Origin of the sequence: Sphingomonas sp. CFBP 8760, from assembly GCF_014841615.1 — a bacterium.
Taxonomy (GTDB): Bacteria; Pseudomonadota; Alphaproteobacteria; order Sphingomonadales; family Sphingomonadaceae; genus Sphingomonas.
In genome coordinates, this window is the sequence record NZ_JACYUG010000006.1 from 1 (window position 1) to 56,274 (window position 56,274).

At 67.5% G+C, this 56,274-nt stretch carries 55 protein-coding genes and 2 pseudogenes (1 of these 57 only partly in view); 29 read left to right on the forward strand and 28 right to left on the reverse strand.

All coding sequences use genetic code 11. The features are described 5' to 3' along the window. Window positions 1-51: 51 nt before the first annotated feature. Together IFT82_RS09420 and IFT82_RS09425 are read right to left on the reverse strand one after the other, a co-directional pair. Entirely contained in the window at window positions 52-2,532 is a 2,481-nt protein-coding gene (locus tag IFT82_RS09420; protein ID WP_192126063.1) for a TonB-dependent receptor domain-containing protein, read from the reverse strand. Between the two features lie 388 nt (window positions 2,533-2,920). After that, a complete protein-coding gene (locus IFT82_RS09425; protein ID WP_192126064.1) occupies window positions 2,921-4,018 on the reverse strand; it encodes a fatty acid desaturase family protein in 1,098 nt (365 codons plus the stop codon). Between the two features lie 139 nt (window positions 4,019-4,157). Between IFT82_RS09425 and IFT82_RS09430 the strand changes: the two genes are divergently transcribed. Beyond that, a complete protein-coding gene (locus IFT82_RS09430; protein WP_192126065.1) occupies window positions 4,158-5,318 on the forward strand; it encodes an N-acetyltransferase in 1,161 nt (386 codons plus the stop codon). A gap of 56 nt (window positions 5,319-5,374) precedes the next feature. Here the strand turns inward: IFT82_RS09430 and IFT82_RS09435 are convergent, their stop codons facing one another. The 4 genes from IFT82_RS09435 to IFT82_RS09450 all read right to left on the reverse strand — a co-directional run bounded on the left by IFT82_RS09435 (window position 5,375) and on the right by IFT82_RS09450 (window position 7,723). Continuing rightward, window positions 5,375-5,647, reverse strand: coding sequence for a hypothetical protein (locus IFT82_RS09435; RefSeq protein ID WP_192126066.1), 273 nt, complete (start codon window positions 5,645-5,647; stop codon window positions 5,375-5,377). Window positions 5,648-5,824: 177 nt separating this feature from the next. Further along, window positions 5,825-6,616, reverse strand: coding sequence for a transporter (locus IFT82_RS09440; protein ID WP_192126067.1), 792 nt, complete (start codon window positions 6,614-6,616; stop codon window positions 5,825-5,827). Then, window positions 6,613-7,383 carry an exodeoxyribonuclease III gene (gene xth, locus IFT82_RS09445; protein WP_192126068.1) on the reverse strand — a complete coding sequence of 257 codons (771 nt, stop codon included), beginning with the start codon at window positions 7,381-7,383 and terminating at the stop codon, window positions 6,613-6,615. Before xth ends, IFT82_RS09440 begins: the two co-directional genes overlap by 4 nt. 1 nt (window position 7,384) lies before the next feature. Beyond that, on the reverse strand, window positions 7,385-7,723 hold the full coding sequence (locus tag IFT82_RS09450) for a HesB/IscA family protein (RefSeq protein ID WP_192126383.1): 339 nt from the start codon (window positions 7,721-7,723) through the stop codon (window positions 7,385-7,387). Between the two features lie 79 nt (window positions 7,724-7,802). Between IFT82_RS09450 and IFT82_RS09455 the strand changes: the two are divergent. Next, window positions 7,803-8,204, forward strand: a pseudogene (locus IFT82_RS09455) (hypothetical protein); the annotation flags it as partial. A gap of 22 nt (window positions 8,205-8,226) precedes the next feature. Here the strand turns inward: IFT82_RS09455 and IFT82_RS09460 are convergent. Beyond that, complete coding sequence (locus tag IFT82_RS09460; RefSeq protein WP_192126070.1) at window positions 8,227-9,276, reverse strand: LPO_1073/Vpar_1526 family protein; 1,050 nt, start codon at window positions 9,274-9,276, stop codon at window positions 8,227-8,229. Window positions 9,277-9,600: 324 nt separating this feature from the next. On the opposite strand from IFT82_RS09460, the pseudogene IFT82_RS09465 reads away from it, so the two are divergent. Beyond that, a pseudogene (locus IFT82_RS09465) lies at window positions 9,601-9,900 on the forward strand (JAB domain-containing protein); the annotation flags it as partial. Window positions 9,901-9,991: 91 nt separating this feature from the next. Here IFT82_RS09465 and IFT82_RS09470 read toward each other — a convergent pair. Continuing rightward, on the reverse strand, window positions 9,992-10,447 hold the full coding sequence (locus IFT82_RS09470; protein WP_192126073.1) for an EF-hand domain-containing protein: 456 nt from the start codon (window positions 10,445-10,447) through the stop codon (window positions 9,992-9,994). Window positions 10,448-10,650: 203 nt separating this feature from the next. On the opposite strand from IFT82_RS09470, the gene purB reads away from it, so the two are divergent. Further along, complete coding sequence (gene purB / locus IFT82_RS09475) at window positions 10,651-11,961, forward strand: adenylosuccinate lyase (protein ID WP_192126074.1); 1,311 nt, start codon at window positions 10,651-10,653, stop codon at window positions 11,959-11,961. A 70-nt stretch (window positions 11,962-12,031) separates the two neighbouring features. Here purB and IFT82_RS09480 read toward each other — a convergent pair whose 3' ends face one another. After that, window positions 12,032-12,172 (reverse strand): hypothetical protein, encoded by a 141-nt coding sequence (locus tag IFT82_RS09480; protein WP_192126077.1) that lies wholly within the window; start codon window positions 12,170-12,172, stop codon window positions 12,032-12,034. A 92-nt stretch (window positions 12,173-12,264) separates the two neighbouring features. Here IFT82_RS09480 and IFT82_RS09485 point away from each other — a divergent pair, with 92 nt between their 5' ends. Continuing rightward, window positions 12,265-12,564, forward strand: a complete 300-nt coding sequence (locus IFT82_RS09485) for a hypothetical protein (protein ID WP_192126079.1) — start codon at window positions 12,265-12,267, stop codon at window positions 12,562-12,564. Continuing rightward, entirely contained in the window at window positions 12,561-14,108 is a 1,548-nt protein-coding gene (locus IFT82_RS21325) for a methyl-accepting chemotaxis protein (RefSeq protein WP_192126081.1), read from the forward strand. Before IFT82_RS09485 ends, IFT82_RS21325 begins: the two co-directional genes overlap by 4 nt. Window positions 14,109-14,144: 36 nt before the next feature. Here the strand turns inward: IFT82_RS21325 and dnaJ are convergent, their stop codons facing one another. Continuing rightward, window positions 14,145-15,269, reverse strand: a complete 1,125-nt coding sequence (dnaJ, locus tag IFT82_RS09495; RefSeq protein WP_192126083.1) for a molecular chaperone DnaJ — start codon at window positions 15,267-15,269, stop codon at window positions 14,145-14,147. A 79-nt stretch (window positions 15,270-15,348) separates the two neighbouring features. Beyond that, a complete protein-coding gene (gene dnaK / locus IFT82_RS09500) occupies window positions 15,349-17,253 on the reverse strand; it encodes a molecular chaperone DnaK (RefSeq protein ID WP_192126085.1) in 1,905 nt (634 codons plus the stop codon). Window positions 17,254-17,414: 161 nt separating this feature from the next. On the opposite strand from dnaK, the gene IFT82_RS09505 reads away from it, so the two are divergent. Beyond that, complete coding sequence (locus tag IFT82_RS09505; protein ID WP_192126087.1) at window positions 17,415-17,852, forward strand: copper chaperone PCu(A)C; 438 nt, start codon at window positions 17,415-17,417, stop codon at window positions 17,850-17,852. Window positions 17,853-17,883: 31 nt separating this feature from the next. Beyond that, window positions 17,884-18,357 carry a vgr related protein gene (locus IFT82_RS09510; RefSeq protein WP_244646644.1) on the forward strand — a complete coding sequence of 158 codons (474 nt, stop codon included), beginning with the start codon at window positions 17,884-17,886 and terminating at the stop codon, window positions 18,355-18,357. An 8-nt stretch (window positions 18,358-18,365) separates the two neighbouring features. Here the strand turns inward: IFT82_RS09510 and hemW are convergent, their stop codons facing one another. Next, window positions 18,366-19,544, reverse strand: coding sequence for a radical SAM family heme chaperone HemW (gene hemW / locus IFT82_RS09515; protein WP_192126089.1), 1,179 nt, complete (start codon window positions 19,542-19,544; stop codon window positions 18,366-18,368). 65 nt (window positions 19,545-19,609) lie between these two features. Here hemW and IFT82_RS09520 point away from each other — a divergent pair, with 65 nt between their 5' ends. Beyond that, window positions 19,610-20,125, forward strand: a complete 516-nt coding sequence (locus IFT82_RS09520) for a CAP domain-containing protein (protein ID WP_342355085.1) — start codon at window positions 19,610-19,612, stop codon at window positions 20,123-20,125. A 112-nt stretch (window positions 20,126-20,237) separates the two neighbouring features. On the opposite strand, the gene rdgB is transcribed toward IFT82_RS09520, so the two are convergent. Continuing rightward, a complete protein-coding gene (gene rdgB, locus IFT82_RS09525; protein ID WP_192126092.1) occupies window positions 20,238-20,867 on the reverse strand; it encodes an RdgB/HAM1 family non-canonical purine NTP pyrophosphatase in 630 nt (209 codons plus the stop codon). Further along, complete coding sequence (gene rph / locus IFT82_RS09530; protein ID WP_192126094.1) at window positions 20,864-21,577, reverse strand: ribonuclease PH; 714 nt, start codon at window positions 21,575-21,577, stop codon at window positions 20,864-20,866. Before rph ends, rdgB begins: the two co-directional genes overlap by 4 nt. A 77-nt stretch (window positions 21,578-21,654) precedes the next feature. Between rph and hrcA the strand changes: the two genes are divergently transcribed. From hrcA to trhO, 4 genes are all read left to right on the forward strand, one after another. Further along, a complete protein-coding gene (hrcA, locus tag IFT82_RS09535) occupies window positions 21,655-22,707 on the forward strand; it encodes a heat-inducible transcriptional repressor HrcA (protein ID WP_192126096.1) in 1,053 nt (350 codons plus the stop codon). Between the two features lie 15 nt (window positions 22,708-22,722). Further along, window positions 22,723-23,277 (forward strand): nucleotide exchange factor GrpE, encoded by a 555-nt coding sequence (gene grpE, locus IFT82_RS09540; RefSeq protein ID WP_192126098.1) that lies wholly within the window; start codon window positions 22,723-22,725, stop codon window positions 23,275-23,277. Between the two features lie 94 nt (window positions 23,278-23,371). After that, complete coding sequence (locus IFT82_RS09545) at window positions 23,372-24,595, forward strand: threonine synthase (RefSeq protein WP_192126100.1); 1,224 nt, start codon at window positions 23,372-23,374, stop codon at window positions 24,593-24,595. Further along, a complete protein-coding gene (gene trhO / locus IFT82_RS09550; RefSeq protein ID WP_192126102.1) occupies window positions 24,592-25,521 on the forward strand; it encodes an oxygen-dependent tRNA uridine(34) hydroxylase TrhO in 930 nt (309 codons plus the stop codon). Before IFT82_RS09545 ends, trhO begins: the two co-directional genes overlap by 4 nt. Window positions 25,522-25,549: 28 nt before the next feature. Here the strand turns inward: trhO and IFT82_RS09555 are convergent, their stop codons facing one another. Then, window positions 25,550-26,752, reverse strand: a complete 1,203-nt coding sequence (locus tag IFT82_RS09555; RefSeq protein ID WP_192126104.1) for a penicillin-binding protein activator — start codon at window positions 26,750-26,752, stop codon at window positions 25,550-25,552. Window positions 26,753-26,762: 10 nt separating this feature from the next. On the opposite strand from IFT82_RS09555, the gene rsmI reads away from it, so the two are divergent. Further along, window positions 26,763-27,617: a 16S rRNA (cytidine(1402)-2'-O)-methyltransferase gene (gene rsmI / locus IFT82_RS09560; protein WP_446740955.1), complete on the forward strand. Its 855-nt coding sequence runs from the start codon at window positions 26,763-26,765 to the stop codon at window positions 27,615-27,617. A 3-nt stretch (window positions 27,618-27,620) separates the two neighbouring features. Here rsmI and IFT82_RS09565 read toward each other — a convergent pair whose 3' ends face one another. Continuing rightward, the gene (locus IFT82_RS09565; RefSeq protein ID WP_207105772.1) at window positions 27,621-27,917 is read right to left on the reverse strand and encodes a hypothetical protein; all 297 of its coding nucleotides are present in this window, start codon (window positions 27,915-27,917) and stop codon (window positions 27,621-27,623) included. A 203-nt stretch (window positions 27,918-28,120) separates the two neighbouring features. Beyond that, complete coding sequence (locus tag IFT82_RS09570; protein WP_446740956.1) at window positions 28,121-28,903, reverse strand: helix-turn-helix domain-containing protein; 783 nt, start codon at window positions 28,901-28,903, stop codon at window positions 28,121-28,123. A 134-nt stretch (window positions 28,904-29,037) separates the two neighbouring features. On the opposite strand from IFT82_RS09570, the gene IFT82_RS09575 reads away from it, so the two are divergent. From IFT82_RS09575 to IFT82_RS09585, 3 genes are all read left to right on the forward strand, one after another. Next, entirely contained in the window at window positions 29,038-29,418 is a 381-nt protein-coding gene (locus IFT82_RS09575) for a YraN family protein (RefSeq protein WP_192126113.1), read from the forward strand. A 76-nt stretch (window positions 29,419-29,494) separates the two neighbouring features. Continuing rightward, window positions 29,495-30,466: a glutathione synthase gene (gene gshB, locus IFT82_RS09580; protein ID WP_192126114.1), complete on the forward strand. Its 972-nt coding sequence runs from the start codon at window positions 29,495-29,497 to the stop codon at window positions 30,464-30,466. Between the two features lie 7 nt (window positions 30,467-30,473). Next, on the forward strand, window positions 30,474-31,076 hold the full coding sequence (locus tag IFT82_RS09585; protein WP_192126116.1) for a DedA family protein: 603 nt from the start codon (window positions 30,474-30,476) through the stop codon (window positions 31,074-31,076). A 1-nt stretch (window position 31,077) separates the two neighbouring features. Here the strand turns inward: IFT82_RS09585 and IFT82_RS09590 are convergent, their stop codons facing one another. Next, window positions 31,078-31,968 (reverse strand): tyrosine recombinase XerC, encoded by an 891-nt coding sequence (locus tag IFT82_RS09590; protein ID WP_192126118.1) that lies wholly within the window; start codon window positions 31,966-31,968, stop codon window positions 31,078-31,080. Between the two features lie 74 nt (window positions 31,969-32,042). Here IFT82_RS09590 and IFT82_RS09595 point away from each other — a divergent pair, with 74 nt between their 5' ends. Continuing rightward, window positions 32,043-34,211 carry a primosomal protein N' gene (locus IFT82_RS09595; RefSeq protein WP_192126120.1) on the forward strand — a complete coding sequence of 723 codons (2,169 nt, stop codon included), beginning with the start codon at window positions 32,043-32,045 and terminating at the stop codon, window positions 34,209-34,211. Window positions 34,212-34,493: 282 nt separating this feature from the next. On the opposite strand, the gene IFT82_RS09600 is transcribed toward IFT82_RS09595, so the two are convergent. The 6 genes from IFT82_RS09600 to IFT82_RS09625 form a co-directional block, all read right to left on the reverse strand. Beyond that, entirely contained in the window at window positions 34,494-34,745 is a 252-nt protein-coding gene (locus tag IFT82_RS09600; RefSeq protein ID WP_192126122.1) for an ATP synthase F1 subunit epsilon, read from the reverse strand. A gap of 5 nt (window positions 34,746-34,750) precedes the next feature. Further along, window positions 34,751-35,299, reverse strand: coding sequence for a hypothetical protein (locus IFT82_RS09605; protein WP_192126124.1), 549 nt, complete (start codon window positions 35,297-35,299; stop codon window positions 34,751-34,753). Then, entirely contained in the window at window positions 35,296-36,777 is a 1,482-nt protein-coding gene (atpD, locus tag IFT82_RS09610) for a F0F1 ATP synthase subunit beta (RefSeq protein WP_192126126.1), read from the reverse strand. Before atpD ends, IFT82_RS09605 begins: the two co-directional genes overlap by 4 nt. Before the next feature lie 25 nt (window positions 36,778-36,802). Beyond that, a complete protein-coding gene (locus IFT82_RS09615; RefSeq protein ID WP_192126128.1) occupies window positions 36,803-37,690 on the reverse strand; it encodes a F0F1 ATP synthase subunit gamma in 888 nt (295 codons plus the stop codon). A gap of 118 nt (window positions 37,691-37,808) precedes the next feature. Beyond that, window positions 37,809-39,338, reverse strand: a complete 1,530-nt coding sequence (gene atpA / locus IFT82_RS09620) for a F0F1 ATP synthase subunit alpha (protein WP_192126130.1) — start codon at window positions 39,336-39,338, stop codon at window positions 37,809-37,811. A 4-nt stretch (window positions 39,339-39,342) separates the two neighbouring features. Further along, window positions 39,343-39,897: a F0F1 ATP synthase subunit delta gene (locus IFT82_RS09625; RefSeq protein ID WP_192126132.1), complete on the reverse strand. Its 555-nt coding sequence runs from the start codon at window positions 39,895-39,897 to the stop codon at window positions 39,343-39,345. A 182-nt stretch (window positions 39,898-40,079) separates the two neighbouring features. Between IFT82_RS09625 and IFT82_RS09630 the strand changes: the two genes are divergently transcribed. The 4 genes from IFT82_RS09630 to IFT82_RS09645 all read left to right on the forward strand — a co-directional run bounded on the left by IFT82_RS09630 (window position 40,080) and on the right by IFT82_RS09645 (window position 45,255). Beyond that, window positions 40,080-41,015: a hypothetical protein gene (locus IFT82_RS09630; protein WP_244646645.1), complete on the forward strand. Its 936-nt coding sequence runs from the start codon at window positions 40,080-40,082 to the stop codon at window positions 41,013-41,015. 49 nt (window positions 41,016-41,064) lie between these two features. Beyond that, window positions 41,065-42,117, forward strand: coding sequence for a methylated-DNA--[protein]-cysteine S-methyltransferase (locus IFT82_RS09635; RefSeq protein WP_192126134.1), 1,053 nt, complete (start codon window positions 41,065-41,067; stop codon window positions 42,115-42,117). A 74-nt stretch (window positions 42,118-42,191) separates the two neighbouring features. Continuing rightward, a complete protein-coding gene (locus tag IFT82_RS09640) occupies window positions 42,192-43,718 on the forward strand; it encodes a CpaF family protein (RefSeq protein ID WP_192126136.1) in 1,527 nt (508 codons plus the stop codon). A 64-nt stretch (window positions 43,719-43,782) separates the two neighbouring features. Beyond that, window positions 43,783-45,255 (forward strand): glycosyltransferase family 39 protein, encoded by a 1,473-nt coding sequence (locus IFT82_RS09645; RefSeq protein ID WP_192126138.1) that lies wholly within the window; start codon window positions 43,783-43,785, stop codon window positions 45,253-45,255. Here the strand turns inward: IFT82_RS09645 and IFT82_RS09650 are convergent. The 3 genes from IFT82_RS09650 to IFT82_RS09660 all read right to left on the reverse strand — a co-directional run bounded on the left by IFT82_RS09650 (window position 45,252) and on the right by IFT82_RS09660 (window position 47,581). Beyond that, window positions 45,252-46,715: a hypothetical protein gene (locus IFT82_RS09650; protein ID WP_192126140.1), complete on the reverse strand. Its 1,464-nt coding sequence runs from the start codon at window positions 46,713-46,715 to the stop codon at window positions 45,252-45,254. The genes IFT82_RS09645 and IFT82_RS09650 overlap by 4 nt on opposite strands. A gap of 78 nt (window positions 46,716-46,793) precedes the next feature. Next, complete coding sequence (locus tag IFT82_RS09655; RefSeq protein WP_192126141.1) at window positions 46,794-47,030, reverse strand: hypothetical protein; 237 nt, start codon at window positions 47,028-47,030, stop codon at window positions 46,794-46,796. After that, a complete protein-coding gene (locus tag IFT82_RS09660) occupies window positions 47,027-47,581 on the reverse strand; it encodes a glycoside hydrolase family 108 protein (RefSeq protein WP_192126142.1) in 555 nt (184 codons plus the stop codon). The genes IFT82_RS09655 and IFT82_RS09660 overlap by 4 nt, the downstream gene beginning before the upstream one ends. A 129-nt stretch (window positions 47,582-47,710) precedes the next feature. On the opposite strand from IFT82_RS09660, the gene IFT82_RS09665 reads away from it, so the two are divergent. From IFT82_RS09665 to IFT82_RS09675, 3 genes are read left to right on the forward strand one after another with little or no spacing between them, the layout of a single operon-like run. Further along, window positions 47,711-48,430, forward strand: coding sequence for a phosphocholine cytidylyltransferase family protein (locus IFT82_RS09665; RefSeq protein WP_192126144.1), 720 nt, complete (start codon window positions 47,711-47,713; stop codon window positions 48,428-48,430). Then, entirely contained in the window at window positions 48,427-49,560 is a 1,134-nt protein-coding gene (locus tag IFT82_RS09670; RefSeq protein ID WP_192126146.1) for a hypothetical protein, read from the forward strand. Before IFT82_RS09665 ends, IFT82_RS09670 begins: the two co-directional genes overlap by 4 nt. Next, on the forward strand, window positions 49,557-50,648 hold the full coding sequence (locus IFT82_RS09675) for a CDP-alcohol phosphatidyltransferase family protein (protein ID WP_192126148.1): 1,092 nt from the start codon (window positions 49,557-49,559) through the stop codon (window positions 50,646-50,648). Before IFT82_RS09670 ends, IFT82_RS09675 begins: the two co-directional genes overlap by 4 nt. Here IFT82_RS09675 and asnB read toward each other — a convergent pair. Next, window positions 50,632-52,521, reverse strand: a complete 1,890-nt coding sequence (asnB, locus tag IFT82_RS09680) for an asparagine synthase (glutamine-hydrolyzing) (protein WP_342355093.1) — start codon at window positions 52,519-52,521, stop codon at window positions 50,632-50,634. The two genes, IFT82_RS09675 and asnB, sit on opposite strands and share 17 nt — an antisense overlap. A 184-nt stretch (window positions 52,522-52,705) precedes the next feature. Between asnB and IFT82_RS09685 the strand changes: the two genes are divergently transcribed. The 4 genes from IFT82_RS09685 to IFT82_RS09700 all read left to right on the forward strand — a co-directional run. Beyond that, window positions 52,706-53,980 carry a lipopolysaccharide biosynthesis protein gene (locus IFT82_RS09685; protein WP_192126150.1) on the forward strand — a complete coding sequence of 425 codons (1,275 nt, stop codon included), beginning with the start codon at window positions 52,706-52,708 and terminating at the stop codon, window positions 53,978-53,980. A 76-nt stretch (window positions 53,981-54,056) separates the two neighbouring features. Beyond that, the gene (locus tag IFT82_RS09690; protein ID WP_192126152.1) at window positions 54,057-54,524 is read left to right on the forward strand and encodes a DUF2141 domain-containing protein; all 468 of its coding nucleotides are present in this window, start codon (window positions 54,057-54,059) and stop codon (window positions 54,522-54,524) included. Between the two features lie 76 nt (window positions 54,525-54,600). Further along, a complete protein-coding gene (locus IFT82_RS09695) occupies window positions 54,601-55,626 on the forward strand; it encodes a diacylglycerol kinase family protein (RefSeq protein WP_192126154.1) in 1,026 nt (341 codons plus the stop codon). Continuing rightward, window positions 55,623-56,274: the 5' portion of a hypothetical protein gene (locus IFT82_RS09700; RefSeq protein WP_192126156.1), read on the forward strand. It continues 227 nt past the right edge of the window; 652 of the gene's 879 nt are visible here — the first part of the coding sequence; the start codon lies at window positions 55,623-55,625; its stop codon lies off the right edge, out of view. Before IFT82_RS09695 ends, IFT82_RS09700 begins: the two co-directional genes overlap by 4 nt.

Genomic DNA, 56,274 nt, shown 5'->3' on the forward strand with positions numbered 1-56,274 from the left:
CGAAGAAAGAAACATCACGGCAAAAGGGGGCGCAAGCGCCCCCCTCCGCCCTCAAAAATCCAGACGCGCGGTCAGCGACGTGTTGCGACCGTTGAGTGGCCGGGCACGAACGATGCCGCTGGCCGGAAGCGCCGCATCGTCGAAGGCGGTGAACGCCTTCACGTCGAACAGATTGCTCGCATTCAGCGTCAGTTGCAGGCGTGGTGCCGCCCGAACCTGCAGGAAGGCGTTGGTCGTCACGAAGCCGGGTACGCGCAGCACATTGTCGTCCTGCGCATAGCTGCGGGTCGTGCCGATCAGCACGGCCCCCACGGCAAAGCGCTCGGTGACGATCTGCGGCGTCGCCTGGAAGATGAACTTCGCCTGGTGTCGCGGCGTGTTGCCCGCAACCGCAGGGTTGATGCGATCGCGGACGATCTCCGCATCGGTCCAGGTGCCGCCGGCGGTCAGGCTGAACAGCCCGCGCCGATAGCCGCCCTCGAATTCCAGCCCGGTCGCCTTGTAGTCGCGCGCGATCAGGCCCGACGTGACCGGGTCGACATTGGTATCCTGCGCCTTTGCCCAGAACCCGGTCAGGTTCAGGGTCAGGTCGGCACGACGATATTTCACGCCGGCTTCGGCCTGTTTGACCGGATCGAATGCGGCACCCGGGATCAGCAGGCTGCCGTCGGTGGTGCTGACGATGTTGCTGAACAGGATGCGATCGGCATTGGCACGGGCACCACGGCTGTACCGTGCGAACACCGCGAGAGGCTCGGCGATCCGGAAGTTGATGCCGACCGAATAGGACAAGTAATCATATTTATAGTCGACCGGTGCCGGCGCGCTGAGGGGAGTCACGCCAACCTTTTGTTCGGCGATGGAGATGACGCCATCGCCGTTCATGTCGCGCGCCACCGTACCGATCCGGCCGCCGCCCAGGTCGGAACCGAAGATACGACCCTCGGCATTGCCGTAATCGTACCGGATGCTGCCGCCGATCGCGATCCGGCCGACATGGTAGTTCACCGACGCGAACGGCGCGTTCACCGCATAGTCGACGCGCAGCGACCGCCGCCGCGTACCGCGGGCCAAGGCGAGATTATACGCATAAACGCCGTCCTGCGTCAGCGCCCGCCCCGCGCGATCGGTGATGTTGAGCAGCGCCGCCTCACCATCGCCGCGCAGTTCGGAGACGAAGGTGGTCCACAGCGCATCGCGATCGATCGTCTGCCGCGCGGCATAGAAGCCCGCGGTCGTTGTCAGGTCGCCTTCACCCACCCGCCAGACCCGGCTGGCCCGGATATCGTTGGTGACGTTGTCATAGCTGTTGAGCCGCAGGTCGAGCATGTTGAGCGCGACGAGCAACCCGTTGCCGTTGAGGGTCGAGGGGTCGGCGATCACCTGCCCGGCGCGGGGGCCATTGGCATAGCTGAGCGTCGCCCCTGCCCCGCCCAGCGACTGCACGCCGGCCGCTGCCGGAAGATAGGCGCTGGTGAATGGCGAGATCAGCGTCCCCGACATGTCCGAGAACCGGAACCGCTCGGTCACCGTCCAGCCATGCAGGTCAACCTGCGCCTCCATGCCCAGAGATGCGGCCTTGACGCTCTGCCCCTCGGCGACGTCGTTGACCGTGACGTTGTTCTCACCGTCCAGCATCAGATTGGTGCGGATGTTACGCGACAGCAGCGTGTCCTGCCGGCCATCGAAGCCGGGCAGCGTCGTCACCTTGGGATCGGCATTGGTCCCCGTCGCGCGAAACGGCACCGCATCGTAGAAGGGCGAACGGTCGTCGAGATACTTGCCGTACAGGCGGATATAGCCGCCGGTGAATTCCTTGGTGACATTTGCCTTGATCTGACCGCCCTTCTGGGCGTCGTATCCCGCGCGACGCGGGCCTTCACCCTGCCGGTAGAAGCCCCCGACATGGAAACGCACGCTGTCGGTCAGCCGCGCGCCATAATCGAAATCGGTGCGATACTGCTCGAAGTCCAGCCCCGCGGTCACCGCCACCGCGCCGCCCTCGACATCGCCGGTCTTCGAGATGAAATTGATGATCCCGCCCGGCGAATTGGACGCGAAGGTGGAGGCGGAGCCACCGCGGATCACGTCTACCTGCGACAGATTGAGATCGACGCGCAGGAAATTATCGGCCCCCGCGCCCTGAATATCGCCGAACTCCAGCACCGGCAGGCCATCTTCCTGCAACTGCACGAACTTCGCCCCCGATGAGGCGATCGGGAGGCCCCGGATCGACAGGCTGACGGAACCCTCGCCGGTCGACGCCTCCGAGCGGATGCCCGGAATGTCACGCAGCAGGTCACCGATCGAACCCGGTGCCAGCTTTCGAATTTCGGCCTCTCGCAGCGAACTGGTCGAGGTGGCACTGTCGAGCCGGTCGCGTCCCTTGGCCACGCCGGTGGTGACGACATCGGCACCTTGCGGCGCCTGCACCGGAGCAGCCGTCGTGGTGGCGGTATCCGGCATCGCATAGGCAGGCACAGGCACCAGCAGCGCCACCGGCACCGCTGCCGACAACAGATCGATTTTCATGATAAACGGTGCCCCAAACAATCAGTTTGAATGGGTTATAGGTAACTATGCCCCACGCTGGTCACCGCCCCCATATTTATGACAGGGGGAATGTCTTTGATCGTTGCAATGGCAATGAAGCCCATAATCGAACAACGGTCGGATTGGTTGGGTTGGAGGATCAACCGATCCGACCGCAGCCCATTCCTTGATATGAAACGCAGCCGATATATTCGACGAAGGGATGATTCAGACGAATGCCCTAACTACAACTACGGCAGAAAATTCAATCGCTTAGGCGGCATTACAGCGAAATAGGTCGCCAATGATGACCAGTTTAATCAGACAAGGCCGATTGCCCGCGTATTACCGTCAAACCGATCGCGGTGTTGGATACACCGCCAACCGTTCAGATCGGGCTACGATTTCTCGGCATCATCGTGCTCCGCCCGATCTTCAACACCAGCCCCGGCAGTCCAGGATAGCTGGCCTTGTGATAAGGCGATGCCCCGTCCAACGCGGCGGAAATGCGGCGATGCGCCTCGCCAAGCGAGTGATAGGGCAGTCCCGGCAACAGGTGATGCAGCGCGTGATACCGCAGCCCCACCGGCGCCCACAATGCCGGCAGCAATGCAGGCGGCGGGACGTTGACGGTGTCGAGATACTGGGCGGTAACACTCATCGGTTCGCCTTCGTTCTCCCAGAGATGGGCGACCAGCGTCCGCACCTGATTGACCACCGCCACGCCCGAAGCGACGCCAAGGATAATCAGGAACGCGCGCAGCGGCAGCACCCCCGTCGCAGCCAATGTCACCAACGTGATCGCCCAGAGGCTGGCGGCCGTCTCGATCCGATTCCACTGCCGGGCAAAGGCGCCTTCCGGCATCCGGCGACGAAAGTGGGGGTTGATCGCCAGCGCCGAATAGCGCTCGACCACCACGGCACGGAACTTCGGCGACAACAGCGACAAGGGCGACAGCACCGCATAACGGACGATCAATGCGATCGGCGCAAGCGCGGAGATCACGATGAACAGCGGCAACGTCCAGGGCTTCATCAGCGCCAGCGGCAGATATTCAGGATCCTCCGCGGTACCGTACCGCGTCTTGGCGTGATGAAGATTGTGAACGCCTTCATACATGAAGGACGGGGTCAGCATCGGCACACCGACCAGAACATCCCACCCCTTGCGGAAACCGGGGAGCAGCGCGTGCTTCATGTGCGATACTTCGTGGATGAAGCTCAATCCACGATACAGGCCGAGCATCGCGACGATACCGGCCACCAACGACAACGCCGTCGACGTGGACATGATCGCCATCACCAGCGCGCCGTAGCCAACCACGACCGAGGCGATCAGATCGGCCCAATATAGTCGCGGGCGCGGCTGGACGAGATCGCGCGTCAACTCGGCGGCCGCACGCAGCATCGCTTTGTCGTCGGCGACACGCCCGGTGGCGGGAGCGGCCGTCACCGACGCGCGATCGAGGGACATCGTGGTGTTCATAACCTGATCCATGACACGAAGATAATGGCGACAGCATGGCTTTGCACCCCGTTCCCCGCCCCTGCGCCCGACGGAATTGCCACTCGCCATGATCGACCTTGCCGGTTACCGGATGCGAAACGGTGCAAGGGATGTGGACATGGCGGCGGCGACGGGCGTGACGATCCGGGAAGTAAAGACCAGACGCGACAGAAAGACGTTCGTCGACCTGCCCTTCCGCCTTTATCGCGACGATCCGAACTGGATACCGCCACTGAAGTCGGAAGCACTCGGCCTCATCACGCCGGAGAAGAACGGCTGGTTCAGCCATGCCAGGGCGCAGTTGTTCCTGGCGGAACAGGACGGTCGCGTCGTCGGACGGATTTCCGCGCATATCGATACGCTGGCGCTGAGCATGCCGGCCGATCGGGGCTTCGGTCCCGGGGTCGGGCAATGGGGGCTGATGGAGGCGGAACGGGAAGATGTCTTCGCCGCCCTGCTGGCGCGGGCGGAGGCATGGCTGCGCGCCGAGGGAATGAACCGCGCGCTCGGCCCCATCTCCATGTCGGTCTGGGAAGAGCCGGGCTTGCTGATCCAGGGCTACGATCATCCGCCGACCGTGATGATGGGCCACGCCAAGCCCGAATATCGCGGCTGGATAGAGACGGCAGGCTATGCGCCGGTCAAGCAGTTGCTGACCTATGACCTCGACATCACCAACGAATTCCCGCCGATCGTCCAGCGGATCATCAAGTCGGGCGAAAAAAACCCCCGCATCCGCATCCGGGAAGTCGACAAGTCGAAGTTCGAAGAGGAGGCGGCGATCATCCTCGCGATCCTCAACGATGCCTGGTCGGACAACTGGGGCTTCGTGCCGCTGACACCGCCGGAGATCAAGGATGTCGGCATCAAGCTGAAGCCGATCGTGTTCAACGACCTGATCCGCATCGCGGAACTGGACGGCCGCCCGGTGGCGTTCATGATCACGCTGCCCGACCTGAACGAGGCGATCGCGCCGTTGAACGGCAGTCTGCTGCCCTTTGGCTGGGCGAAGCTGCTGCTATGGTTGCGCAAGCCCAAGGTGCGGACGATGCGGGTGCCGCTGATGGGGGTGGTCAAGGAACTGCAGGCGTCGCGAATGGCGAGCCAGCTGGCTTTCATGATGATCGAATATATCCGCCGGGCATCGGTGGCCAGATATGGCGCGAGCCGGAGCGAGATCGGCTGGATCCTCGACGACAATCAGGGGATGCGTTCGATCGCGCAGGCGATCCGGTGCGAGGTCAACAAGGTGTATCAGGTCTACGAACGGACATTGTGAGGGCAGCGGCCCCGTGGCGACGCGCCACGGGGACCGGTTTGTCACCCGCCCGCCCTTCAGCGCCGGGGCATCCGGCGAGGATCGACACCCAGGACCTGCCATTCGGCCAGCGTGGCGCAGTCGCGGCGCAGGATGCGTGACGCGGTGATATCACCGACGATGCAATAGCGCTGGCTCAGCCCCTTGCCGGCGATCGGCCGCGTGGCGGGAACGGTCGTCGGGACAGGTGCCGTGATGGTCGTGGGAGCATCGCGCGGCTCGGCGGCGGCAGCGGCGGTGGTCAACAGCGTGGCGGTGACGACCGAGAGGCAGAACTTGGTGGCGAACATGAGGTTTTCCCTTCCCTGTGCGGATCAGCCCGCACCGAACAGGGATTGCACTTGCCGTGCCAGTTTATCTTTCTAGCAAAATCAATGACTTACAAATTGGTGTGTTAGCAACACACACCACCTCGCCGTATGGCACACCGATAATTGGCGGAAACGGCCACCGAATGATATGCGGCGTCAGAACAGCGCCGATATGCCACCATAGACACGTATATCGGGTGCGGCACGGTTGAGCCCGGCAGCAGTGCCGATATCCAACTGGACGTGCCCACTGGGTTGCCAAGCCGCCGATACGCCGGCGAGATATTGGGTCGTGCGCCCACCCGGATCGCGGTCGCGGATCGCCTGCACTTCGCCGACCAGTTCGACATGCTCCGTGAAATCCCATTCGGCACCGACCACGCCGTTATAGGCGAGGTGCCGGCCATGCCCGTCGTCATCGACCGCCGCATCCGCCTCGGCGGTGAATTCCAGCTGGATCGCGTCGGACAGGTCGTAGGTCAGCGGCGCGACGATCCCGCCGCCCCAGTCCCCCTCGCCGATCGGCGTACGCCCGACCGGCAGGGTCAGGAACGGGGTCAGCGCAAAGGACAGGCCATGGCCGTCCGGTTCAGCCAGATTGCGCTTTACCCCCAGCATCACGTCGCCGACGCGTCCCGTCCACGTTACTGTCCCCGTCGTCGCATCGCGCATCCGCTGATGGCCATAGGGCGTCCAGCCGACCTGCAATTCCGTCACGGCGCCGACCCCGATGCGGACCAGCGTGTCGGCGATCCCGACCGTATCGGTGCGGCCATCGGCATCGCGTTCGCGCGTCCAGTCGGCCAGTCCCGTCTCCACCAGCACATGTCCCGGTTCGACGGTACAGGCCGGGGTTCCCAACCCCGGCCGCTCGGCACACAGATCGCGATGCTGGGCGGCGGCGACACCCGGCAGCATCACCGCCAGCAGCGCGATCCACCGCGTCATCGCAAGCGGACCCAGGTCGGGGCGTGGTCGCTCGCCTTTTCCCGACCGCGATAGGTCTTGTCCACGCCCGCCCCGACCAGCCGGTCGGCCGCCTGTGGGCTGAGCAGCAGGTGATCGATCCGGAACCCGGCATCGCGCTGCCACGCGCCCGCCTGATAATCCCAGAACGTCCAGACCCGTCCTTTCGGTTCGCGGGTGCGCAGCGCATCGGTCCATCCCTGCGCCAGCAGGCGGCGATACGCTCCACGGCTTTCCGGCTGCATCAATGCATCGTCCTGCATGGCGCGGACCGAGAATGTATCGTCGTCATTGGGAATGACGTTGTAGTCACCGGCAAGGATCGTCGGCACCTCCTCCGCCAGCAGGTCACGGGCGCGGGTCGTCAACCGTTCCATCCAGCGCAGCTTGTAATCGAATTTGGGTCCGGGTCGCGGATTGCCGTTGGGCAGATAGAGCGACGCGACGACCAGCCCATCCACCTCGCATTCGAGATAACGGCTATGCTCGTCCTCCGGCTCCCCCGCGAGTCCACGCTGCCGTTCGACCGGCGTGGCACCCTTGGCGAGCACCGCGACGCCGTTCCATGCCTTCTGGCCATGCCACACCGCCCCGTATCCCGCCGCCTCGATCTCGGCGAGGGGGAAGGTTTCGTCGCTCGACTTCAGTTCCTGAAGACAGACGATGTCGGGCTGATCCTCGGTCAGATACTCGACCACGCGAGGCAGGCGGGCCTTGATCCCGTTGACGTTGTAGGTGACGATCTTCACGTCAGACCGCGAAGCTGGTGCCGCACCCGCAGCCCGATGCCGCCTGCGGATTATCGACCCGGAACGCCGCGCCGCCCAACGACTCGACGTAATCGACCCGGCATCCGCGCACCAGATCGAGACTGATATCGTCGACGACGAGACGGACGCCATCCGTCTCCGCGACATGATCGCCCCCCTCCGGCCCGTCCGCCAGCCCGAACTTGTACTGGAAGCCGGAACAGCCGCCACCATCGACCGACAGGCGCAGGACCGCCGGTTTGCCCTGACGGGCGGCGATCGCGGCGACGCGGGCGGCGGCGGCGGGCGACAGGGAGAGATCGGAGGCGAGCGTGGACATGCACTCGAGATAGGCGGTGCCGCCCCGTGCGGCAACCAAGGGTTGCTTGTCCGCCACCACCGCGTAGGTTCCCCCCACGATGGCCGATCCACCTGTCGATACCACCGGCCATCGGGCCCGGCTCCGCGGTCGGCTGCTCGCCGATCCGGAAGGATTGCTCGATCACGAACTGGTCGAATATCTGCTCGCGCTGGCCATTCCGCGCCGCGATACCAAACCGCTGGCGAAGGCATTGTTGAAGGAGTTCGGCGGGATCGGCGGCCTGATGGCGGCGGATGCCACCGCGCTGCAACGCGTCGACGGCATGGGCGACACCGCTGCGGCCGCAGTCCGGATCGCGCAGGCGACGGCGATCCGCATGATCCGGACCGAGGTGGCGGCACGACCGGTGCTGGCCAACTGGCAGGCACTGCTCGATTATCTTCGCGCCGACATGGCCCATGACGGGGTCGAGCGGTTTCGCGTCCTGCACCTCAACACGTACAGTGCGTACTGCTAAACGATTAATTGATCCAAATCGAGATGTCTGCCGATACTGCAGCCGGTATCTGCGACATCCGAGTATGCCCTATCGCGAGCCCAAGCGCTGTCAGGTCGAGATTTTTAAGAGGTGACCCGTTCCATTTTGTATGGGCGTCAGCCAGACTAGGACATAACGCACTGAGTCGACTTATAATCTGGTTATCGGACCCTAGGTTGTTGATGGCTTGGTCCCAGATTTTTCCCGCCCGTTCGGATTCTATACGATTCGCCGCCGCCAATGCATCGAAGGTGTTTTTGTCCACCGCGTTGACTTGGAGCCCCTCACGGGTCAGCAGTGACGTTGTGAATAAGTTGGCATTGTCAACGGCGTCACCTACCAACTCATGGTAGCGTGATCTATCTAGACCAACCATGAACAAACCTGGATACGTCCTCCGCCAGCACTCAATTAAAGATATCTCCCCCATGGAGATACTGGCACACCGCTGCGCCACGAGATAGTTATAGGTGCCTTGACCCGTTTCAACATCGCCTAAGAGGTCGTCGAACAGCAATTGGTGGTATGCAGCAAAGCTTTCTAGACTATTTATAGCTCCGAGTCTTATCGATTTTATTGCGAACACGAGTGCCAGCTCGCTCAGCTCGCTACTTGTAAGTCTTGGCGTTACGCTAACGGCTTCGTTCAGAACATGCGCGATACGTTCCCCACTCGTCTGTTTTGAGCGCTCAGCGATAAGGTCGATCAGGGTTTTGTGAGCATCTGCCTTGCCGGTGCGCGCGTATCCACGCTGGGCTTCCGCGACGACCTCGATAAAATCGGGATCCTCGAATGCTGCCCCCTTTACCGACCCGTCCTTGTCAAACCGGCCGATAACTTCTTCTTTGAACGACTTTAGTCGTTCCTCAACGATTGCTGAGGCGACCGCAGCCATTCGTGGAAGTTGATCGGCCAGCCCCTCAACGATGGCTTTGATCTCGTCAGAGCCAACTCCGTTGTAGATAGTGGTATCGCCAAGGCTCTGTATCGCGGTGCCGCCCGCTGCGACCTTTTGATCTTGCCGGTCACTCATTTGATACGATCCACCTTCGTATCTCGTCCCGACTGGATCGAAACCGAGCCCTTGCCCGTACGCTGCCGCTGAGTCACGTGGCGCCGCTTAATCACGGATGCTCCGACCCGAATCCCGATTATCGCGACGATGATCGCCGCTATCCCAATCACAATTTGCCACTGCCCGTTGGTCAAAATCGCCCCCTGTTCGCCGTATTCGCAATTCGATGCTAGGTATGGAGCCCGACATCCGTTGTGACAATTGCCGTTTGGTCCAAATTCCGAGGCAAGGGATATAGGGTTCACGTTCCGCGTTTTTCACCGTCCAGCGTCACGCGCTCTCCGCATAGGACGCCTCAACACCCGCAACATGCTCATCCGTGACGAGGTGATGCACAAGGGCACGGTCGATCAGGCGGCGGTATATGTGCGCGAGGTCATCAAGCGGGCGATCGATCTGGGATCGGCGGCGATCATCCTCGTCCATAACCACCCGTCGGGCGATCCCGCACCCAGCCGGGCGGACATCGACATTACCCGAACGATCGCGGAGGCGGGCAAGCGACTGGGGATCGCGCTCCACGACCACCTCATCATCGGGACCGGCGGACATGTATCGATGCGCGCGCAGGGGCTGATCTAGAAGGGGCCGATCTGAACGACAAAGCCCCGCCGGTCGTGAAACCGGCGGGGCGTCTGGTCGGCTATCGCCGTCAGGAGACAGTCAGTATCGATCAGGACTGGGCCTGCGCCAGGAACCCGGTCACCTCGGTCTTGTCCAGCGACTTGTTCTTGTCGGTGTCGGCCTGCGCAAAGGCCGCTCCAACCCACTTCTTCGTCTCGGCACTCGCTGCCTTGGTCGACGGATCGCTCGCGGTCTTCAATGCGACCATCCATTCGGAGAATTCGGCGCGGCTCAACTTGCCATCGGCGTTCTTGTCATAGGTACCGAATTGCGTGTCCACCGCCTGTGCGACCTGCGTGCCATCGGCCGGCGCGGCCTCTGCCGTCTGTGCGGGTGCTGCTTCCACGGGTGCTGCCGGATCGACGGCGGCCGGTGGCACAGTAGTCGCCGGATCAACCGAGGTTTGCGGCGCGGTCTGCGCAGTGGGGGCGGCTTGCGGCGCGGTCTGCGCAAGCACGGGGGCGGCAATGGTCATCGTTCCTGCGAGAATGATCGTCTTCAACATGGTGACTTTCCTTTCGCTTCATCCAAACCCTTGGCACACTCGTCTTCCGTCGGAACGGATGATCTGTACGAGTCGGCCTTATAAACTGTAGGTATGGCCGATATGATCCAATTTGAAGGACCGGGCGAGTGCTGCTAACGACGGTTCGTCCCGCCCCAGAGGCGTCGCCGCGACGACCCGTGGCTCAACCGAGACGAGGTACAATGATCCCGCGCTATTCCCGTGCCCCCATGGCCGCCCTCTGGACACCGGAAGCACGCTTCCGCATCTGGTTCGAGATCGAGGCGCACGCCACCGACGCCTTGGCCGAACTGGGGGTCGTCCCGAAGGAAGCGGCCGCCCGGATTTGGGAGGCGGATGCCGCCGCCGGTCCGTTCGACGTGGCCCGGATCGATGCGATCGAGGCGGAGACGAAGCACGATGTCATCGCGTTCCTGACGCATGTCAGCGAACGGACTGGCCCGGAGGCGCGGTTCCTGCATCAGGGAATGACATCGTCCGACGTGCTCGACACCTGTCTTGCCGTACAGCTCGCCCGGGCGGCCGACATCCTGATCGCCGATCTCGACGAACTGCTGGTGGTGCTGAAACGACGTGCCCACGAACACAAGCTGACCCCGACGATCGGGCGCAGCCATGGCATTCATGCCGAACCCGTCACCTTCGGGCTGAAACTGGCCCAGGCCTATGCCGAATTCGCCCGCAATCGTGAGCGGCTGGTGGCGGCGCGCCTCGACGTCGCGACCTGCGCGATTTCCGGCGCGGTCGGCACCTTTGCCAATATCGATCCCTTCGTGGAGGATTATGTCGCGCAGAAGATGGGATTGACGGTGGAGCCGGTTTCCACCCAGGTCATTCCGCGCGATCGCCATGCGATGTTCTTTGCGACGCTCGGCGTCATCGCCTCGTCGATCGAACGGCTGGCGACCGAGGTACGCCACCTGCAACGGACCGAGGTGCTGGAGGCGGAGGAGTATTTCTCGCCCGGTCAGAAGGGTTCGTCGGCGATGCCGCACAAGCGCAACCCCGTGCTGACCGAAAACCTGACCGGCCTTGCCCGCATGGTCCGTGGTTATGTCATGCCCGCGCTGGAGAACGTGGCGCTGTGGCATGAGCGCGATATCAGCCATTCGTCGGTCGAACGCTATATCGGCCCCGATGCCACCATCACGCTCGACTTCGCGCTGGCGCGGCTGACCGGGGTGATGGACAAGCTGGTCGTCTATCCGGAGCGGATGGCGAAGAACCTGCACCGCATGGGTGGTCTGGTCCATTCGCAGCGCGTGCTGCTGGCGCTGACCCAGGCGGGGGTCAGCCGCGAGGACGCGTACCGGCTGGTCCAGCGCAATGCGATGAAGGTGTGGGAATCGGATGGCGAACTGTCGCTGATGGAGTTGCTCGTCGCCGATCCCGACGTGACGGCCGCCTTGCCGACTGCGGAAATCGAGGCGCGGTTCGACCTCGATTACCACTTCAAGCACGTCGACACGATCTTCGACCGGGTCTTCCGTTAAGATTTTAGTTACACGTGCGCGCAATGCAATGACGAATGATAGCAATTAAATTGCGCGGCATGTGAGCCGGTCATACATCGCCGATGCCGGATATCATTCCGGCATCGGAGACCAATTCCATGCGTATGTTCGAAACCGTGACCAGCTCGATGCTGGCGATCGCGGCCCAGGCGCTGGTGGTCGGGGTCGTCATTTCGACCTTCTGATCCATCGGCCACCGCCCTCGTAACAGGGGGCGGACAGGCCGGCGGGCATACCGGCGACGGATACGGAAAAGTAACCCGACACCCTTAGACCGGCCTCATGGTTACTTCGTTCACGCCCAGCCTGTTGCCGATGCTGGCTCAAGTGGCCGGCGCCATCGTGGGCCTGTTGTCGCTGGCACTGGTCCCGCCCGCCCATGGCACCATCCTGATCGTATCCATCGCCGGTGATCGCGTGGCCGAGATCGCCAACGCCGCATTGGCGACCGGCGCCCGGATTTCGCGCCGTGGCCCCGGCGATCACAGCCTGATCGTTATCGGTGATCGTGACCGGTTGATCGGCCTGTCGCGTCGGGGACTCATCCCCCTCGCCGCCCCCGATATCCTGTGCGGCGCGTGACCGACACGCCGTCTTCCGGCGCGATCGAGCTTGACGATCTGCGTCGCCATGGCGTCCGGTTGCTCACGATCGGCGGCTGGACGACCACCTTGCTGCTGGCGCTCGTCGCGTTCTGCCTGGACCGCGACCGGGTCATGATCGTCTTGGCGATCGGCACCGCCACCACTATCTACCCCACATGGCTGATCCGCCACGGACGCAACGACGCGGTGGCACGACTGGCGGTCGGCACGCTGCCGGCGGTGATCCCCGCGCTGGGGGTCTATGTCATGGCCGGCGGGGCATGGCAGATGGATGCGCACATGTACTTCTTCGTCGCCCTGTCGGCGCTGACGCTGCTGTGCGACTGGCGACCGATCGTGCTGGCGAGCGTGCTGATCGCGGTCCACCATGCCCTGCTGTGGCTGGTGGCACCCGATCTGGTGTTCTCCACCACCGGCAATATCGATCGTGTCCTGTATCATGCGGTCGCGGTCGTCCTGCAGGCGGGATTGCTCAGCTTCATCGCGGTACGCCTGCGCGATCTACTGGTCGCGCAAAGCCGCGCGCGCGAGGAAAGCCATTCGCTGGCCGCACAGGCCGCCGCCGGAACCGCCATGGCGCAAACCGCCTTGCACGATGCCCAGATAGCGCAGGGGCAGGCCGAGGCCGAACGGGGATTGCGCGAAGCGGCAGAGGCTGCATCGCGTGATCGCCGCCGGCAGGACATGCTGAGGCTGGCCGCTGATTTCGAGGCATCGGTCGCGGATATCGTCGGCGCGGTCGGCACCGCCTGCGACGATCTCGACCGATCCGCCCACGCGCTCAACCTGCTCGCGCGGCAGACCAGTCGCGAAGCGGGCACGACCGCCACCTCCGTCGTCGTCGCCTCGCATCGCGCGCAGGATCTGGCGGTCGCGGTACGATCGTTGAGCCAGTCGATCGGGCTGATCGCCGGATCGGTGGACAGGCAGGCGAGCCTGAGCGGCGATGCGCGTGGCATCTCCACCTCCGGTCACGCGGCGGTGACGACGCTTAGCGAGCATGGCGTCACGATCGGGGGCTTCACCGATACGATCGCGGCGATCGCCGCGCAGACGAATCTGCTCGCGCTCAACGCGACGATCGAGGCGGCGCGGGCCGGCGAGGTCGGGCGCGGCTTCGCAGTCGTCGCGGGCGAGGTGAAGGGGTTGGCGCAACAGGCGTCGGTCGCCACCGGGCGCATCCGCCATCTGGCCGACGCGATGGCCAGTGGTGCCGGTCTGGCCCGCGATGCGCTGGGGCAGATCACCACCGTCGTCGCCGATGTCGCCGCGGCATCCGAGACGATCCGCGACGAGGTCGGTCGTCACCGCGCCACCGCCAGCAATATCGAACGTACCGCCCAGGAGACGGCGGCCGATACCGAAACCGTCGCGCGGGAAGTGGACGGTATCGTCACGCTCGCCAACGATACGGAGACGCTATCGGAACAGGTATCGCATGCCGCCTCCGGCTTGAGCGCTTCATCGACGGCCTTGCGCGCGGCCGCCGGTCAGTTCATCGAAATGCTCCGGGCGGCGTGATCCCGCCCCCTCCCGCCGGGAAGAGGGCGGCCTTCGTCACTCGGCGGCGAACACGCCCTTCAGCTTGGCGAAAAAGCCCTGGCTCGCGGGGCACTCGTCGCCGGTTTCGGTCTCGCGGAACATCTCCAGCAATTCGCGCTGTCGGCTCGACAAGCGGGTCGGCGTCTCAACCTCGATCTGCACGACGAGATCACCCGATCCGCGCCCCTGCAACACCGGCATCCCGGCACCGCGCTGACGCAACTGTTTACCGGTCTGGATGCCGGCCGGAATCTTCAGTTCATGGGTGTCGCCGTCCAGACCGGGAATCGATAGCGATCCGCCAAGCGCGGCCGTGGTGAAGCTGATCGGCACGCGCGCGAACAGCGTCGTGCCCTCGCGTTCGAACAGCGCATGCCGTTTCACATGCAGGAAGATGTACAGATCACCCGCCGGCGCACCGCGTGGTCCCGCCTCGCCTTCGCCGGTCAGGCGGATACGCGTGCCTTCATCGACCCCGGCGGGTACATTGACGGTCAGCGTCTTGGTCTTGTCGACCCGACCTTCGCCCCGACAATCGCCGCACGGATCGGCGATGACCTGCCCCGCGCCCTGACAGACCGGACATGGCCGCTCGACCACGAAGAAACCCTGCTGCGCCCGTACCTTGCCATGGCCATTGCACTGACGGCAGGTCGAGGCATGGGTACCGGGCTTGGCACCCGAGCCGTGGCAGGTGTCACATTCAGCCGACACGTCGACCGTGATCTCGGTCGCCTTGCCATGGAACGCCTCTTCCAGCGTCACTTCCATGTCGTAGCGTAGGTCGGCACCGCGTCGTGCCTGCTGCCGGCCACCGCCGCCGCGCCCGCCCATGAACTCGCCGAACACCGATTCGAAGATGTCGGAGAAACCGCCGAAGTCCTGCGCGCCGCCGCCACCGCCGCCGCCCTGCTGGAACGCGGCGTGGCCGAAGCGATCATAGGCCGCGCGCTTCTGCGGGTCCTTCAGGACGTCATAGGCTTCCGACACCGCCTTGAACTTGGCCTCGGAATCCTTGCACCCGGCATTCTTGTCGGGATGATACTTCATCGCGAGCTTGCGGTACGACGACTTGATGACGCCGGCATCGGCGGTGCGCTCGCATTCGAGCAGTTCGTAATAATCGACCTGGGTACTCATGACCGCCTCACAGGAAAGCGCCCCGCCCTCCCAACGCCGCTAACGGCGGAGGGCTGACGGGGCGCGTTCATGACGTTGATTACGCCTTGGGGTTGTCGTCGACTTCCGAGAATTCGGCGTCGACCACGTCGTCGTCCTTCTTGGCGGCGGCATCGGCCGCGGGAGCGGCATCGGTCTGCGCCTGCTTCTCGTAGATCGCCTGCCCCAGCTTCATCGCAACCTGCGCCAGTGCCTGCGACTTGTCGTTCATCGCCTCCGGCTCGCCACCCTCGACCGCCGCCTTGGCGGCATCGATCGCAGACTGGATCTCGGCCTTCAGGCTTTCGTCGACCTTGTCGCCATTGTCGGCCAACTGACGCTCGGTGGTGTGGATCAGCGATTCGGCGTTGTTCTTCGCCTCGACCGATGCACGCCGCTTCTTGTCCTCCTCGGCGAAGCTCTCGGCATCGCGCACCATCTGCTCGATGTCGCTGTCGGACAGGCCACCCGATGCCTGGATGCGGATCTGCTGCTCCTTACCGGTACCCTTGTCCTTGGCGGACACGTTCACGAGGCCGTTCGCATCGATGTCGAACGTCACCTCGATCTGCGGCACGCCGCGCGGTGCCGGCGGGATGCCGACCAGATCGAACTGACCGAGCATCTTGTTGTCCGCCGCCATCTCGCGCTCGCCCTGGAACACGCGGATCGTCACGGCGCCCTGATTGTCGTCGGCGGTCGAATAGGTCTGCGACTTCTTAGTCGGGATCGTCGTGTTGCGGTCGATCATCCGGGTGAACACGCCACCCAGCGTCTCGATGCCCAGCGACAGCGGCGTCACGTCGAGCAGCAGCACGTCCTTGACGTCGCCCTGCAACACGCCCGCCTGAATGGCGGCGCCCATCGCCACGACTTCGTCCGGGTTGACGCCGGTGTGCGGGTCCTTGCCGAAGAAGTTCTTCACCGCCTCGCGCACCTTCGGCATCCGCGTCATGCCGCCGACGAGAACGACCTCGCTGATGTCGTCGGTCTTCACGCCGGCATCGGCCAACGCCTTCTTCATCGGCTCGATCGTGCGCTTGATGAGGTCGTCGACCAGACGCTCCAGATCGGCGCGGCTGATCGTCTTCACCAGATGCTTCGGGCCGTTCTGGTCGGCGGTGATGAAGGGCAGGTTGACCTCGGTCGAGGCTGCCGACGATAACTCGATCTTCGCCTTCTCGGCTGCTTCCTTCAAACGCTGCAGCGCCAGCTTGTCCTTGGCGAGGTCGATGCCCTCGTCCTTCTTGAAGCCTTCGGCCAGAAACTCGACCAGCTTGTTGTCGAAGTCCTCACCACCCAGGAAGGTATCGCCGTTGGTCGCCTTCACCTCGAACACGCCGTCGCCGATCTCCAGGATCGACACGTCGAAGGTGCCGCCGCCCAGATCGTAGACCGCGATCGTCTTGCCGTCCTGCTTCTCCAAGCCGTAGGCCAACGCCGCCGCCGTCGGTTCGTTGATGATGCGCAGCACTTCGAGGCCGGCGATCTGGCCGGCATCCTTGGTCGCCTGACGCTGCGCATCGTTGAAGTAGGCGGGAACGGTGATAACCGCCTGCGTCACCGTCTCACCCAGATAGGATTCGGCGGTTTCCTTCATCTTCTGAAGCGTGAAGGCGCTGATCTGCGAGGGGCTGTAATCCTTGCCGCCGGCCGAGACCCACGCGTCGCCGTTCGGGCCGCGCGCGATCTTGTACGGCACCAGCTCGGTGTCCTTCTTGGTGATCGGATCGTCGAAACGGCGGCCGATCAGGCGCTTCACGGCGAAGATGGTGTTGTCGCCGTTGGTCACCGCCTGACGCTTGGCAGGCTGGCCGACCAGCCGCTCGCCGTCCTTGGCGAAGGCGACGATCGACGGCGTCGTGCGTGCGCCCTCCGCATTCTCGATGACCTTGGGCTTGCCGCCTTCCATCACCGAAACGCAGCTGTTGGTGGTGCCCAGATCGATGCCGATAACTTTTGCCATGAGTCCCTTGATGCCCCTCATCAAACAAAAAAAGAATGGGATCGCGATCCGTTACGGCAGCGCAATCTCCCGGTGATGGGCGCGATATAGGTGGCCTGCCGCTTGCCGCAAGAAGTCGTGGAACCTAGGGCGATATCGCGAGTGTCGAGGGAGTGGCCGGAATGCAACGCTGGTGGACGATTGCGGCGGGCTGCCTGATGCTGGCGGGTTGTCTGAAACCCGCGACGATCGAGACGGAGGACCCGTGGGTCCGCCTGCCCGCCGTGGCGGGGCGGCCCGCCTCGGGATATTTCACGCTGAACGGCGGCGCCACGCCGACCAGCCTCGTCAGCGTGTCGGTCGACCGGGCGATCCGCACCGAGATGCACCAGTCGATGACGACCGGCGGCGCGATGACCATGCAGCCGGTCCGCGATCTGCCGTTGCCCGCGCATGGCACGATCCGCTTCGCACCCGGCGGACTGCACCTGATGATCTTCGGTCTCGATCCGGCTATGAAGAAGGGAGATTCCACCCTCCTGACCTTCACCTTCGCCGACGGATCGCGGATGGAGCGCAAGGCATGGGCGGTGGGCGCCGCCGATCCTGCGCCGGATTGAGGGTCCACCGGGAGTCCTCCCGCGTTCGGCGATGATGGAAACCACGAAGGGACATGCCCGGCCGTTGACCGCGGGCGAGGTCAGGCTGGCGAAATCGCTCTATCACGACAGCATCGACCTGTCGGGAGTCGAGATCAGGCGGCGTAAATGGGCGTTCTTCCAGCCGCGCCATGTTGCGATGGCGCCCTGCGGGCATATCCACTTCCACCCCGAAGGCAGTAGCTGGAGCGAGGATTTCGCCACCGAGGGGTTGGCCCTGCGCGGCCTGTTCCTCCACGAACTGTGTCATGTGTGGCAATGGCAGCGTGGCATCTACCTGCCGCTCGCCCGCCATCCCTTCTGCCGCTACAGCTACACGATGAAGCCGGGCTGGCGATTGCCGCAATACGGGCTGGAGCAACAGGCCGAGATCGTCCGCCACGCCTATCTGTTGCGCGAAGGCTATGCCGTTCCCGGTGCGCCCGCGCTGGGGCAGTACGAGACGTTGCTCGGCATCTTCCGGTAAGCGGCGGCTTAGGCGGTGACCATGGCATCCTGCACCACCTCGGGCAGGATGGCGTCGAGCAGCAGCGCCCCTGCCTCGGTCACGCGCAACCGGTCACCGGTCTGCGCCATCAGGCCGAGGTCGGACAGGCGCGCGACAGCCTTTGCATCCACCGGCGCGACGCCCCCGGCCAGCCTCGCGATCCGGGCAAGGTCGATCCCCTCGGTCAGGCGCAGGCCCATCAGCAATGCCTCGGTCGCGCGGTCGTGCGGCGCGAGCGGTTCCTCGCTCTGGGTCCCATGGCCGTTGCGGGCGACGGCGGCGAGCCAGTTTTCCGGCTTGCGGTGCCGCACCGTCGCCAGCCCGCCCCGCCGGCCATGCGCACCCGGTCCGATCCCGGCATAGTCGCGGTATCGCCAATAGGTCAGGTTGTGCCGGCTCTCCGCCCCCGGCCGGGCATGGTTGGAGGTTTCATAGGCGGGCAGGCCAGCGGCGGCGGTCATCGCCCTTGTCGTCTCGAAGATGTCGGCCGCCGCATCCTGATCGGGCAGCACCAGCCGACCCGCCAGCGCTTCGGTCGCGAACCGGGTGCCGGGTTCGATCGTCAACTGATAGAGCGAGATATGCTCGGTGCCGAACGCCAGCGCGCGGGCCAGTTCCGCCTGCCACGACGCCAAGGGTTGATCGGGCCGGGCGTAGATCAGGTCGATGCTGACCCGCGCGAACGCCGATTGCGCCACGCCGAGCGCGGCAACCCCCTCCGCCACGTCATGCGCACGGCCAAGGAAATGCAGCGCGCGATCATCGAGCGATTGCAGGCCGAGCGATACGCGGTTGACCCCGGCCGCCGCCAGATCGGCGAACCGCGCCGCCTCCACCGATGACGGATTCGCCTCCAGCGTGATCTCCACGCCGGGCGCGAACCCCCATGCCGCCGATGCCGCATCGAGGATCGCCGCGACCGTCGCCGGCGGCATCAGCGAGGGGGTGCCGCCGCCGAAGAACACCGATCCGATCCGCCGCCCCGGCAACAGGGCCGCCTCATGCCTCAAATCGGCGATCAGCGCGTCCCGCCAGGCGGCCTGATCCACCGCGGCACGGACATGACTGTTGAAATCGCAATAAGGACATTTGGACACGCAGAACGGCCAGTGGACATACAGCGCCAGATCGTCGGGTTCGCCAACAGGGGTTCGCAAGACATTCATCGGCGTGCGATATGGCGTTCTGTATGGAGTTGGCAAAGTTTCCGTTGCTGTTGGTCTGCGCGATAGTGGCATCCGCCGCCGTGGCGGCATCGCGGGCTGCCGCGCCCGCTGCCCTGACGCCGTCGGCACCCGTGCGCGCGGTCGATGCGCTGCGGCAGGCGGTACTGGACGCGCATCGACAGGCACGGGCGCAGGTCGGCCTGCCGCCGCTGGCGTGGAACGACGATCTTGCCGCCGCCGCGCGCGATCACGCCGCGATGCTGGCCCGGATGGGAACGCTGCGCCACGACGATCGACCATCCGTGGAGGAGCAGGGCGAAAATCTGTGGGCGGGTACGCGCGGCGCCTATGCCTATCGCGAGATGGTCGCGGCATGGGCGGAGGAAGCCGCCCATTTCGTCAACGCCCCCGCCCCGCGTTTCAGCCGTACCGGCCAGTGGCAGGATGCCGGCCATTATGCGCAGATCGTCTGGCGCGACACGCGCGAGGTGGGTTGCGCGACCGCCAGCGATCCTCGCGAGGATTATCTGGTGTGCCGGTATCGCCCGGCCGGCAATATCGTGGGCCGACCGGCGTTCTAGGCCCGACCGACGCCTATCAGACACAAGACCGTCATTGCGTGGCAAGCCGGATCGCCGCGTCGCCCCGCTCCTCGCAATGACGGATCACAAGGTGTGGGGACGACCGCGATCGTCAGAACACCGCTGCGACCAGTTGCCGGAACGCATCGGCCCGGTGGCTGATCTCGTTCTTGGTCGCGTCGTCCATTTCCGCGAAGGTGCGGTCATGGCCATCGGGCACGAACATCGGGTCGTAGCCATGGCCGTTGTCACCACGCGGCGGATCGACGAGCGTACCGTCCACCCGCCCCTCGAACCATTCGACATGGCCGTCCGGCCACGCCAGCGCCAGCGCGCAGACGAAATGCGCGGTCCGCGCCGGTGCCGGGCCGGTCGCGGCCAATGCGCGTTCGACCAGCGTCATCGCCATGCCGAAATCCTTGGCCTCGCCACCCCAGCGGGCGGAGAAGATGCCGGGATCGCCGCCCAGCGCATCGACGCACAGGCCGCTGTCGTCCGCCAGTGCGGGCAGGCCGGACAGATCTGCCGCCGCCCGCGCCTTCAGCTCGGCGTTCATGACGAAGGTGGTGCCGGTTTCCTCCGGCTCCGGCAGGTCGAGTTCGCCCGCAGAGACGACATCCAGCCCCCGCCCTTCCAGCAAGGCGGCGATCTCGCGGACCTTGCCCTTGTTGTGGCTGGCGATCACCAGCCGGCCGGGTGCCAGCTTGCGGATCGCCTGCGGATCGCGGCCCTCTCCGCTCACTTCACGGCCTCGGCCTGCGCGCGGAAGATGTCGGCGCAGCCCATCCGCGCCAGACGGAGCAGGCGGAGCAGCGCCTCCTCATCATAGGTTGCGTGTTCGGCGGTCGCCTGCGCCTCGGCAATGTGGCCGTTTTCGAGCAGCACGAAGTTTCCGTCGGCGTCGGCGTTCGAATCTTCGTCATAGTCGAGGTCGAGGACGGCATTGCCCTGATAGATGCCGCAGCTGACCGCCGCGACCTTCTGCCTGATCGGATCGACCGTCAGCTTGCCCGATGCCAGCAGCCCGTCGACCGCAAGGCGCAACGCGACCCAGCCGCCGGAGATCGCGGCGGTACGCGTGCCGCCGTCCGCCTGGATCACGTCGCAATCGATCACGATCTGCCGCTCGCCGAGCAGCTTCATGTCGACCACCGCGCGCAAGGATCGGCCGATCAGCCGCTGGATTTCCTGCGTCCGGCCGGACTGCTTGCCCTTCGCCGCTTCGCGGTTGCCACGGGTGTGGGTGGCGCGGGGCAGCATCCCGTATTCCGCCGTCACCCAGCCTTCGCCCTTGCCGCGCAGGAACGGCGGCACGCGTTCCTCGATCGAGGCGGTGACGAGGACCTTGGTGTCGCCGAAGCCGATCAGCACCGATCCCTCGGCATGGCGGGTGAAGCGCGGTTCGATGCTGATCGTGCGCATCTGGTCGGGGGTGCGGCCGCTGGGGCGCATGGGCATTTCCTATGGTCGATAAAACTGGTCGCGTGCCTAGCCTTCCGTTCCGGGCCACGCCAGCCTAGATCATGGGCATGGGACCACCCGTCGCCGAACTGACCGACCGGGCGCGCGAGATTTTTCGCGCGGTGGTGGACGGGTATATCATGTCCGGCGTGCCGGTGGGGTCGAAGACGATCGCGCTCGCCTCCGGGCTCAACCTGTCGCCCGCCTCGATCCGGCACGTGATGGGTGAACTGGAATCGCTGGGGCTGCTCGAATCCCCGCATACCTCCGCCGGCCGCCGGCCGACCGAACGCGGCCTGCGCCTGTTCGTCGACGGCATGATGCAGGCGACCGAACCCAGCGCGGACGAGCGCGCGCAGATCGAGGCGCAGATCGGCCGCAACGCCGGTCGCGGCGGCCCGGTGGAAGAGGCGCTAGCCGCCACCACCGCCGCGCTGTCCGGCCTGTCGGCGTGCGCGGGGCTGGTGCTGGTGCCCAAGCGCGAGCTGACGCTACGCTCGATCGGCTTCGTGCCGCTTTCGCCGGTGCAGGCGCTGGCGGTGCTGGTGGCGGAGGACGGCACGGTGGAGAACCGCGTGCTCGATCTGCCACCCGGCCTGACGGGATCGGCGCTGGTCGAGGCGGGTAATTTCATGTCCGCGACCCTGACCGGCCTGACGCTGGCGGAGGCACGGGCACGCCTGGAGCGGGAACTGACCGATCGTCGCGCGGCACTGGACGGCGCGGCGCGGGCGCTGGTCGAACGCGGACTGGCGGTGTGGAGCGAGGACGGCGATCGCCGCCCGGTGCTGATCGTGCGGGGACAGGGCCGGTTGATCGACGACGCCGCCACCGCCGATCTGGACCGGGTGCGCGATCTGCTCGACGATCTCGACGGCAAGCAGGAGATCGCCAGCCTGCTCGATTCCGCCAGTGCGGGCGAGGCGACCCGGATTTTCATCGGTGCAGAGAACAAGTTGTTCGCGCTGTCGGGATCGTCGGTGATCGCGCGGCCGTTCCGCGGACCGGGCGGTCAGGTGATCGGGGTGGTCGGCGTGATCGGGCCGACGCGGTTGAACTACGCGCGGGTCGTGCCCATGGTGGATTTCACCGCGGCGACGCTTGCCCGCCTGATGGGTTGATAACAGGAAGAATCGATGATCGACGAGAACGATACCGGCACCGACACGCTGCGCGAGGAAACCGCAGAGGCCGCGCCCGAAGTGGCCGAACACGACACCGCGCAGGCCCGCATCGCCGAACTGGAAAGCCAGCTGGCCGAGGCGAAGCAGGCCACGCTTTATGCGCAGGCGGATATCCAGAACGTCCGCCGCCGCGCCGAAAAGGACGCCACCGATGCGCGCGCCTATGCCGCGACCAGCTTCGCGCGCGATATCCTGTCGGTGGCCGACAACCTTCACCGCGGCCTGCTGGCGATCCCCGCCGATGCGCGCGAGGACGACCGGTTCAAGGGACTGGTCACCGGACTGGACGCCACGGGCCGCGAACTGGACAACGTGCTGGCCCGCCACGGCATCACCCGGATCGAGGCGATGGGCGCGACGCTCGATCCCAACAAGCATCAGGCGATGATGGAGATGCCCAGCGACGCCGAGCCGGGCACCGTCGTGCAGGAGATGCAGGCCGGTTACATGATCAAGGACCGGCTGCTGCGCCCCGCGCTGGTCGCGGTGGCGAAGAAGCCCGACTGATCCCGGACGGCTCCCCTTGCCCGCCGGGCGGGGAGCCGGTCCGGTGGCGACGCCCGTCTCGACTTCGCAGCGGCCGGGCGGCAAGGAGTTGGCCATGAACGACAATCTCACCGCCGATCGCCCCAGCTTCGTCACCCATCTCGAATGTTCGATGACGGGCGAGCGCTATGACGCCGACAGGCTGCACGGCCTGTCGCGCGTCGGCCGGCCGTTGCTGGTCCGCTACGACTTGGCCGCCGCCGGCGCGGCTCTGTCACGCGATGCCCTGTCGGCGCGGCCGACCGATCTGTGGCGGTGGCGCGAATTGCTGCCGGTGCGCCACACCCGCGATATCGTCAGCCTCGGCGAGATCGAGACCCCGCTGGTGCCGATCCCGGTCAGCGGCGGTGCCAACGTGCTGGTCAAGGACGAAGGGCGACTGCCGACCGGCAGCTTCAAGGCGCGCGGTCTGGTGATGGCGGTGGCGATGGCGAAGGAACTGGGCGTCACCCGGATCGCGATGCCGACCAACGGCAATGCCGGTGCCGCGCTCGCCGCCTATGCCAGCCGGCTGGGGATCGAGACGATCGTCTTCTGCCCGGAGGACACGCCCGAGATCAATGTGCGCGAGATCGCGATGCAGGGTGCGCGCGTCTGGCGGGTCAACGGCCTGATCGACGATTGCGGCGCGGTCGTCGGCAAGGGTGCCGCAGAGGGCCGCTGGTTCGACTTCTCGACCTTGAAGGAACCCTACCGGATCGAGGGCAAGAAGACGATGGGACTGGAACTGGCAGCACAGTTCGGCTGGGACCTGCCCGACGCGATCTTCTATCCGACCGGTGGCGGCACCGGCCTGATCGGTATGTGGAAGGCGTTCGACGAACTGGAGAAGCTCGGCTGGATCGGCTCGAAGCGCCCGCGCATGTATGCGGTGCAGGCATCGGGCTGCGCCCCGATCGTCCGCGCGTTCGAGGCGGGCGAGGAACATGCCGAACGCTGGGAGGACGCGCATACCATCGCGATGGGCATCCGCGTGCCGCGCGCGGTCGGCGACTTCCTGATCCTGCGCGCGGTGCGGGAAAGCGGGGGCAAGGCACTGGGCGTCGGCGATCCCGCGATCCTGAAGGCGGTGGAGGATTGTGCGCAGCGTGACGGCCTGCTGCTGTGCCCGGAAGGTGGCGCGACGCTGGCGGCGTATCGCGAGGCACTGCGTACCGGCGAGGTGGACGAGGACGAGCGCGTCGTGCTGTTCAACTGCGCGACCGGGCTGAAATACCCGATGCCCCCCTCGCCGCAGACGCTGGACCGGCACGCACCGATCGATTTCGACGCGCTATGACGGTCCGGATCGCGGCGCTCTATCGCTTTGCCCGGTTCGCCGATCCGGCGGCGATCCGCGCGCATCTCGAAGCGGTGGCGGAGGCGGCGGGCATCCGGGGTACGTTGCTGATCGCGGGCGAGGGCATCAACGGCACCATCGCGGGCAGCGACGATGGCATCGAGACGATGCTGGCGGCGATCCGCGCCCTGCCCGGCTGTGCCGATCTCGCCCCCAAGTTCGCCGAGGCGGCGGCGATACCCTTTCATCGCCTCAAGGTGCGGGAGAAGCGTGAGATCGTGACGATGGGCGTCCCGGATATCGATCCGCTGGACGATGTCGGCACCTATGTCGCCCCCGCCGACTGGAACGCGCTGATCGACGATCCCGACACGGTGGTGGTCGACACGCGCAACGACTATGAGGTCGCGATCGGCAGCTTCAAAGGCGCCGTCGACCCCGCCACCGCCAGTTTCCGCGATTTCCCCGCTTGGGTCGCGGCGCATCGCGACGATCTGGCGGGCAAGCGCGTCGCGATGTTCTGCACCGGCGGCATCCGCTGCGAAAAGGCGACCGCTTATCTGAAGCGCGAGGGCGTTGACGACGTGTTCCACCTCGATGGCGGCATCCTGCGCTATCTGGAGGAGATGCCCGCCGCCGACAGTCGGTGGCAGGGCGAGTGTTTCGTGTTCGACGAGCGCGTGGCAGTGGGGCAAGGCCTGGCGGCGGGCACGCATGTCCTGTGCCGTGGCTGCCGGATGCCGGTCAGCGCCAACGACCGGACCTCGCCCCTGTTCGTCGAGGGCGTGTCATGCCCCGGTTGCCACGGATCGCGTGATACGACGCGACAGGCCGGCTATGCCGAGCGGCACCGGCAGGTCAAACTCGCCGAAGCGCGCGGCGAGACGCATGTCGGCAAGCGGGTCGAGCCTTCCCTCCCCGGTTGACGGGAAAGGGAAGGACCGGAGCCGGTCCTTATTTGCCGAAGCCGGCCGGCGCCGGCGACACGACCGTATTGGCGTTCCCCCGCACCTCCTGCACCTCCAGCGCGCGTTCGGCGACGCCGTCGCGGCCGAAGCGGAAGGCGCCGTCTATCCCGGAAAAACCATCCGCATCGCGCAGCTTCCCTTCGGGAAACGACGAACCGACCCGCCAGTCGCGCGCGATCCGCACCGTCAGCAACACCGCATCATAACCCAGGCTCGACAACCGATAGGGCGCGGTGCCGAAGCGGGTGCGGTATTTCACGGCATATTGCCGGTACAGGGTGTTCGACACGCTGGCGAACCATGCGCCCGCCAATGCCGGCCGCGCGGTTCCCCCGTCCGAGTTCCACAATTCGGTACCCAAGATTCGCGTGGCGGCACCGCTGCCCCGCTTCACCAGCGGCGCGGCGGCGGCGGCGGTGCCGGCGGCGTCCGCGATCAGCACCGCGTCATAGGGTGCCTTTGCCGCCAGTCGCTGCACCGCGCCCGTAACCGTGCCGCGGGCATAGGGCTGGAGCGAGACGACCTGCCCCCCCGCCCCTTCGACCGCCCGCAGGAACGCGGTCGACGCGCGTTCGCCGTACAGGCCGTTGGGCACCAGCCCGGCAAAGCTCGTCACTCCGCGCGAACGGGCATATTCCACCACCCGCTCCACCGACTGCGCCGGCACATAGCCCATCAGATAGGCCCCGTCGCCCGCGACACCGGTGTCGTTGGAAAAGCTGAGCACGGGCACCCCGGCCGCCTTGGCAATGGGCGCCACCACGCGCACGTCCTCGGCCAGCAGCGGCCCCAGGATCAGTTGCGCACCCTCGGCGATCGCGCGCTGCGCGGCGGCGGCGGCACCCGGCGCGGTGTCGTAATTGGTGATCCGCACCGACTGGTTCTGGGTATCGAGCAACGCCAGCATCGTCGCATTGGCGATCGATCGGCCCACCCCCGCATTGCCGCCGGACAGCGGCACGAGCAGCGCGACGCGGTTGCGCGCGACGTCGCGGGGGATGCCCGCCTCCACCACCGGCGGCGCGACCGGCGCGGCTGGCCGGGTGACGGCGGGTCGCGGCGGTTCCACCCCGCGCGGCAGCACCGTCGAACAGGCGGACAGCACGCAGGCCGCAGCCAGCGTTATCCAGCGGCGCGCGGACGAGCGACGCGTCGATCCACGTTGCGGTAAGATGGCGGCCTCTGCCATGACGATCCCCATGTCTTTTCTCGAAATCCCAACCGGTCCCGGTCTCGATCCCGGACTCTACATCGTCGCGACGCCAATCGGCAATCTCGGTGACCTTTCTCCGCGCGCTGCCGACGTGCTGGCGCGCGCGGACGTGGTGGCGGTGGAGGACAGCCGCGTCACCGCCGGCCTGTTGCGCCATATCGGTGTGAAGCGGCCGATGATTCCCTATCACGACCATAATGCCGAAGGCGTCCGCCCCAGCCTGATCGCCCGGATGGCGACGGAAGCGGTGGCGCTGGTGTCGGACGCGGGCACGCCGCTGATCTCCGATCCCGGTTTCAAGCTGGTCCGCGATGCACGCGCGGCGGGCCATCTGGTCGTCACGATCCCCGGTCCCTGCGCGGCGGTGGCGGCGCTGACGCTGGCCGGCCTGCCGACCGACCGTTTCCTGTTCCTGGGCTTCCTGCCCCCCAAGGAAAAGGCGCGGGCGGATGCGATCGCCGAGGTGGCGGCGGTGCGCGCCACGCTGGTCCTCTACGAATCCGGTCCCCGCCTTGCCGCCTGCCTCGCCACGCTGGCGACCGTGCTCGGCGACCGCGAGGCGGCGGTGACGCGCGAGATCACCAAGAAATTCGAGGAGGCCGTCACCGGTACCCTCGCCACTCTGGCCGCCCGTTATGCCGACGCCCCCCCGCGCGGCGAGATCGTCATCGTCGTCGCCCCCCCGGGCGAGGCACCGCCGGCCAGCGCGGAGGAGGGCGACACCGCACTGGCCGAAGCGCTGACCCGCCTGCCCGCCGGACAGGCGGCGAGCGAGGTGGCCAAGGCGCTGGGGCTGGACCGCAAGACGCTGTATGCCAAGGCACTGGCGATGAAGAACTGACCGCTATCGACCGATCGCCGCGATCGCGGCCCTGGCGTGCGCAGCTGGCAGGTTGCCGGCGCACGCGTCCGTCCGGTAGCCGCCGGCCGTGCGCTTGAGGTAGATCAGGTACCGCGTGCCGCGCCGCAGATCGGCCTGACAGGTCGTCGCCTCGCTCAGGATCGTGAGCGGGCCGGACAGCCGCGCCTTCCAGCTCTTCACGACCCTCACCTTGAACGTCCGATCGGTCGGGCGACGATCGTCGAACCCGGCGACATCGGCAATGACGATCGCATCCGCGGCCTTCGCCCGTGCCTGCACGCTGCGTGATACGCATCGGCATGCATCGGCTGTCGTCGATGCCGTCATGACCACAGCCGCGACGGCCATCCTGATTCCGATTCGACGCCTCTCAGACAACAGCCGTCTCCCGATCGTGCGTCGTATCTAGTCCTGGAATGCCGGGATCATAGAGAGTTTCTGGATCGTCCCGACGCCGGAGCCTGCGCGCAAGCACCGCCTGTTCAGCCGATCGTGACGCCCACCACCCGCCACTGGTCGTCTTCGCGGTCCAGCGTCACCGTTTCTACCGCGTCGGCCTTGTTGGCGAAGCGGGTACGGAACTTCACCACTTCATATCCGGCGGGCGGGGCGGGAAGGTTCTCCTGACTGAAGAAGGTGCGCGACATCACGGCGCCGAGCGGCGTGCGAACCTTTCGGGATATGTCGGCCCATATCTGCGCGGTGTTCAGCGTGCGAAACGCGCTGCCGGTCGCCCGATAGCTGTCGTCCCAACGCCCTTGGTCCAACAGCGCCAGCCATTGGCGCGCGGCATCCACCACCGCCGAATGCGCGGCTTCGTCGGATGCGGCGGGCGGTGACGCCGGGACGAGTACCATGTTGGGCACCATGATGCTGGCCAGCAGGCCGAGAGCGAGGGTCATGAGAAGCACTCCGATGATGATCGGGGAATGGCGATAGGCCCGCCCCACGCCGTCCACCGGCGCCGGGACCTGATCGATCGGACCGGGGCCACGGTCTTCCCCGATTTCCTTGTCCGCCGACAATTCGCGGATCGGGGCACTACGCCCGTCACCTTCGGTCTCGAACAGCAGGCGCGCTGCCTCGCGGCTGCTTGATACGCCCATCTTGCGCCGTGCTTCGCGGAGTCGCTCGTTGATCGTATGGACCGACAGACCAAGGCTGCGCGCGACAGATTTGGCATCGTAACCGCGCACGATCAGCCGAAGCGTCTGCTTCTCCTTTTCGGTCAGCGCCCAGAGGTTTGCGGTTGCCGGCATGTCCATATCCCCGGGCGCGTAAGGCGACCGCCATGTCCCGGCCACCCCCAAAAACTTGTAGGTCCCGCCCGGATGAAATCGTCTTGCTCCATGTCGCGGCCGCCCTTGTGCCGCCGGTTCGCACGCGACAGAACAGGCCGATGCCCCGCCCCACCTCGACCCGCACCGCAGATACCCGCCGCCTCGCCGAGGCTGCGGGCCGGCGGGGCGAGCGGCTGGCGGGGTGGTGGTTGCGACTGAAGGGCTGGCGCATCCTGGATCGCCGGGTGCGGACACCCGTCGGCGAGGTCGACCTGATCGCGCGCAAGCAGAACCTGGTCGCCTTCGTCGAGGTCAAGACGCGCAAGGCCGCTGCCGAACTGGACTGGGCGATCGACGAACGCCGCCTTGCCCGCGTCGCCGCGGCGGCGGAGATGCTGATGCCGCGCTATGCCGGGCCGGGCGACGACATCCGTGTCGACGTGATCCTGCTCGCCCCCGGTGTGCGCCCCCGGCATATCGAGAATGCGTGGATGCCCTGATCCGGGTGGCGCGACGGGTGACAATCCCCCCGCCGCACCCTACCTGCCGGCTTCCATTCCCCAGCGAAGGTCGCCCATGTCCCTTTCCGTCGCCGTCCAGATGGACCCGCTCGCCGGCATCAACATCGCCGGGGACAGCAGCTTCGCGCTGATGCTGGCCGCGCAGGCCCGTGGCCATCGCCTGTTCCATTACGCTGCCGAGGACCTGAACTGGTCGGGTGACCGGCTGTGGGCGAAGGCGCATCCGGTGACGGTGCAGCGCGTCGCGGGCGATCACTTCCGGCTCGACGATCCGGTCAGCCTCGATCTCGGCGAACAGGCGGATGTGGTGCTGATGCGGCAGGACCCACCGTTCGACCTGGGCTACATCACCGCCACGCACCTGCTGGAACGGATCGCGGATCGCACGCTGGTGGTCAACGACCCCGCCAGCGTCCGCAACGCGCCCGAGAAGGTGTTCGTGCTCGATTATGCGCGGTTCATGCCACCCACCCTCATCACCCGTTCGCTGGACGAGGCGCGCGCCTTTCTGGCGGAACACGGCGCCATCGTCATTAAGCCGCTGCACGGCAATGGCGGCAAGGCGATCTTCAAGGTGGAGGCGGATGCCGCCAACCTGTCCGCCCTGATCGAGGTGTTCAACCAGACCTGGCGCGAGCCGCACATGGTGCAGGCGTTCCTGCCCGCCGTGGCGAAGGGCGACAAGCGCATCGTGCTGGTCGATGGCGAGGTCGTCGGCGCGATCAACCGCTTGCCGGGCGAAGGCGAAATCCGCTCGAACCTCGCGGTCGGCGGCTCGGCGGAGAAGACCGAACTGACGACGCGGGAGCGCGAGATCTGCGCCGCGCTGGGGCCGGAGTTGAAGCGGCGCGGCCTGATCTTCGTCGGCATCGACGTGATTGGTGGCGAATGGCTGACCGAGATCAACGTCACCTCCCCCACCGGCATCGTCGCGATCGAGCGGTTCGACGGCACCGATGTCGCCGGGCTGATCTGGGATGCGATCGAACGCCGGGTCGCCGAACGAAAGGCCATCGGCGCGCGTTGAGCGCGCCATGACGCAGTTTATCCTCGATTGGATCGCCTGGGGCGGCTATTTCGGCATCATCCTGCTGATGGCGCTGGAGAACATCGTGCCGCCGATCCCGTCGGAGGTCATCATGGGCCTGGGCGGCATGGCGGTGGCGCGCGGGCAGATGCGGCTCGGCTGGCTGGTCGCGGCGGGGACGCTGGGCACGGTTGCGGGCAATTATGTCTGGTACTGGATCGGGCGGCGGTTCGGCTATCAGGGGTTGCGCCCCTTTGTCGATCGCTGGGGCCGCTGGCTGACGGTGGAGTGGGAGGATGTGGAACGCATCACCCGTTTCTTCCACGATCGCGGCGGCTGGGTGGTGTTCGTGTTCCGCTTCATGCCGACGTTCCGGACGATGGTGTCGCTGCCCGCCGGCATGGCGCGGATGCCGCGCTGGCGGTTCCTGATCGCGACGGCGGGCGGATCGGCGATCTGGAACACCGTTCTGGCGGCGGCCGGTCTGTACCTTGACCGGCGCTTTCAGGAACTGGACCGCTATGTCGGGCCGCTGGCGATCGCGCTGACGGTGGCGATCGTGGTGTTCTATATCTACCGTGTCATCACCTGGCGGCCCCGGACGGGATAACTCAGGCGCGCGGATGCGCGTGGCGATAGACGTCGAGCAGGTGCGCCGCATCGACCGCGGTATAGACTTGCGTCGAACTCAGGCTGGCATGACCCAATAGCTGTTGCAGCGCGCGCAGATCGGCGCCGCGCCCCAGCAGATGCGTCGCGAAGCTGTGGCGCAGCGCGTGCGGCGTGGTCCGCTCGTTCAGGCCCAGCCGCCCGCGCGCGCCCCGCACCGACCGGCGGATGATCGCGGGTGCCAGCGGCCCGCCCCGGAACCCCCGGAACAGCGCCTCGTCCCGCCCGATCGGCCAGGGGCACAGGCGGACATAGTCCTCGATCGCCGTCCGCACCTGCGGCAGCAACGGCACGATCCGCGTCTTCGCGCGCTTGCCGGTGACGGTCAGCGTCTCGCCCAGTGGCAGCGCCGCGCCGGTCAGCGCGATCGCCTCGCCGATCCGCAGGCCGCCGCCGTACAGCAGCAACAGCACCGCCCAGTCGCGCGCGGCGATCCACGGCTCGCGCGCCTCGTCCGCCACTTCCTCCGCCAGCGCGATCACATCGGCGGGCGCGACCGGCCGGGGAATACCCTTGGCCACGCGTGGTCCGCGCAGCCGGGGCCCCGCAGTCCCCGCCCATGCCAGGAACCCCCGCACCGCCGACAATTCGCGCGCGGCCGATGCATTGCCCAGCCCCGCCCCGCGCCGGTGCGCCAGATACGCGCGCAGGTCCGCCGCCTCGATTCCCGCCAGCCGCGCGGCGTCGACATTCCCTCCCCAATGCCCGGTCAGGAACGCCAGCAGCCGATCCGCCGTCGCATGATAGGCGCGCACGGTATGCGCCGACCGCCGTCGATCGCGCGCCAGATGCGCCGCCCAATCGGCGGCAAGGGGATGAGGCAGAGCGGCCATGCCCCGTCATGCCACCGCATCGCCCGCGACGCCACGCTTCACCTCGCGCGCGCTTACCCCCATATGCAGCGGGCATGTCCCGCGCCCGTGTCCTCCTGCTCAATGCCGCCCTCGGCCCCCTCGACTACCGCGTGCCGCATGGCATGACGGTGGAGCCGGGGTCGATCGTGGTCGCCCCGCTCGGCCCCCGCCAGTTGCTGGGCGTGGCGTGGGAGGCGGAGCGGATGCCGTCCGACGCGGAGGTGGGCGACAACCGGCTGCGCCCCCTGCTGGCGGTGGCCGACGTACCGCCGCTGCGCCCGGCGCTGCGCCGGCTGGTGGAATGGACCGCCGGCTATTACCTCGCGCCGCCCGCCGCGGTGCTGCGCATGTGCCTTGCCTCCACCTCCGCGCTGGAGGGGGCGCGCACCGTCACCGAATATCGCGCCACCGGCGAGGTGCCCGCCCGCCTGACCCCGCAGCGCGAACAGGCGCTGGAGCGGATCGGCGACCGGCAGGGGCTGATCCGCGAACTCGCGGGCATCGCCGACGTATCGGACTCGGTGATCCGCGGTCTGGTGAAGACGGGCGTGCTGGAGGCGGTGACGGTCGACATCGACAGCCCCTATCCCGTCCCCGATCCCGGCCACGGCGCACCGACGCTGTCCGACGAACAGCGCGCCGCCGCCGACACGCTGGCCGCCGGCGTGACCGCGCACCGGTTCGAGCCGACCCTGCTCGACGGCGTCACCGGATCGGGCAAGACCGAGGTGTATTTCGAGGCGGTGGCGGCGGCGATCCGACAGGGCCGGCAGACGATCGTGCTGCTGCCCGAGATCGCGCTGACCGAGCCGTTCCTGAAACGCTTCCACGACCGGTTCGGCTGCGAGCCGGTGGCGTGGCATTCCGGGCTGCGTTCCACCCAGCGCCGCCGGGCATGGCGGGCGATCGCCAGCGGCGAGGCGCTGGTGACGGTGGGGGCGCGATCGGCGCTGTTCCTGCCCTATCGCAACCTGGGGCTGATCGTGGTCGACGAGGCGCACGAAACCAGCTTCAAGCAGGAAGAGGGCGTTCATTACCATGCCCGCGACGTGGCGGTGATGCGTGGCAAGTTCGAGGAATGCCCGGTGATCCTCGCCAGCGCGACGCCGGCGATCGAGACGCGCCAGCAGGTGGCGCTGGGCCGCTATGCCGAGCTGAAACTGCCGAAGCGGTTCGGCGCGGCGGAGATGCCGGCGATCGCCGCGATCGACCTGATCCACGAACCGCCCGAACGCGGCCGCTGGCTGAGCCCGCGGCTGGTCGAGGCGATGACCGAGACGCTGGCGAAGCGCGAACAGTCGCTGCTGTTCCTCAACCGACGCGGCTATGCGCCGCTGACGTTGTGCCGGTCGTGCGGCCACCGGTTCCAGTGCCCCAATTGCACCGCGTGGATGGTCGAGCATCGGCTGACCCGGCGCCTCGCCTGCCACCATTGCGGGCATGTGATGCCGACGCCCAAGGTCTGTCCCGAATGCAAGGCGGAGGATTCGCTGGTCGCCTGCGGCCCCGGGGTCGAGCGGATCGCGGACGAGGTGGCGCTGCTGTTCCCGGAGGCGAAGACCGCGGTGGTCACCAGCGATACGATCTGGTCGCCGGCCAAGGCGGCGGAGTTCGTCGGGCGGATGGAGGCGGGCGACATCGACATCGTGGTCGGCACGCAGCTCGTCACCAAGGGATATCACTTCCCCAACCTGACGCTGGTCGGGGTGGTCGATGCCGATCTGGGGCTGGAGGGCGGCGACTTGCGCGCGGCGGAGCGGACCTTCCAGCAGATCAGGCAGGTATCGGGCCGCGCCGGGCGCGGGGCCAAGCCCGGCCGCGTCTTCATCCAGACGCATAGCCCCAAGGCGCAGGTGATGCAGGCGCTGGTGACCGGCGACGGCGATGCCTTCTATGAGGCCGAGACCGAGGCACGCCGCGATGCCGGGGCGCCGCCGTTCGGGCGATATGCCGCGATCGTGGTCAGTTCGGAGGAGCAGTCCTGCGCGCACGAGACCGCGCTGCTGGTCGGCCGCTCCGCGCCGACGGTGGAGGGGATGGCGGTGTACGGCCCCGCCCCCGCGCCGCTGGCGATGTTGCGCGGGCGGCACCGTTACCGTCTGCTGGTCCATGCCCGCCGCGCGCTGGACGTGCAGGACGTGATCCGCGAATGGCTGGGCGCGCTGACATGGCCCAGCAAGGCGCGGGTAACGGTGGACGTCGATCCGTACAGCTTCCTGTGACGCGGAAAGTCACACGGAAAGTCACGAACGTCGCATCCTACAGGGGTGTTCGCGCACCGTCCCGACCTTGCGCCGTACCTTCTATGGAAAGGCGTGGTCGTCATGGCGGAAGGCGCTGATGTAGGACAGCCCCTTGCCAATGTCGTACCGGACTTATGTACTCAAGCTATCGTCATCGCGAGCGCAGCGAAGCGATCCAGCGCCGCGCGCGGGGCCTCTGGATCGCTTCGCTGCGCTCGCGATGACGGGAAACCGGCGGTGACCCGCAGAAATGCGCCGGTATCAGCCGGCGTGTTCGGCCAGCACCGTCAGGCCCTTGTCGTTGACCTCGGCGAAACCGCCCTTGATCGCGATCGTCTCCGGCTGGCCGTTGGCGCTGGTATAGACCGAGATCACGCCGTCGCGGATCGTCGACATGAAGGGGGCATGGCCCTCCAGCACGCCGAAATCGCCCTCGGTGCCGGGGACGACGACCATGTGGACGCTCTCCGACCGGAGCAGCTTTTCGGGGGTGACGAGTTCGAAATGGAGCATCGGGACTATTTCCTGATCTGGTAGCTGGCGGTGGCGAGAAACTGGACGCGATCCGTGCGACCGCCGGCCGCGACTGCATGGGACAGGGTCATCGACAATTGGAGATCGACGGTGCTGACGAACCGTTCGCTGACCATCCCGCCCTCGCGTCCGCCACCGATGTGTTGCCATCGGCGGGCGAAATCCGGAGCGCGGCGCAGCGCGACGATCGCGGGCTGCATATCGAATGGGCCACCGCCCGACAGATGGCAGACCGGCAGCCGATCGGAGGTGGTGACATAGATGCCACCTTCGCCCAACGGGACCCGCCAGTGATGGAGCGCGACCCGCATCACGGGCGGCGGCAGCGCGACCGATGGCACGGTGGCCTGCGACTGCAAGCCCTGCGCCCGACCGAAGGCGGCGATGTCCCCGTTCCAGCTGGCCGGTTCGAGCAGCCAGCGTTCGCACGCGGCGATCGCGGTATCGACCGCGGCGACGGTGCCCTGCCCGCGAGCCTGCACCGGAACCGGTGCCGTCGCGAGAAGAGCCGCCGTCGCCGCAGCGACGATCACGCCTCCTTGGCCATCTTCTCGGCCTTGGCGACGACTTCGTCGATGCCGCCGACCATGTAGAAGGCCGCTTCGGGCAGATGGTCGTATTCGCCGTCGACCACCGCCTTGAACGAGCGGATCGTGTCCTCGACCTGCACGAACTTGCCGCTGATGCCGGTGAAGACCTCGGCGACGTGGAACGGCTGGCTGAGGAACTTCTGGATCTTGCGGGCGCGGGTCACGGTCAGCTTGTCCTCTTCGGACAGCTCGTCCATCCCGAGGATGGCGATGATGTCCTGCAGCGACTTGTAACGCTGGAGCAGCGACTGCACGGCGCGCGCCGTGTCGTAATGCTCCTGACCGACGATGCGCGGCTCCAGCACGCGGCTGGTCGAATCGAGCGGATCGACCGCCGGATAGATGCCGAGTTCGGAGATCGCGCGGTTCAGCACGGTCGTGGCGTCAAGATGCGCGAACGAGGTCGCCGGCGCCGGATCGGTAAGATCGTCGGCGGGAACGTAGACGGCCTGCACCGAGGTGATCGACCCCTTGTTGGTCGAGGTAATCCGCTCCTGCAGCGCGCCCATGTCGGTCGACAGCGTCGGCTGGTACCCCACCGCCGACGGGATGCGGCCGAGCAGCGCCGACACTTCCGCGCCCGCCTGCGTGAAGCGGAAGATGTTGTCGACGAAGAACAGCACGTCCTGCCCCTCGACGTCGCGGAAATATTCCGCGATCGTCAGGCCCGACAGCGCGACGCGGGCGCGGGCGCCCGGCGGCTCGTTCATCTGGCCGAATACCAGCGCGACCTTCGAACCCTCCGACTGCGGATTGCCGTCGGCATCCTTGGCGATGACACCCGCGTCGAGGAACTCGTGATACAGGTCGTTGCCCTCGCGGGTACGCTCGCCGACGCCGGCGAACACCGAGGTGCCGCCATGGCCCTTGGCGATGTTGTTGATGAGTTCCTGGATCAGCACGGTCTTGCCCACGCCGGCGCCGCCGAACAGGCCGATCTTGCCGCCCTTCGCATAGGGCGCGAGCAGATCGATGACCTTGATGCCGGTGACGAGGATCGCGCTTTCGGTCGACTGATCGACGAACAGCGGCGCCTCGGCATGGATCGGCGAGCGCAGGTCGGTGGCGACCGGGCCACGCTCGTCGATCGGCTCACCGATCACGTTCAGGATACGGCCCAGCGTCGCGGGGCCGACGGGCACGCTGATCTGCGCGCCGGTGTCGGTCACGGTCTGGCCGCGGGTCAGGCCCTCGGTCGCGTCCATGGCGATCGTGCGGACGGTGTTCTCGCCCAGATGCTGCGCGACTTCCAGCACCAGCCGGTTGCCGTTGTTGCTGGTTTCCAGCGCCGACAGGATCGACGGCAGCTGTTCGGGGAAATGCACGTCGACGACCGCGCCGATGATCTGGGCGATCGTGCCGACATTGTTGGTGGTGCCCGTGGTCTGGGTCGGGCGGATGTCTTCAGCGGCGGTTGCCATGGCGGTTCTTCCTGCTTCGAATCTTTTAGAGCGCTTCGGCGCCCGAGATGATCTCGACCAGTTCGGTCGTGATCGCGGCCTGACGGGTGCGGTTGTACTGGATCGAGAGACGCTGGATCATGTCACCGGCGTTCTTGGTCGCATTCTCCATCGCGTTCATCCGGCTGCCCTGTTCGGATGCGGCATTTTCCAGCAGCGCGCGGAAAATCTGGATGGCGACGTTGCGCGGCAGCAGGTCGGCGAGGATCGCCTCCTCGCTCGGCTCGTACTCGGTGACCGCGGCCGGGGCGTTCGCCTTGCCGGCGGCACCGGGGACGGACGACAGCGGCACGGGCACGATCTGGATGCCGGTCGGCTCCTGCACCAGCGCCGAGACGAACTTGGCGTAGAACAGGTGCGCGACGTCGAATTCGCCCGCGGTGAAGCGCGCGATCACATCGTCGGCGATCTGGCGCGCGTCGTCGAACGCCAGCCGCTTGATATGGCCCATCTCGTGATCGGCGGCGATCATGGTCGGGTAGAAGCGGCGCAGCACGCGCCCCTTCTTGCCGGCGATGTAGAACTTCACCGTCTTGCCCTGCGCGATCAGCGCATCGGCGTGCTTGCGCGCCGCCCGGACGATGTTGGTGTTGAACGCACCGGCCAGCCCCCGTTCGGAGGTGGCGACGACGATCAGGTGGACCTGATCCTTGCCGGTGCCCGCCAGCAGCGGCGACGCGCCGGGCGCGATGCCGACGCGGCCGGCGATGCTGGCCATCACGCCTTCCAAGCGCTGCGCATAGGGACGCGCGGCGACCGCCGCCTCCTGCGCGCGGCGCAGCTTGGCGGCGGCGACCATCTTCATCGCCTTGGTGATCTTCTGGGTCGATTTGACCGAGTTGATCCGAACCTTGAGGGCCTTGAGTGACGCCATCTTCTACCTTCTTCCCCCTCTCCCCGTCAGGGGAAAGGGCCGGGGAGAGGGGCATGGGTCAGTGCATGGCACCTTCCCCTCCCCTACCCTCTCCCCCGACGGGGAGAGGGAGATTCCATTACGCGAACGTCTTGGCGAACTGATCGAGTGCCGCCTTCAGGCCGCCCTTCGCCTCGTCGCCCAGATCGCGGGTGTCGCGGATCTTGGTCAGCACGCCGGCATGGTTGGCGCGCAGATCGGACAGCATCGCCGCCTCGTACCGGGTCACGTCCTTGACCTGCACGTTATCGAGATACCCCTGCGTGCCGGCGAAGATCGACGCGGTCTGCTCCTCGAACGGCATCGGCGCGAACTGCTTCTGCTTGAGCAGCTCGGTCAGGCGCGCGCCGCGGTTGAGCAGCTTCTGGGTCGAGGCGTCGAGATCCGATCCGAACTGCGCGAACGCCGCCATCTCGCGATACTGCGCCAGCTCCAGCTTGATCGAGCCGGACACCTTCTTCATCGCCTTGGTCTGCGCGGCGGAACCGACGCGGCTGACCGACAGGCCGACGTTGATCGCCGGGCGGATGCCCGCGAAGAACAGGTCGGTTTCGAGGAAGATCTGGCCATCGGTAATCGAGATCACGTTGGTCGGGATATAGGCCGACACGTCGCCCGCCTGCGTCTCGATGATCGGCAGCGCGGTCAGCGAGCCGCCGCCATTGGCGTCCGACATCTTGGCCGCGCGCTCCAGCAGGCGGCTGTGCAGGTAGAACACGTCGCCCGGATAGGCTTCGCGGCCCGGCGGACGGCGCAGCAGCAGCGACATCTGGCGATAGGCCACCGCCTGCTTCGACAGATCGTCGAACACGATCAGCGCGTGCATCGCGTTGTCGCGGAAATACTCGCCCATCGCAGTGCCGGTATAGGGCGCCAGGAACTGCATCGGCGCGGGGTCCGACGCGGTGGCGGCGACGACGATGGAATATTCCATCGCGCCGTTCTCTTCGAGCGTCTTGACCAGCTGCGCGACGGTCGACCGCTTCTGCCCGACCGCGACATAGACGCAGTAGAGCTTCTTCGATTCGTCGGTGCCGGCATTCGCCGTCCGCTGGTTGATGAAGGTATCGATCGCCACCGCCGACTTGCCGGTCTGGCGATCGCCGATGATGAGTTCGCGCTGGCCACGACCGACCGGCACGAGGGCGTCGATCGCCTTCAGGCCCGACTGCATCGGCTCGCTGACCGACTGGCGCGGGATGATGCCGGGGGCCTTCACCTCGACGCGGCTGCGCTTCTCGGCGACGATCGGGCCCTTGCCGTCGATCGGGTTGCCGAGACCGTCGACCACGCGGCCGAGCAGACCCTTGCCGACCGGCACGTCCACGATCGTGCCGGTGCGCTTGACGATGTCGCCTTCCTTGATCTCCGAATCCGAGCCGAAGATCACGACGCCGACGTTATCGGCCTCCAGGTTGAGCGCCATGCCCTGCACGCCGTTGGCGAATTCGACCATCTCGCCCGCCTGGACGTTGTCGAGGCCATAGATGCGCGCGATGCCGTCGCCGACCGACAGCACCTGACCGGTCTCGGAGACCTGTGCCTGATCGCCGAAGCTGGCGATCTGGTCCTTGATGACGCGGGAGATTTCTGCGGCGCGAATGTCCATCAACTCAGCCTTTCATCGCGCTGGCAAGCGCATTCAAACGGGTGCGGATCGACGAGTCGATCATCTGGGAACCGATGCGGACGACAAGCCCGCCGAGCAATTGGGGGTCGACCGACAGGTCGACCGACACCTCGCGACCGACGCGCTGGCGAAGCTGCTGCTTCAGCTGGGCGACCTGATCGTCGGTCAGCGGGTGGGCGCTCACGACCTCCGCCGCGATCTCGCCGCGATGGCGCGAGGCCAGCGTGCGGAACGCGCGGATGATCGCGGGCAGCTGCGACAGCCGCCGGTTTTCGGCGAGCACGCCGAGGAAACTGCGGGTGGTGGGATCGACCCCGATCTGGTCGGCGACCGCCAGCACGGTCTTCACCGCGACGCCGCGCCCGACCAGCGGGCTGGTCGTCAGCCGGCGCAGGTCGTCCGACTGGCCGAGCGCGTCGCGCACCGCCGTCAGGCTCGCCTCGACCGCATCGATCGTCTTCGCGTCACGTGCAAGGTCGAAAAGGGCCACGGCATAACGACCGCCCAAACTTGCCTGAATACCGCCAGCTGTCTCCACGGACCTGGAATTCCTCGTCGTCAGAACGGGTTCGCCCATAGGGAACGGGGCGCGAAAAACGCACCTCCGATGGGCTGCGGCGCGGCTAGCATGGGGGGGCCGCCGATGCAAGCCGCGCGGTCGACACGCGTCGTTCAGGATCGTTCGCGCAACGATGACGGCAGGCACGTGGAACGGGGGGCATGGGGACGGTGGCGATGCGCGGCGCAGGGCGGATGATGATGACGGCCGGCCTGATCGCGGCGACATCACCCGTGGCCGCCGAGACGTTGCGCGTCGAGGGCATCTTCGCCGCCACCGCGCGGGAGGCCAGCTTCCTGCCGACGATCGGCGTGGACATGATCGACGGGCCGCTCGGCGAGAAACTGGGCGACGCGATCGAGCGGCAACTGGCCGCGATGGACCGTAACGACACCCCCCATGCCAGGCTGGTGCCCGCCTCGCTGCGGCCGGACGGGATGCTGACCGGTCAGGCCGATATCGCCGTGGAGAGCAGCGACTACACCGAGGCACGTGAGCGCTGCGCCGAGAAGAAGGACGGCAAGTGCCTGAGGCGGATCGGTTACCGGGTGCGCTGCACGCGACGATCGGTCAGCCTGCGCGCCGACCTGCAACTGGTCCGCAGGCGCGACGACCGCACCGTCTATAGCGGGCCGAAGACGCGGACGGACAGCGGCTGGTGGTGCGAGGACACGGGGGTCCCGCTCGATGTCGCGCTGACCGCCGATGTCATGGCCGAATCGGTCGCGCGCGAGGTCCGGCTCGATCTCGCCCCGCACCGCGAACGCTATACGGTGCGCATACAGGAGGATCGCAAGGGCCTGCCCGGCGAGGTCGCGGACCGGTTCAGACAGGCGGTGCGCCTGACCAAGACCGATCAGGCCGCCGCCTGTCGCGCTTTTACGGAGATCGACCGGCTGTCGCCCGATCACGGGCCGACGGTGTTCAATCTGGCGCTCTGCGCGGAGGCGGAGGGGCGATATCCGCTGGCCGGCGATCTGTACGCCCGCGCCCGTATCTTCGCACCCAACGCGGGGGACGAGGTCAGCAAGGGGCTGGGCCGGGTCCGCTCGCTGGCGGCGGGCGAGGAGGACGTGCGACGCATGGCGGCACTTTGATCGCAAGCGCCGGGATGAAGCCGTGTGACGGACGCGGTAGGACGACGGCATGACCGATCCGTTCGACGACGCCGCCGCCTGGACCGCCTTCGTCGCGCGCGACCGCGATGCCGATGGCCGCTTCGTCGTCGCGGTGGCCACCACCGGCATCTATTGCCGGCCAAGCTGCCCGGCTCGCCGGCCACGGCGCGAGCATGTCAGCTTCCATGCCGATGCGGTCGCGGCACGGGCCGCCGGCTATCGCCCCTGCCGCCGCTGCCTGCCCGATGGCGTCGCCCGCGACCGGGCGGCGGTGGCCGCCGCCGCCGCGATCCTCGATGCCGGGGAAGCCCCGACGCTGGCCGGGTTGGCGACACGGGTCGGTTATGCGCCGCATCATTTCCAGCGGTTGTTCGTCCGCGCGACGGGCGTCAGCCCCGCCGCCTATGCCCGCGCCCGCCGCGCCGCGCGGGGCGCGGCGGCGCTGCCGGCCAGCGACAGCGTGACGGCGGCGATCTACGCGGCGGGCTATGCCGCCCCCAGCCGCTTCTATGGCAACGTCGCCCCACGGCTGGGCATGACGCCCGCCCAGCGACGGCGCGGGGCACCGGGCGAGACGATCCGCTGGACGATCGTGCCGACCAGCCTCGGCCCGCTGCTGATCGCGGCGACGATGCGCGGGCTGTGCCGGGTGGCGTTCGACGAGGATGCGGCGGCGCTCACCCGGCTGTTCCCGCTCGCCGCGATCGAACCGGGCGATGCCGCGCTGGCCGCGATGGCGGCACGGGTGGTGGCGCAGGTCGAATCGCCGGCGCGCGATACCGGCCTGCCGGTCGACGTGCGCGGCACCGCGTTTCAGGAAGCGATATGGCAGGCGTTGCAGGCGATCCCGCCGGGCGAGACGCGCAGCTATGCCGATCTGGCGGCACTGGCCGGCTATCCCGGCGCCACCCGCGCGGCGGGAACGGCCTGCGGCGCCAACCCGGTCGCGGTCGTCGTGCCGTGCCACCGCATCCTGCGCGGCGACGGGGCGCTGGGCGGCTATGCCCATGGCCCGGACCGCAAACTTGCCCTGCTGGAGCGGGAAGGCTGGCCCGGAAAGCCTGGACCGGACCGGAAATGATCGACGAAACGGACGATTAGCCAATTCTAAAAGCTTGGCCGCTAGCATCCCGTATCGACACAAGAGGATCGGGAATGAGCGCGTTCGGGCGTCGGAGCAATATGGGTAGCGGACAGCCGGTCCGGCCGGCGTTCGGCGTGGCGCGGCCGATGCACGGCGGCGGCCCCGCCCCCCGCCCGGAACCGGAGGGTGGCCAGCAATTCCCGCCGCTCGACGCGCTGGCCCTGCCCGGCGAACTCGACCCCACGCTCCATTCCGCGCCGACGCTGGATGCGATGCAGCGCCTGTCCGATCGCCAGAACGCCAGTGGCGATGCCGGCAGCAGCAAGGTGGAGGGGTTCGAAGCCTCCGTCCACAAGATCAAGGAGCAGGTGCTGCCGCGCCTGCTGGAACGCGTCGATCCCGAAGCGGCGGCGACGCTGGGCAAGGACGAACTGGCCGAGGAATTCCGCCCGATCATCGGCGAGGTGCTGGCCGAGCTGAAACTGACGCTGAACCGCCGCGAACAGTTCGCGCTGGAAAAGGTGCTGGTCGACGAACTGCTGGGTCTCGGGCCGCTGGAGGAACTGCTCGCCGATCCCGCCATCACCGACATCATGGTCAACGGCCCCGACCAGACGTATGTGGAGCGCAAGGGCAAGCTGGAGATCGCGCCGATCCAGTTCCGCGACGAGGAGCATCTGTTCCAGATCGCGCAGCGCATCGTCAATTCGGTCGGACGCCGGGTCGACCAGACCACCCCGCTGGCCGACGCCCGGCTGAAGGACGGCAGCCGCGTCAACGTGATCGTGCCGCCGCTGAGCCTGCGCGGCACCGCCATCTCGATCCGCAAATTCTCCGCCAAGCCGATCACGCTCGACATGATGGCGGGGTTCGGCAGCATGAGCCCGAAGATGGCGACCGCGCTGAAGATCGCCGGGGCCAGCCGTTTCAACGTCGTCATCTCCGGCGGTACCGGTTCGGGCAAGACGACGATGCTGAACGCGCTGTCGAAGATGATCGACCCGGGCGAGCGCGTGCTGACGATCGAGGACGCGGCCGAACTTCGCCTGCAACAGCCCCACTGGCTGCCGCTGGAAACCCGCCCCGCCAATCTGGAGGGTCAGGGCGAGATCAGCATCCGCGACCTGGTGAAGAACGCGCTGCGTATGCGCCCGGACCGCATCATCCTGGGCGAAATCCGCGGGGCGGAGTGTTTCGACATGCTCGCCGCCATGAACACCGGCCATGACGGGTCGATGTGTACGCTCCACGCCAATTCCCCGCGCGAGGCGCTGGCCCGCATGGAGAACATGGTGATGATGTCCGACATCAAGGTGCCCAAGGAGGCGATCAGTCGCCAGATCGCCGATTCGGTCGAACTCATCATCCAGGTGAAGCGGCTGCGTGACGGCAGCCGCCGCGTGACCAACGTGACCGAAGTGATCGGGATGGAAGGCCCGGTGATCGTCACGCAGGAACTGTTCCGCTTCGAGTATCTGGACGAGGGCGCGGACGGCAAGATCATCGGCGAGTACCGCTCGATGGGGCTGCGCCCCTACACGCTGGACAAGGCCAAGCAGTTCGGATTCGATCAGGCGTATCTGGAAGCCTGCCTGTAAAAGCCTGCAATATCAGGTCGTACCGGGCTGACGGGGGGACCATGAGGCACTAAGGGCGGCCGGCATGAATGCCGCCGCCCCGTCTGTCGTTGCCGACCATCGGCGACGGCTCGGCCTGCCGCGATCGGCGGCGATGCAGGCATCGTTGCTGTTGCTGGCGGCCTTCGTCACGCGCGGCGCCTTGTTCGGCAATCCGCTGGTTCATAGCGACGAGGGTTTCTACCTGCTGGTCGGAAACCGGATGATGCACGGCGCGTGGCCGTTCGTCGACATCTTCGATCGCAAGCCGGTGGGCCTGTTCCTGATCTTCGCCGCGATCCGCTCGGTCGGCGGCGATGGCATCCTGACCTATCAAGTGGCGGCGACCCTGTGCGCCACCGCCACCGCCTTCCTCGCGACCCGGATCGCCCGCCGGTTCTGTTCGCCGGGCGCGGCCTTTGCCGGCGGGCTCTGTTATCTGGTGTGGCTGGTGGTGTTCGATGGCGGGGGCGGGCAGGCATCGGTCTGGTACGGCCTGCCGATGGCGGGGGCGGGCCTGCTGGCGATCGACGGCATCCGCGAACGGCGACGCCTGTCGCGACGCGGCGCGGCGGCGATGCTGCTGGTCGGCGTCGCGATGCAGATCAAGTACACCGCCATGTTCGAGGGCGTCTTCTTCGCGCTGGCGCTGCTGCGGGCCGGCTGGCTGGCCGGACGGCCGCTGCACCGCATCGGGCGCGACGCGGCGCTGTGGATCGTGCTGGCGCTGCTGCCCACCGCCATCGCGCTGGCCGTCTATATGGCGGCGGGGCATGGCGAGGCGTTCATCTTCGCCAACTTCGTGTCGATCTTCGGACAGGGCGACCCCGATACCGCCGCCACCAATGCGGTGAAGCTGCTGGAGGCGGCGGCGCTGGCCTCCCCGCTCGGCTGGCTGGCGATCCGCGGCGGGTGGCGGGCGTGGCCGGCGCTGGAATGGGCGGCGATCGCGCTGATCGCGGTGCTGATGATGGGGACCGCCGAACAGCATTATTTCATCCCGGTGATGTTGCCGCTGTCGATCGCCGCCGCCGCCGGCCTGAACGATCGCGGCTGCACCTTCGCGTTGCGCCGCTGTGTCGCGATGCTGGCGATCGGCCTGGCACTGGCCGCGCTGGTGACGACCCTGCGCATCCGCCAGCGCGGCACCCCGGCACAGGCGGCGGCGCTGGCGCGGATGGTCGGCGACCGGCCGGCGGGATGCATGTTCGGCTTCAACAGCGAACCGATCCTCTATTACCTGACCCGGTCCTGCCTTCCGACCCGCTACATCTTTCGCAGCCATCTCGGCCAGACGTCGGAGGTCCATGGCATCGATACCGATCCCGTCGCCGAGACCGCCCGCATCCTAGCGCGCGATCCCGGCTTGATCGTGATCCGCACCCCGAAGCCCACCACCAATCCCGCCACGCAAGCACTGGTGCTGCGCGCGGTCGCCGACCGGTATCGACTGGTCGGCACGGTCAGGATCGGACGGTTGCGGCAATATGTCTTCCGCCTGCGCCGCGCGCGCCGCTAGACGGGAACCGTGATCGACGCGGACACGTCGGGGGCGTTGCGTTGGCGAAGCGCGATGGAGACATTCCCGGCGATCCCCGCCGCCAGCGCGGGCAGCCGCAGCACCGCCTGCCCGGCCTGCGCCGACGACACGGTCCGCGCCGCCGCCCACGCGCCGCCGTTCACCGCATAGTCGTAGGCATCGGGCGTCCCGACATAGGTGATCGCCAGATCGATCCGCCGCGTCGCCGGATCGACCGTCGCGGTGTGGATCGCCAGCGGCGGCGCCAGCGATCCGGCGGTCACGTTCGCCATCGCGGGGCCGATCGTGACGGCGAAACGCACGCCATATCCGCGCGGCTGGACCGCATCGAGGAACGCGGCGTCGATCGTCACCGATATCCGGATGCCGTTCTGGTAGAATGCGACGCTACCGTCCGCCGCGACGCGCAGTTCGATGAAGGCGGTGACCGGCGCGGCGACCAGCGGCGGGGCGAAGGCACGATATTCGTACCCGATAATCTCGCTCTGGACGCCGTCGACGACGCGGATCACGCCATAATGATCGTCATCGACGATCCGGAAGATCACGCCGTTCTGCGCATCCGTCATGCGGAACCAGAAATCGGCGGTGTTCGTCGCCCGGCGGAACCGGGTACCGATCATATAGGGTTCGGCGGCCATCATGCGCAGGCCGATCGCCGTCTGCGTGCCCAGATCGACCGGGCCGACCGGATGCGGGGGCAGCACCGCATCCGCCATCACCGACGCCGCGGCGACGACGATGGCGATCACCGTCGTCCGCGGACTGTTGCCGGCACCGGCCAGCGTCTCCACGAGCGCGATCTCCGCCGGGCCGGCCACCGCCGGCACGCCGACGATCCTGCCGTCCGCGATCGCCAGTCCCGGCGGCAACGTCGCCGCCAGCAGCGCATTCGGCGTCGTGCCGGTCACCGGCAGATCGACCGCGACCCCGACCGTCCAGGCACTGGCCGGCAACGACAGCGCCGCCAGCATTGGCGCGGGCGGCGCATCGAACGGTATCCGCGTCCGGGCAAAGACCGGCGCGGCGCCATCCGCGCCGGCGCGGATCGTGACGCGCCATCCGTGCCCGGCGATCGCCGCCCCGTCGAGCGAGACGACATCCCCGGCGGAGGGCAGAATCGTCAGCGCTCCGCGTGCGATCACGTCGCGGCCGTGGCGGTATCGCTCCGCCAGTTCCACGACCAGCGGCCAGCCATATAGCGATTCGGACAGCCGGCCGTCGCGGGCGAAGCGCACGTGATCGCCCTCCCCGTCGGCCACGATCTCGCCATCGATCGCGGCGTGCGCGACCCGGTCGTGATCGTGGAACGACAGGGCAAAGGCACGTCCCGCCAGCGGCATCGCCGCGCCGTCGGCATCATGGAAACGCAGGTCGAGGACGAAGGGCTCGCCCGCCGCCAGCGTGAAGGCGGACAGGTCATCGGTGATGGTCAGCATCGGATGCTCCGGAAAAAGGGGTTCATCGCCCGGTGGCGTGCGGTCGGGCGACGGCGGCGGGGACCACGACGATCGCCCTCATCGCGGCACCACCGGGCCGGCCGCCGCATCGGGCTGGCTCTGCCGGAAGAGCAGCCCCCCGATCGTGCCGAGCAGGGTGACGAGACCCGTCGTCACCTTGTCGGACGTGGCGATCAGCGCTTCGGGCAGCACCTTGCCGAGCAGACCGGTGACCGCGATCGGTGCGAGCGCCACGAGCAGCGTCGCGATCACCACGGCCAGGAACGCGCGGAAGCGCAGGCGCTGGTCGTTCATGCCGGCTCTCCGATCCGTTGCGCGAGCCAGCCATAGAGAAACGCCTCGTTGGCGGGGCGTCGTTCGGCGAGCGCGATGTAGCGTTCGCCCTGCAACGCATCGATCGCCTTCAGCAGCACCGCCTCGCCCACCGCGCGGCGGGTCGCCAGGAAAGCGTCGATCGCGGCGAGCGTCGCGGGGCCGATACGGCCGTCGAGCGTCAGGTCGGGATAATCGGTGGCCCCTCGGTTCAGCGCGTTCAGGGCGCGTTGCAGGAACCCGGCGGCAACCGGCGGCCCCATGTTGACGCCGGTATCGAACAGCTCGGCCGCCAGGCGCGGCGCCCGCGCCGCCACCGCCTCCAGTCCCGGCCGATACCAGTAGAGCCGGCGATAGATCGCCACCGCCTCGTCGCGCGGGAACTGGCGCATCGATCCGCGCCAGCCATGCGTCCGCGCCACCGATTCCGTGATACCCCAGCGGGTCGGCCCGCCCCGGTCGGCGGGATGATCGACATAGCCGCCCTCCCGCTCGATCACCGCATCGATCAATCCGTCGATCGTCTCGTCCATCATAGCCCCCCGATTCGATTGAGGCGGCCCAACTATCCTATTTGGTTCGTTGTAGGACAGCAGGAAATTACTGCCCCATTCCCACCACCATTGTATCCTAGGCGGCGGGACGAACCACGGCGGGACATCATGAAGGCCATCATCATCGCGGCGGGTCACGGCTCGCGCCTCCTGCCGCTGACGCTGGAAACGCCCAAATGCCTGGTACCGGTCGGCGGCCGGGCGATCCTCGACCACCAGCTTCGCGCGATCCGCACGGCTGGCATCACCGCGGTCACCGTGGTCGGCGGCTATCGTATCGAACAGATCGGCGAACATCTGGCGGCGCGGCGCGACGACGGGCTGGCGACCGACCTCGTCTTCAATCCCTTCTGGGCGGCGGGCAGCAGCATCGGCAGCGTGTGGGCGGCGCGCGCCGACCTGACCGGGGCGTTCGTGCTGATGAACGGCGATACGATCTTCGACCCCGCGGTGCTGACCGCCGCGGTCGCCGATGCCCGGCGCGGGGTGAAGCTGGTGGTCGATACGCTGGCCTCGCCCGAGCCCGACGACATGCTGGTCGCGGTGGCGGACGGACGCGTCCGCGCGGTTGGCAAGGCACTCGACCCGGCCCGCGCCACGCACCGCTCGCTCGGCATCGTCGCCTCGACCGGGGGCGGTGCCTATGCCGATGCGCTGCGCGCGGTGATCGGCGGCGGGAACGGCATCCACGCTTTCCACCATGCGATCGTCGACCGGCTGGCGGGGGTGGATGCGGTGGCGGCGGTGGCGATCCCGGCGGGCACGCCCTGGCAGGAGATCGACCGGCCCGACGACATCGAACGCTGGCGGCGGGAACGCGGGGCATGAAGAGGCCGGTCGCCTTCCTGTTCCTCGGCGAGACGCTGCTGATCCCCCACCTCTACCCGATCGTTGAGGCGCTGGCGGCGGACGGTGATGTCGCGATCGACCTGTGGGTCGCCACCTCGGTCCATGAGCAACTGCTGACGCGGTGGAGCGCGGGGTTGGCGGGCGTCCGCATCCGGCGCGTTCCCGGCTTTCGCCGGTTGCCGGCCGGCGCGGATGGCCGCAATCCGCCGCTGCCGGCCAAGATACCGACGCTGATCCGGTTGATCCCCCACCTGTTGCGAGCCCGCGCGGTGGTGTGCGCGGAACAGACCAGCCTGTGGCTGCCGCGTGCGTTGCCGTTCCTGCCGCCGTTCGTGAAGACCTCGCACGGGGTCGGCTCGATGAGTGCGCGCGACGATCCCCGCCGCCGCGCCGCCCGCGTGATGCTGGTGCCCAGCCAGCGGGAGCGGGGCACCTATCTGGCGCGCGGCTTCGCATCCGACCGGGTGATCGCCACCGGCTACGTCAAGTCCGCCTTCCGGCAGCGCAGCCTTGCCACCCTGCCCTTCGCCGAACCGAAGCCGGTCGTCCTCTATGCGCCGCACTGGCAACGGCATCGGTCATCATGGTGGCACTGGGGGGCGGAGACGGTGCGGCGGATCGCCGACGACGGCCGCTGGAACCTGGTCTTCGCGCCGCATCAGCGATTGGTGGAGGGCGCGCCGGAGGTGCGCCAGGTGATGGCCGATCTGGCGGGCCGCCCGAACGTGCATTGCGACATCGACGGCTTCGCGATGGTCGACGGCAGCTACACCGCCGCCGCCGATCTCTATCTGGGCGACACGTCGAGCCAGGTGATCGAGTTCCTGTCCCGCCCGCGCCCCTGCGTCTTCCTGAACGCCGGCGGCGTCGACTGGCGGGCCGACCCGTCCTACGCACAGTGGCATTGTGGCGAGGTGGTGGACGATCCCGCCGACCTGCTGGCCGCGCTGGCCCGGGCGCCGGCGATCCACCCCGGCTTCGCGGCCGAGCAGGCACGGTTCGCCGCAGACTCGCTGGGCGATACCGGCGGGGCGGCCCCCGCACGCGCGGCACGGGTCATCCGCGACCTGCTCGACAATCCGGCACGATCGGGTAACGCCGCGGCATGACTTCTCCCGCGCTCGCCACCATCGGCGACAATCCCACCCCGCTCTGGGGCATGACCAATGCCGAACGCACCCGCCGGATCGCACAGGCGCAAGGGTTCGATGAGCGGGGCGCGACGATCGTGCTCGCCCATCTCGACTATGCGTTCGACCCGGTCTGGACCGCGCATCTGAAGACCCGCCCCGGCACCGTCGTGACGCGCGACGGGCGCCCGGTGCTGGCGCATGTCGGCGATGTCGAGGCCGAGGAGGCCGCCGCGCTGATGATCGCCGGCCGCCCCCTGCCCGGCCTGACCGTGATCGAGGCGGAGGACGAGGGCGGTATCCTGAACGAGGCGCTGCGGAAACGCGAACGCCCGTTCATGGAACCGCTGACCCCCGCCACCGTTCCCGCGATCGAGCGGCTGAGCTACAAGGGCGCGTACAAGGGCGTCACCGACGTCCTGACCAAATATCTGTGGCCCGAATGGGCGTTCCGGCTGACGCAATTGTCGGCGCGGATCGGCATCAGCCCCAACGGCATCACCGCGATCGGCAGCGTGCTGTGCATCGTCGCCACGGTCGCCTTCTGGTATGGCTGGTTCTGGACCGGGCTGGCCACCGGCCTCGTCTTCATGGTGCTCGACACCGTCGACGGGAAGCTGGCGCGGTGCACCATCACCTCGTCGAAACTGGGCAATGCGTGGGATCACGGCGTCGATCTGGTCCATCCGCCCTTCTGGTGGTGGGCATGGGCGGCGGGCTGCGCGCCCTATGGCCGGGCGCTGTCGGACCAGATGTTCTGGATCGTCATCGGCACGATGCTGTTCGGCTATGTCGCGCAGCGCCTGATCGAGGGGGCGTTCATCGTCCGCTTCGGGATGCACATCCATGTCTGGCGCAAGTTCGACAGCGACTTCCGCCTGTTCACCGCGCGGCGCAATCCGAACATGGTGATCCTGCTGGCGGGGCTGCTGATCGGGCGGCCCGACTGGGGCATCATCGGCGTCGCGGCGTGGACCGCGATCTCGCTGGTCGTCCACCTGATCCGCCTGTTGCAGGCGATCGCGGTGAAGCGGCACGGCGCGGCGGTGGTCAGCTGGCTCGCCTGAGCCGCCACAGGCAATAGACCGCCAGCGCATAGAGAAAGCGGCTGTAATCCCGCTTTCCCGCGCGGTGGTCGGCGAATACCCGGTCCACCGCCGCCGCCTGCCAGATGCCCTCGGCCCGCGCGCCGCTGTCGTGCCACAGTTCCTCGGCGTAGCGGCCGAAATCGCCCGCGAACCATGCCGACAGCGGCATCTGGAAGCCCTGCTTGCGCCGGTCGAGGATGCCGGCGGGCAGCCATGGCGCGATCGCCTCCCGCACCACCCGCTTGCCGACGCGGCCATCCAGCTTCATGTGGGCGGGCATCGACAGCGCCAGATCGATCATCGGCTGGCCCAGCATCGGCACCCGCACCTCCAGCGAATGCGCCATGCTGGCCCGATCGACCTTGGTCAGCATCGCGCCGGGCAGGTTGAGCGCCAGATCGCATAGTCCGAACTGTTCCAGCGTATCGGCGGAGAGGGCGGCGGGATCGGGGAAATATTCCGCGCCCAGCCGCGCGATCTCACCATCGCCGCCGCCCGCCCGCGCGAGGAAACCGGGGTCGAACACGCGCGCGCGAAAGCTGTCCGCGCTGATCTGCGTCTTCGCGAAGAACCGCGCGACGCCGTCCGGCAACCCCGCGCTCGCTGCCGTCTTCGTCCAGCGCTGGATCACCGCGTTCAGATGGCGCGACGGCAGCGGCGGGATTGCGCCGATCGCCCGCGCGGCATGGCGCAAGGGGGCAGGCAGGCGGCCGATCCGGCGTTCGGTGGCATGGCGCTTGTAGCCGAAGAACAGCTCGTCGCCGCCGTCACCCGATAGCGCGACCTTCACCTCCTCGGCCGCGACCCGGCTGACATACCAGGTCGGCACCATCGACGGATCGGCGAACGGCTCGTCATAGGCGGCGGCCACCGCCGGCAGCAGATCGCGCGCCGCCGCCAGTTCCAGCGTGCGGGTGGTATGGCGGGTGCCCAGCGCCGCCGCGATTGCCGCCGCCGGGCCGCTCTCGTCGATGCGCGGATCGGGAAAACCGATCGTGAAGGTGCGCACCGGACGATCCGACACCCGCATCATCGCCGCGACCACCGCCGACGAATCGACCCCGCCCGACAGGAAGGCACCCACCTCGACATCGGCGACCATCTGTTCCGCGACGGTGTCCAGCCAGCGGGTGCGGAACCGGTCGACCCACTCGCCGTCCGACACCGGGGCGGCGGGTGCATAGCGCGGCGTCCAATAGGCGCGGATCGCCGGCGCCTCCCCCGCCCCCACCGTCAGCACATGCCCCGGCGGCAGGGTAAGGATCTGGCGATGGATCGACCGGGGGCTGCGGACATGCCCGAACCGGAAATAATCGAGCAGCGCCCGCTCATCGGTATCGAAGGAGAAACCGGGCAACAGCGTCAGCGTCTTCAGTTCCGATCCGAACGCGAACCCCGCCGGCTGGTCGGTATAATAGAGCGGCTTGATGCCGACGGGGTCGCGCGCCAGCGTCAGGCGGCGCCCGGCCCGGTCCCACACCGCCACCGCGAACATCCCGTCCAGCCGCGTCCACACGTCGTCGCCCCAGCGTTCGTAGCCGGCCAGGATCACCTCGGTATCGCCGCTGCTGTGGAACACGCGGCCCGCCGCCGCCAGTTCGGCCCGCAGCGCCGGGAAATTATAGATCTCGCCGTTGAACACCAGCGCGAGCCGGCCATCGGGCGAAAAGAACGGCTGATGCCCCCCCGCCAGGTCGACGATGCTCAGCCGTCGCATCCCGAACGCGAAGTCGCCATCCGCGAACACGCCCTCGTCGTCCGGCCCGCGATGGACGATCACCGCGCATTGCGCACGCACCGTTTCCGGCGTCGCCGCCGCGCCGCGCGCGAAAAGGCCCGCTATGCCGCAGATGGCCGTCTGCTCCCGCCGATATCCATGTTTCGCGCCTTAGGGGGGCGGCGGGCGAAAGACCACGGGTCTTGCCGCGTTCCGTGCGTCACCCTAAGCCGTCCCGCAACGCATGACGAGCCCGGTTCCCCCCTCCATTCCATCCACGACGACCGATCATCCGGACGGCGACGGTCCCGCTGGACTGATGCGGGCGGCCGCGCGCAACCTCGGCTGGTTGCTGGCCAGCCGCGGCGTGCTGGCGATCCTGTCGCTTTTCTATCTGGGCATCGCCACCCGGTCGCTGGGGGTCGTCGGCTTCGGTCGGTTCGCGCTCATCACCGGCGCGGCGCAGACGCTGGCGACGCTGGTCGCCTTCCAGAGCTGGCAGGTGATCGTCCAGTACGGCGTCGGGCCGCTGGCGGCCCGCGACGATGCCGCGCTCGCCCGCCTGTTCCGGGGCAGCGCCATCCTCGATGCCGCCAGTGCGCTGATCGGCGCGGCGCTGGCCTGGCTGATCCTGGAATTATGGGGAGAGGCGCTGGGCATCGGCGCGACGCTGAAGCGGGCGACGTTGATCTTCGCCGTCATCCAGCTTCTCACGATCCGCTCCACCCCGCTCGGCATCCTGCGGCTGCGCGACAAATTCTCGCTTGCCGCCATCGCCGACAGCGTCACGCCGGTGGCCCGGTTCGTCGGGGCGATCCTCGTCTGGCTGATCCATCCGACCGTGCAGGGCTTCCTCGTGGCCTGGGGCGCGGCGGAGGTGCTGACGGCGGCGACCTATTGGCTGATGGTGTCGCGCAGCGGCGATTTCGCGATGATCCGGCACGGTCGCGGATCGCGTCATCTGCCACGCGAGCATCCCGGCATCGTCCGCTTCGCGCTCAGCACCAATGCCAGTTCCACGCTCGGCCTGTCGAGCAAGCAGATACCGTTGCTGCTGGTCGGCGCCGCCGCCGGTCCCGCCGCCGCCGGCGTGTTCCGGATCGCGTCGCAGATCGCGCAGGCGCTGGCCAAGCTGTCGCAGCTCATCTCCCGCGCCGCCTTTCCGGAGGTGGTGAAGACGTTGCGCGATGCCCCGCCCGCGATCCTGGCCCGGCTGATGTCGCGGCTGTTCATGGGCAGCGGGCTGGCTGCCGGGGCGATCATGATACTGGTGCTGTTGCTGGGCAAACCGGTGCTGAACCTGGTCGGCGGTCGCGACTTCCGCCATGCCTGGCCGATCCTGTTGTGGCTGGCGGTGGCGGGGTGCCTCGATCTGGCGACGACGGGGGTCGATACGGTGATGACCGCGCTGCAACGCGCCGGCAGCGTCTTCGCGATCCGCGCCGCCGGGGTCGGCGTGCTGTTCGCGGCGGCGGCGGCGCTGACGCCGTGGTACGGGGCGACCGGGGTGGCGATGGCGGTGACGGTGGGATCGGCGGCGGTGGCGGTGCTGATGGCGATCGCCGCGCTCCGCCTGTCGCGCCGCCCACGATAGGGTCGCCGTCCCGCCACAGTAAAGCCGTGGTTCACGCGCACATCGCTACCACCGTGGTGGAAAGTGAATGAGCCGAATGACCAGACCGAACCCTCTTGCCTTCCTGATTGTCGCGTCGATCGTCGCGGCCAGTCCGGCTGCGGCGCAGACCTGCGCCGGCACCGCCACCACCGGTGCCGCCAAGCTGACCGTCCGTGCCACCGGGCTGCACAGCGCGGATGGCGAGGTCGCCTTCACCGTCTATCCGGATGACAAGCGGCGCTTCCTGGCCAAGGGCGGCAAGCTGCTGCGCGCGCGCGTTCCCGCCCGCGCGCCCGTCACCGTGGCCTGCTTCTGGCTGCCCCCCGGCCATTACGCGGTGGCGCAATATCACGACGAGAACGGCGACCATGATTTCAACCGCACGCTGTTCGCCCCGAAGGAGGGGTTCGGCTTCTCCAACGACGCCCCGACCAGCATCGGTCTGCCGTCCTTCACCGCGACGCGATTCGCGGTCCCTGCGGGCGGGGCGACGATGACCATGCTGATGCGGTATCGCCGCTGATGACCGGGGGAGCGCGTGGACGTCACCGGCGTTGGTCACAAATATGTAGCGGTCCGGATTTGTTGAGGATAGAAATGTGAACGTGTCTTCACAGTACTCCGCCTCCGCCCTGCTGTTCGCCGGCGTCGATTCCCTGCCGGTCGCCCTGACCAAGGCGGCGCCGACGGCCTCTGCGGTCGGCCCGCTGAAGGTCGGCATCGTCTGCAATCCCAAGAGCCATCTCAACCGTGGCGCGCAATATGCCGCGGGTGTCCCCGGTGCCGACAGCGTGATGGTCGCCGCGCCGCGCACCCGCACCGCGCTGGCGGAAACGCTGGCGACGTTCGCGGCGCGGCGAATCGATCTGCTGGTGATCGACGGTGGCGACGGCACGGTGCGCGATGTGCTGACCTGCGCCGAACATCTGTGGAAGGGCATCTGGCCCGATATCGTCGTCATCCCGTCCGGCAAGACGAACGCGCTGGCGATCGATCTCGGCATCCCCACCGGCTGGACGCTGGCCGACGCGCTGGCGGCGACGGCACAGGGCCGGCGGGTCGAGCGCCGCCCCGTGGAGGTCGCCCGCAGCGACGGGTCGCGGCCCCTGCGCGGTTTCCTGTTCGGGGCCGGTGCGTTCGTGAAGGCGACGGAACTGGCGCAGCACACCCACCGCGCCGGGGCGTTCAACGGCGTGGCGGTCGGGCTGGCGCTATGCTGGGCGGTCTTGCAGACGATGTTCGGCGGGGCAAACAGCACCTGGCGCAAGGGTAGCGCGATGGGCCTGCGCCTGCCCGGCGGTGGTGATCCGGACCAGCGCCCGCGTTATCTGTTGCTCGCCTCCGCGCTGCGCAGCCTGCCGCTGGGGCTGAAGCCGTTCGGGCGTCCGCGCGACGGCATGAAGCTGCTGGCGATCGATGCGCCGCCACGGCTGTTGCCGATCACCGCGCCGGCGCTGCTGGCGGGGTCTGAATCGCCATGGATGGCGCGGATGGGTTTCCATCACCTCGACGCCGCCTCGTTCGAGGTGACGCTGGATGACGGCTTCATCCTCGATGGCGAGCATTTCGACGGTGGCACGCTGTCGGTGCGCCAGGGGCCGGTTCTCTCCTTCGTCGTTCCGTGAGCGACGCGCTCGACGCGTATGTCGCGACCGCGCTCGACGCGCCCGTCGCCGGCCATGTCCGCGCGATCGCCGAACGACTGGCGACCGCCGGGGTCGCGGCGATCCTGTTCTATGGGTCCAACCTGCGAACCGGATCGACCGATGGGGTCCTCGACTTCTATGTGCTGACCGCCGGGCCGCCGGAGCGCGGGCTGTGGCCCCGCGTCGGTTACCGGGAGATCACGGTCGACGGGCAGACGCTGCGCGCCAAGATCGCGACGATGCGGCTGACCACCTTCGCACAGGCGGCGGGCGGCACGCTGGCCGATACGACGATCTGGACCCGCTTCGTGCAGCCCGCCGCGCTTGTCTGGGTCGCGGATGGCGCGACGCGCGCCACCGTCGTCACCGCCGTGGCGGCCGCGTCGGTCACCGCGGCCCGGTTCGCGGCGGCGCTGGGGCCGGAACGCGGCACCGCGGCCGATTACTGGCGCGCATTGTTCCGCCAGACCTATGCCGCCGAACTCCGGGTGGAAAAGCCGGGACGCGAGGAACAGATACTCGTCCACGGTGCCGGTCGGTACGAGGCTCTGCTGCCCCTCGCCTGGGAAGCGGCGGGCATCGCCTTCACCCAGAAGGGCGGCGATTACGTCCCGGTCCTGTCCGATC

Coding starts and splice junctions, on each gene's coding strand:
- purB (WP_192126074.1), top strand. CDS start 10,651: ATGATCCCGCGCTATTCCCGTGCCCCCATGGCCGCCCTCTGGACACCG.
- hrcA (WP_192126096.1), top strand. CDS start 21,655: ATGGGACCACCCGTCGCCGAACTGACCGACCGGGCGCGCGAGATTTTT.
- IFT82_RS09505 (WP_192126087.1), top strand. CDS start 17,415: ATGCAACGCTGGTGGACGATTGCGGCGGGCTGCCTGATGCTGGCGGGT.
- dnaK (WP_192126085.1), bottom strand. CDS start 17,253: ATGGCAAAAGTTATCGGCATCGATCTGGGCACCACCAACAGCTGCGTT.
- IFT82_RS09630 (WP_244646645.1), top strand. CDS start 40,080: ATGGGGACGGTGGCGATGCGCGGCGCAGGGCGGATGATGATGACGGCC.
- IFT82_RS09585 (WP_192126116.1), top strand. CDS start 30,474: ATGACGCAGTTTATCCTCGATTGGATCGCCTGGGGCGGCTATTTCGGC.
- IFT82_RS09425 (WP_192126064.1), bottom strand. CDS start 4,018: ATGAACACCACGATGTCCCTCGATCGCGCGTCGGTGACGGCCGCTCCC.
- rsmI (WP_446740955.1), top strand. CDS start 26,763: ATGTCTTTTCTCGAAATCCCAACCGGTCCCGGTCTCGATCCCGGACTC.
- IFT82_RS09450 (WP_192126383.1), bottom strand. CDS start 7,723: ATGTCCACGCTCGCCTCCGATCTCTCCCTGTCGCCCGCCGCCGCCGCC.
- IFT82_RS09690 (WP_192126152.1), top strand. CDS start 54,057: ATGACCAGACCGAACCCTCTTGCCTTCCTGATTGTCGCGTCGATCGTC.
- IFT82_RS09665 (WP_192126144.1), top strand. CDS start 47,711: ATGAAGGCCATCATCATCGCGGCGGGTCACGGCTCGCGCCTCCTGCCG.
- IFT82_RS09430 (WP_192126065.1), top strand. CDS start 4,158: ATGGCGGCGGCGACGGGCGTGACGATCCGGGAAGTAAAGACCAGACGC.
- IFT82_RS09685 (WP_192126150.1), top strand. CDS start 52,706: ATGCGGGCGGCCGCGCGCAACCTCGGCTGGTTGCTGGCCAGCCGCGGC.
- IFT82_RS09510 (WP_244646644.1), top strand. CDS start 17,884: ATGATGGAAACCACGAAGGGACATGCCCGGCCGTTGACCGCGGGCGAG.
- IFT82_RS09555 (WP_192126104.1), bottom strand. CDS start 26,752: ATGGCAGAGGCCGCCATCTTACCGCAACGTGGATCGACGCGTCGCTCG.
- IFT82_RS09655 (WP_192126141.1), bottom strand. CDS start 47,030: ATGAACGACCAGCGCCTGCGCTTCCGCGCGTTCCTGGCCGTGGTGATC.
- IFT82_RS09650 (WP_192126140.1), bottom strand. CDS start 46,715: ATGCTGACCATCACCGATGACCTGTCCGCCTTCACGCTGGCGGCGGGC.
- IFT82_RS09470 (WP_192126073.1), bottom strand. CDS start 10,447: ATGTTGAAGACGATCATTCTCGCAGGAACGATGACCATTGCCGCCCCC.
- IFT82_RS09460 (WP_192126070.1), bottom strand. CDS start 9,276: ATGAGTGACCGGCAAGATCAAAAGGTCGCAGCGGGCGGCACCGCGATA.
- IFT82_RS09545 (WP_192126100.1), top strand. CDS start 23,372: ATGAACGACAATCTCACCGCCGATCGCCCCAGCTTCGTCACCCATCTC.
- rph (WP_192126094.1), bottom strand. CDS start 21,577: ATGCGCCCCAGCGGCCGCACCCCCGACCAGATGCGCACGATCAGCATC.
- IFT82_RS09635 (WP_192126134.1), top strand. CDS start 41,065: ATGACCGATCCGTTCGACGACGCCGCCGCCTGGACCGCCTTCGTCGCG.
- IFT82_RS09595 (WP_192126120.1), top strand. CDS start 32,043: ATGTCCCGCGCCCGTGTCCTCCTGCTCAATGCCGCCCTCGGCCCCCTC.
- IFT82_RS09660 (WP_192126142.1), bottom strand. CDS start 47,581: ATGGACGAGACGATCGACGGATTGATCGATGCGGTGATCGAGCGGGAG.
- IFT82_RS09440 (WP_192126067.1), bottom strand. CDS start 6,616: ATGACGCGGTGGATCGCGCTGCTGGCGGTGATGCTGCCGGGTGTCGCC.
- IFT82_RS09640 (WP_192126136.1), top strand. CDS start 42,192: ATGAGCGCGTTCGGGCGTCGGAGCAATATGGGTAGCGGACAGCCGGTC.
- IFT82_RS09420 (WP_192126063.1), bottom strand. CDS start 2,532: ATGAAAATCGATCTGTTGTCGGCAGCGGTGCCGGTGGCGCTGCTGGTG.
- trhO (WP_192126102.1), top strand. CDS start 24,592: ATGACGGTCCGGATCGCGGCGCTCTATCGCTTTGCCCGGTTCGCCGAT.
- dnaJ (WP_192126083.1), bottom strand. CDS start 15,269: ATGAGTACCCAGGTCGATTATTACGAACTGCTCGAATGCGAGCGCACC.
- atpA (WP_192126130.1), bottom strand. CDS start 39,338: ATGGACATTCGCGCCGCAGAAATCTCCCGCGTCATCAAGGACCAGATC.
- IFT82_RS09575 (WP_192126113.1), top strand. CDS start 29,038: ATGCCCCGCCCCACCTCGACCCGCACCGCAGATACCCGCCGCCTCGCC.
- IFT82_RS09670 (WP_192126146.1), top strand. CDS start 48,427: ATGAAGAGGCCGGTCGCCTTCCTGTTCCTCGGCGAGACGCTGCTGATC.
- IFT82_RS09600 (WP_192126122.1), bottom strand. CDS start 34,745: ATGCTCCATTTCGAACTCGTCACCCCCGAAAAGCTGCTCCGGTCGGAG.
- IFT82_RS09590 (WP_192126118.1), bottom strand. CDS start 31,968: ATGGCCGCTCTGCCTCATCCCCTTGCCGCCGATTGGGCGGCGCATCTG.
- gshB (WP_192126114.1), top strand. CDS start 29,495: ATGTCCCTTTCCGTCGCCGTCCAGATGGACCCGCTCGCCGGCATCAAC.
- atpD (WP_192126126.1), bottom strand. CDS start 36,777: ATGGCAACCGCCGCTGAAGACATCCGCCCGACCCAGACCACGGGCACC.
- grpE (WP_192126098.1), top strand. CDS start 22,723: ATGATCGACGAGAACGATACCGGCACCGACACGCTGCGCGAGGAAACC.
- hemW (WP_192126089.1), bottom strand. CDS start 19,544: ATGAATGTCTTGCGAACCCCTGTTGGCGAACCCGACGATCTGGCGCTG.
- IFT82_RS09615 (WP_192126128.1), bottom strand. CDS start 37,690: ATGGCGTCACTCAAGGCCCTCAAGGTTCGGATCAACTCGGTCAAATCG.
- IFT82_RS09480 (WP_192126077.1), bottom strand. CDS start 12,172: ATGGATCAGAAGGTCGAAATGACGACCCCGACCACCAGCGCCTGGGCC.
- IFT82_RS09570 (WP_446740956.1), bottom strand. CDS start 28,903: ATGGACATGCCGGCAACCGCAAACCTCTGGGCGCTGACCGAAAAGGAG.
- IFT82_RS09675 (WP_192126148.1), top strand. CDS start 49,557: ATGACTTCTCCCGCGCTCGCCACCATCGGCGACAATCCCACCCCGCTC.
- IFT82_RS09435 (WP_192126066.1), bottom strand. CDS start 5,647: ATGTTCGCCACCAAGTTCTGCCTCTCGGTCGTCACCGCCACGCTGTTG.
- IFT82_RS09645 (WP_192126138.1), top strand. CDS start 43,783: ATGAATGCCGCCGCCCCGTCTGTCGTTGCCGACCATCGGCGACGGCTC.
- IFT82_RS09485 (WP_192126079.1), top strand. CDS start 12,265: ATGGTTACTTCGTTCACGCCCAGCCTGTTGCCGATGCTGGCTCAAGTG.